This is a genomic window from Bacillus sp. UNCCL81 (assembly GCF_900112535.1).
GTDB classification, from domain to species: domain Bacteria; phylum Bacillota; class Bacilli; order Bacillales; family Bacillaceae_G; genus Gottfriedia; species Gottfriedia luciferensis_B.
The window spans coordinates 173015-230685 of sequence record NZ_FOMF01000008.1; the positions used below are offsets into that span (position 1 = coordinate 173015).

Annotated in this window: 53 protein-coding genes (1 of these 53 cut by a window edge); 18 read left to right on the forward strand and 35 right to left on the reverse strand. The window is 31.5% G+C overall.

Annotated features, from left to right (window positions below):
* The 8 genes from BM319_RS17740 to BM319_RS17775 all read right to left on the reverse strand — a co-directional run.
* Positions 1-1833, reverse strand: partial view of a glycoside hydrolase family 65 protein gene (locus BM319_RS17740; protein WP_091023920.1) — the 5' portion only. The gene continues 390 nt to the left of window position 1, outside the view; the window shows 1833 of its 2223 coding nt (coding positions 1-1833); it begins with the start codon at positions 1831-1833; the stop codon falls past the left edge of the window.
* Positions 1830-2864, reverse strand: a complete 1035-nt coding sequence (locus BM319_RS17745) for a Gfo/Idh/MocA family protein (protein ID WP_069033246.1) — start codon at positions 2862-2864, stop codon at positions 1830-1832. Before BM319_RS17745 ends, BM319_RS17740 begins: the two co-directional genes overlap by 4 nt.
* 16 nt (positions 2865-2880) lie before the next feature.
* On the reverse strand, positions 2881-3675 hold the full coding sequence (locus BM319_RS17750; protein ID WP_091023922.1) for a sugar phosphate isomerase/epimerase family protein: 795 nt from the start codon (positions 3673-3675) through the stop codon (positions 2881-2883).
* Positions 3676-3728: 53 nt separating this feature from the next.
* On the reverse strand, positions 3729-4787 hold the full coding sequence (locus tag BM319_RS17755; RefSeq protein ID WP_091023924.1) for a zinc-dependent alcohol dehydrogenase: 1059 nt from the start codon (positions 4785-4787) through the stop codon (positions 3729-3731).
* A gap of 35 nt (positions 4788-4822) precedes the next feature.
* Positions 4823-5677, reverse strand: a complete 855-nt coding sequence (locus BM319_RS17760) for a carbohydrate ABC transporter permease (protein ID WP_091023926.1) — start codon at positions 5675-5677, stop codon at positions 4823-4825.
* Positions 5661-6545, reverse strand: coding sequence for a carbohydrate ABC transporter permease (locus BM319_RS17765; protein WP_069033185.1), 885 nt, complete (start codon positions 6543-6545; stop codon positions 5661-5663). The genes BM319_RS17760 and BM319_RS17765 overlap by 17 nt, the downstream gene beginning before the upstream one ends.
* A gap of 158 nt (positions 6546-6703) precedes the next feature.
* Positions 6704-7990 (reverse strand): ABC transporter substrate-binding protein, encoded by a 1287-nt coding sequence (locus BM319_RS17770; protein ID WP_069033184.1) that lies wholly within the window; start codon positions 7988-7990, stop codon positions 6704-6706.
* A gap of 11 nt (positions 7991-8001) precedes the next feature.
* Positions 8002-9684, reverse strand: coding sequence for an alpha-amylase family glycosyl hydrolase (locus tag BM319_RS17775; protein WP_069033183.1), 1683 nt, complete (start codon positions 9682-9684; stop codon positions 8002-8004).
* Positions 9685-10183: 499 nt separating this feature from the next.
* On the opposite strand from BM319_RS17775, the gene BM319_RS17780 reads away from it, so the two are divergent.
* Entirely contained in the window at positions 10184-11203 is a 1020-nt protein-coding gene (locus tag BM319_RS17780) for a LacI family DNA-binding transcriptional regulator (RefSeq protein ID WP_091023929.1), read from the forward strand.
* Between the two features lie 22 nt (positions 11204-11225).
* Complete coding sequence (gene pgmB / locus BM319_RS17785) at positions 11226-11897, forward strand: beta-phosphoglucomutase (protein WP_069033181.1); 672 nt, start codon at positions 11226-11228, stop codon at positions 11895-11897.
* A 74-nt stretch (positions 11898-11971) separates the two neighbouring features.
* On the opposite strand, the gene bioB is transcribed toward pgmB, so the two are convergent.
* From bioB to BM319_RS17800, 3 genes are read right to left on the reverse strand one after another with little or no spacing between them, the layout of a single operon-like run.
* Positions 11972-12967, reverse strand: coding sequence for a biotin synthase BioB (bioB, locus tag BM319_RS17790; RefSeq protein ID WP_091023932.1), 996 nt, complete (start codon positions 12965-12967; stop codon positions 11972-11974).
* A 16-nt stretch (positions 12968-12983) separates the two neighbouring features.
* Positions 12984-13670 (reverse strand): dethiobiotin synthase, encoded by a 687-nt coding sequence (bioD, locus tag BM319_RS17795; protein ID WP_175495637.1) that lies wholly within the window; start codon positions 13668-13670, stop codon positions 12984-12986.
* 1 nt (position 13671) lies between these two features.
* On the reverse strand, positions 13672-14244 hold the full coding sequence (locus BM319_RS17800) for a biotin transporter BioY (protein ID WP_091023936.1): 573 nt from the start codon (positions 14242-14244) through the stop codon (positions 13672-13674).
* 139 nt (positions 14245-14383) lie between these two features.
* Here BM319_RS17800 and bioA point away from each other — a divergent pair, with 139 nt between their 5' ends.
* Positions 14384-15742, forward strand: a complete 1359-nt coding sequence (bioA, locus tag BM319_RS17805; RefSeq protein ID WP_069033177.1) for an adenosylmethionine--8-amino-7-oxononanoate transaminase — start codon at positions 14384-14386, stop codon at positions 15740-15742.
* 91 nt (positions 15743-15833) lie between these two features.
* Here the strand turns inward: bioA and BM319_RS17810 are convergent, their stop codons facing one another.
* Complete coding sequence (locus BM319_RS17810; protein ID WP_091023937.1) at positions 15834-17069, reverse strand: helix-turn-helix domain-containing protein; 1236 nt, start codon at positions 17067-17069, stop codon at positions 15834-15836.
* 273 nt (positions 17070-17342) lie between these two features.
* Here BM319_RS17810 and BM319_RS17815 point away from each other — a divergent pair, with 273 nt between their 5' ends.
* Positions 17343-18254, forward strand: coding sequence for a LysR family transcriptional regulator (locus BM319_RS17815; RefSeq protein WP_069033175.1), 912 nt, complete (start codon positions 17343-17345; stop codon positions 18252-18254).
* Positions 18255-18360: 106 nt separating this feature from the next.
* On the opposite strand, the gene BM319_RS17820 is transcribed toward BM319_RS17815, so the two are convergent.
* The 3 genes from BM319_RS17820 to BM319_RS17830 are packed head-to-tail and all read right to left on the reverse strand — an operon-like array spanning position 18361 to position 21764.
* A complete protein-coding gene (locus tag BM319_RS17820; RefSeq protein ID WP_091023940.1) occupies positions 18361-19665 on the reverse strand; it encodes a VTT domain-containing protein in 1305 nt (434 codons plus the stop codon).
* 40 nt (positions 19666-19705) lie between these two features.
* Positions 19706-21064 (reverse strand): sensor histidine kinase, encoded by a 1359-nt coding sequence (locus BM319_RS17825; protein ID WP_091023942.1) that lies wholly within the window; start codon positions 21062-21064, stop codon positions 19706-19708.
* 1 nt (position 21065) lies between these two features.
* Positions 21066-21764 carry a response regulator transcription factor gene (locus BM319_RS17830; protein WP_091023944.1) on the reverse strand — a complete coding sequence of 233 codons (699 nt, stop codon included), beginning with the start codon at positions 21762-21764 and terminating at the stop codon, positions 21066-21068.
* Between the two features lie 245 nt (positions 21765-22009).
* On the opposite strand from BM319_RS17830, the gene BM319_RS17835 reads away from it, so the two are divergent.
* Positions 22010-25126 carry an efflux RND transporter permease subunit gene (locus BM319_RS17835; protein ID WP_091023946.1) on the forward strand — a complete coding sequence of 1039 codons (3117 nt, stop codon included), beginning with the start codon at positions 22010-22012 and terminating at the stop codon, positions 25124-25126.
* A gap of 331 nt (positions 25127-25457) precedes the next feature.
* Here the strand turns inward: BM319_RS17835 and BM319_RS17840 are convergent, their stop codons facing one another.
* On the reverse strand, positions 25458-25787 hold the full coding sequence (locus BM319_RS17840) for a hypothetical protein (RefSeq protein ID WP_069033170.1): 330 nt from the start codon (positions 25785-25787) through the stop codon (positions 25458-25460).
* Positions 25788-26019: 232 nt separating this feature from the next.
* Here BM319_RS17840 and BM319_RS17845 point away from each other — a divergent pair, with 232 nt between their 5' ends.
* Entirely contained in the window at positions 26020-26787 is a 768-nt protein-coding gene (locus tag BM319_RS17845) for a TSUP family transporter (RefSeq protein ID WP_069033169.1), read from the forward strand.
* A gap of 293 nt (positions 26788-27080) precedes the next feature.
* Complete coding sequence (locus BM319_RS17850; RefSeq protein ID WP_091023948.1) at positions 27081-28130, forward strand: YeiH family protein; 1050 nt, start codon at positions 27081-27083, stop codon at positions 28128-28130.
* 120 nt (positions 28131-28250) lie between these two features.
* On the opposite strand, the gene BM319_RS17855 is transcribed toward BM319_RS17850, so the two are convergent.
* Positions 28251-28790: a DUF2179 domain-containing protein gene (locus BM319_RS17855; RefSeq protein ID WP_069033167.1), complete on the reverse strand. Its 540-nt coding sequence runs from the start codon at positions 28788-28790 to the stop codon at positions 28251-28253.
* A gap of 382 nt (positions 28791-29172) precedes the next feature.
* Positions 29173-29796: a TetR/AcrR family transcriptional regulator gene (locus tag BM319_RS17860; RefSeq protein ID WP_091023950.1), complete on the reverse strand. Its 624-nt coding sequence runs from the start codon at positions 29794-29796 to the stop codon at positions 29173-29175.
* 118 nt (positions 29797-29914) lie between these two features.
* Between BM319_RS17860 and BM319_RS17865 the strand changes: the two genes are divergently transcribed.
* Positions 29915-32155, forward strand: coding sequence for an MMPL family transporter (locus BM319_RS17865; RefSeq protein ID WP_091023952.1), 2241 nt, complete (start codon positions 29915-29917; stop codon positions 32153-32155).
* A 70-nt stretch (positions 32156-32225) separates the two neighbouring features.
* Here BM319_RS17865 and BM319_RS17870 read toward each other — a convergent pair whose 3' ends face one another.
* The 3 genes from BM319_RS17870 to BM319_RS17880 all read right to left on the reverse strand — a co-directional run bounded on the left by BM319_RS17870 (position 32226) and on the right by BM319_RS17880 (position 33759).
* A complete protein-coding gene (locus BM319_RS17870) occupies positions 32226-32528 on the reverse strand; it encodes a hypothetical protein (protein ID WP_091023955.1) in 303 nt (100 codons plus the stop codon).
* A 233-nt stretch (positions 32529-32761) separates the two neighbouring features.
* Positions 32762-33280 (reverse strand): spermidine/spermine N(1)-acetyltransferase, encoded by a 519-nt coding sequence (gene paiA, locus BM319_RS17875; protein ID WP_091023957.1) that lies wholly within the window; start codon positions 33278-33280, stop codon positions 32762-32764.
* Between the two features lie 26 nt (positions 33281-33306).
* On the reverse strand, positions 33307-33759 hold the full coding sequence (locus BM319_RS17880) for a MarR family winged helix-turn-helix transcriptional regulator (RefSeq protein ID WP_091023959.1): 453 nt from the start codon (positions 33757-33759) through the stop codon (positions 33307-33309).
* A 122-nt stretch (positions 33760-33881) separates the two neighbouring features.
* On the opposite strand from BM319_RS17880, the gene BM319_RS17885 reads away from it, so the two are divergent.
* The 3 genes from BM319_RS17885 (at position 33882) to BM319_RS17895 (ending at position 35183) form a co-directional block, all read left to right on the forward strand.
* Positions 33882-34319: a GNAT family N-acetyltransferase gene (locus BM319_RS17885; protein WP_091023961.1), complete on the forward strand. Its 438-nt coding sequence runs from the start codon at positions 33882-33884 to the stop codon at positions 34317-34319.
* Positions 34316-34981, forward strand: a complete 666-nt coding sequence (locus tag BM319_RS17890; protein WP_091023962.1) for a YczE/YyaS/YitT family protein — start codon at positions 34316-34318, stop codon at positions 34979-34981. Before BM319_RS17885 ends, BM319_RS17890 begins: the two co-directional genes overlap by 4 nt.
* Before the next feature lie 67 nt (positions 34982-35048).
* Positions 35049-35183, forward strand: coding sequence for a hypothetical protein (locus tag BM319_RS17895; RefSeq protein ID WP_056467807.1), 135 nt, complete (start codon positions 35049-35051; stop codon positions 35181-35183).
* A 68-nt stretch (positions 35184-35251) separates the two neighbouring features.
* Here BM319_RS17895 and BM319_RS17900 read toward each other — a convergent pair whose 3' ends face one another.
* The gene (locus tag BM319_RS17900; protein WP_217648353.1) at positions 35252-36055 is read right to left on the reverse strand and encodes a putative protein N(5)-glutamine methyltransferase; all 804 of its coding nucleotides are present in this window, start codon (positions 36053-36055) and stop codon (positions 35252-35254) included.
* Positions 36056-36400: 345 nt separating this feature from the next.
* On the opposite strand from BM319_RS17900, the gene BM319_RS17905 reads away from it, so the two are divergent.
* A complete protein-coding gene (locus BM319_RS17905; RefSeq protein WP_091023964.1) occupies positions 36401-37114 on the forward strand; it encodes a DUF421 domain-containing protein in 714 nt (237 codons plus the stop codon).
* 142 nt (positions 37115-37256) lie between these two features.
* Here the strand turns inward: BM319_RS17905 and BM319_RS17910 are convergent, their stop codons facing one another.
* From BM319_RS17910 to BM319_RS17925, 4 genes are all read right to left on the reverse strand, one after another.
* On the reverse strand, positions 37257-38504 hold the full coding sequence (locus BM319_RS17910; protein ID WP_091023966.1) for a helix-turn-helix domain-containing protein: 1248 nt from the start codon (positions 38502-38504) through the stop codon (positions 37257-37259).
* A 254-nt stretch (positions 38505-38758) separates the two neighbouring features.
* Positions 38759-39370 (reverse strand): TasA family protein, encoded by a 612-nt coding sequence (locus tag BM319_RS17915; protein WP_091023968.1) that lies wholly within the window; start codon positions 39368-39370, stop codon positions 38759-38761.
* Between the two features lie 85 nt (positions 39371-39455).
* Entirely contained in the window at positions 39456-39998 is a 543-nt protein-coding gene (sipW, locus tag BM319_RS17920) for a signal peptidase I SipW (RefSeq protein ID WP_069033156.1), read from the reverse strand.
* Between the two features lie 48 nt (positions 39999-40046).
* Positions 40047-40634 carry a DUF4047 domain-containing protein gene (locus BM319_RS17925; protein ID WP_091023970.1) on the reverse strand — a complete coding sequence of 196 codons (588 nt, stop codon included), beginning with the start codon at positions 40632-40634 and terminating at the stop codon, positions 40047-40049.
* Between the two features lie 246 nt (positions 40635-40880).
* Between BM319_RS17925 and BM319_RS17930 the strand changes: the two genes are divergently transcribed.
* The 4 genes from BM319_RS17930 (at position 40881) to BM319_RS17945 (ending at position 46379) form a co-directional block, all read left to right on the forward strand.
* Positions 40881-42581 carry a M4 family metallopeptidase gene (locus BM319_RS17930; protein ID WP_069033154.1) on the forward strand — a complete coding sequence of 567 codons (1701 nt, stop codon included), beginning with the start codon at positions 40881-40883 and terminating at the stop codon, positions 42579-42581.
* A gap of 143 nt (positions 42582-42724) precedes the next feature.
* Positions 42725-44185 carry a spore germination protein gene (locus tag BM319_RS17935; RefSeq protein WP_175495638.1) on the forward strand — a complete coding sequence of 487 codons (1461 nt, stop codon included), beginning with the start codon at positions 42725-42727 and terminating at the stop codon, positions 44183-44185.
* Complete coding sequence (locus BM319_RS17940) at positions 44182-45288, forward strand: GerAB/ArcD/ProY family transporter (protein ID WP_091023973.1); 1107 nt, start codon at positions 44182-44184, stop codon at positions 45286-45288. Before BM319_RS17935 ends, BM319_RS17940 begins: the two co-directional genes overlap by 4 nt.
* Positions 45285-46379, forward strand: a complete 1095-nt coding sequence (locus tag BM319_RS17945; RefSeq protein ID WP_091023974.1) for a Ger(x)C family spore germination protein — start codon at positions 45285-45287, stop codon at positions 46377-46379. The genes BM319_RS17940 and BM319_RS17945 overlap by 4 nt, the downstream gene beginning before the upstream one ends.
* 173 nt (positions 46380-46552) lie before the next feature.
* On the opposite strand, the gene pdxR is transcribed toward BM319_RS17945, so the two are convergent.
* Positions 46553-47950, reverse strand: coding sequence for a MocR-like pyridoxine biosynthesis transcription factor PdxR (gene pdxR / locus BM319_RS17950; protein ID WP_091023976.1), 1398 nt, complete (start codon positions 47948-47950; stop codon positions 46553-46555).
* A gap of 119 nt (positions 47951-48069) precedes the next feature.
* Between pdxR and BM319_RS17955 the strand changes: the two genes are divergently transcribed.
* Complete coding sequence (locus tag BM319_RS17955) at positions 48070-48996, forward strand: DMT family transporter (RefSeq protein ID WP_091023979.1); 927 nt, start codon at positions 48070-48072, stop codon at positions 48994-48996.
* Between the two features lie 142 nt (positions 48997-49138).
* Here BM319_RS17955 and BM319_RS24790 read toward each other — a convergent pair whose 3' ends face one another.
* The gene (locus BM319_RS24790; protein WP_158095150.1) at positions 49139-49312 is read right to left on the reverse strand and encodes a hypothetical protein; all 174 of its coding nucleotides are present in this window, start codon (positions 49310-49312) and stop codon (positions 49139-49141) included.
* A 650-nt stretch (positions 49313-49962) separates the two neighbouring features.
* Here BM319_RS24790 and BM319_RS17965 point away from each other — a divergent pair.
* Positions 49963-50283, forward strand: coding sequence for a hypothetical protein (locus BM319_RS17965; protein ID WP_069033147.1), 321 nt, complete (start codon positions 49963-49965; stop codon positions 50281-50283).
* Between the two features lie 385 nt (positions 50284-50668).
* Here BM319_RS17965 and BM319_RS17970 read toward each other — a convergent pair whose 3' ends face one another.
* The 7 genes from BM319_RS17970 to BM319_RS18000 form a co-directional block, all read right to left on the reverse strand.
* On the reverse strand, positions 50669-51361 hold the full coding sequence (locus BM319_RS17970; RefSeq protein ID WP_175495639.1) for an ABC transporter permease: 693 nt from the start codon (positions 51359-51361) through the stop codon (positions 50669-50671).
* Positions 51354-52277 carry an ABC transporter ATP-binding protein gene (locus BM319_RS17975; RefSeq protein WP_091023986.1) on the reverse strand — a complete coding sequence of 308 codons (924 nt, stop codon included), beginning with the start codon at positions 52275-52277 and terminating at the stop codon, positions 51354-51356. Before BM319_RS17975 ends, BM319_RS17970 begins: the two co-directional genes overlap by 8 nt.
* A gap of 98 nt (positions 52278-52375) precedes the next feature.
* Positions 52376-53311, reverse strand: coding sequence for a sensor histidine kinase (locus tag BM319_RS17980; RefSeq protein ID WP_069033144.1), 936 nt, complete (start codon positions 53309-53311; stop codon positions 52376-52378).
* A 1-nt stretch (position 53312) separates the two neighbouring features.
* Positions 53313-54026: a response regulator transcription factor gene (locus BM319_RS17985; protein WP_069033143.1), complete on the reverse strand. Its 714-nt coding sequence runs from the start codon at positions 54024-54026 to the stop codon at positions 53313-53315.
* Positions 54027-54632: 606 nt separating this feature from the next.
* Positions 54633-54920 (reverse strand): hypothetical protein, encoded by a 288-nt coding sequence (locus BM319_RS17990; RefSeq protein ID WP_069033142.1) that lies wholly within the window; start codon positions 54918-54920, stop codon positions 54633-54635.
* A 234-nt stretch (positions 54921-55154) separates the two neighbouring features.
* The gene (yhbH, locus tag BM319_RS17995) at positions 55155-56348 is read right to left on the reverse strand and encodes a sporulation protein YhbH (protein ID WP_025671718.1); all 1194 of its coding nucleotides are present in this window, start codon (positions 56346-56348) and stop codon (positions 55155-55157) included.
* A 326-nt stretch (positions 56349-56674) separates the two neighbouring features.
* Positions 56675-57577 carry an aldo/keto reductase gene (locus BM319_RS18000; protein WP_091023988.1) on the reverse strand — a complete coding sequence of 301 codons (903 nt, stop codon included), beginning with the start codon at positions 57575-57577 and terminating at the stop codon, positions 56675-56677.
* Positions 57578-57671: the final 94 nt, after the last annotated feature.

The window sequence follows — 57671 nt, forward strand, 5'->3', positions numbered from 1 at the left end:
AAGTGATGAATCATGAATTGTATGCTCCTCATAATAATGCAAATTCTTTTTGACTACATCTTCATCAAATAAATTTGGGAATAGATAAAGTAGCATAACTACATCAGCCTGTTTTAAAATCTGCATCTCATTTACTTCTTGTCGTGAATAATCAAAGAGTATTGCCTGGCTACCTTGTGTCTGTTTATAAATCGATAAATCAATCTCAGGTTTTAATAAAAATGTATCATCCTGTGGAATAATCTTGTCTTCGTTTGGTTGTGGTAAGTAAAGTCGATTTAAAAAGTCATTTCCGCTCTTTATTAGGTCTTCTTCAATTTTATTATATTTTTCCATATAACATAATGCTTGTTGAACATTATAATAAGCCATATAGTTCGTGTAAGCATTGTTGTTTATATGTTCTGTATATTCATCAGGTCCAATTACATCATTAATGGAAAGTACTTCATTTTCATCAATCGTACGACTAATCCAAAAACGTGCAGTTTCTTTTAACAATTCTAAACCTTCATTTGCCATAAATACATCATCAAATGTATTTTCATAGTATTGACATACTGCAAAAGCAATGTCAGCAACAATATGATGCTCGGCTATAGCTGAAGCAACCTTTTGACGAGTACCAGTTAATATATTAATAGCTGCATATTCAGGAGTTTCCTCCATTCCAGTGTATGCACTTTCCCAAGGGAAAAGAGCTCCGGCATAACCATTTTTAGTAGCTTTATCTTTTGCTTCTTTTATATGAAGATATCGATAGGTTAATAATTTTCTTGCTACTTCTGGTTCAGTAAATAAATGAAAAGGTGCAATAAAAATTTCTGTATCCCAAAATACATGTCCTTTATAGCCTTCACCAGTTAAACCCTTTGCTCCAACACTGAAACGATCATCATGTGATGGTGTCATTATTTCAATATGGTAAAGTGAAAAGTCGATTGCGATTTGATCAATCTCTTCCTTTGAAGAAATGCAAACACGCTTTTGTTCCCAAAAATGATTCCACTTAATAGCTGAACTTTCTAGTAGACGATCGTAACCAGTTGATTTATTATCTTGAACAGCCTGAATACTAGCTTGTGCAGGCTCCTCTTCTACCTTATCAATTGAAGTATAGATTGCGCTGATTTTTTCTAATTCGAACGGCTGATCAACAGTTAAATCTTGTTTAATGATTGCCATAAGTTGACGGTTCTTGGCCACAAAAGAAACATCACTTGTACTAGGTACATTACATGATGTTGCTAAAGCGATTGTATGATTACTTTCAGTCGTTCTATAGACAGCATGCATGACTTTTTTATCGATGACACGAATGTTTTCCTCTAATAGATGCTGCTTTCCAAAATTAGATGTTTGTGCATCAATACCAGTTGTTATTTTAACTGATGCATCGCAATCCAAACTAATCACAGTAATTTTTGATGCAAGTAAATGTAAATTATCTTTTGAAGCAAATCGTTGAAATTTTAGACAAAAACGGTTACCATCTTTGTTTTTCCATACGACTTCTCTTGTTAGTTCACCTTTTTGCATATTTAAAATACGCTCATATGAAAGGATTTCACCTGTAAGGACAGAAAAAATCTCACCATTTATTTCAATTTTCATACCAATTAGATCTGGTAAATTTACGATTTCTGTAACATCATTTGATGTGAATTTATTATAAACTCCTGCTACGTACATTCCCCGAGTTTGTTCTGAATAGTATTCTTCATGACTTGCTCGTAAACCTAAATAGCCATTTCCTAAAGCCATAATCGTTGCGTATTTATTGATAGATTGTAAATCAAATTTATTTTCGTTAATGACATTTACTTCATTCATAAAGATATACTCTCACCTTTTTCAGCTGATTGATAGATCGCTTCAACAAGTTGTTGGATAGCATAACCTTGTTTTCCATCTGCTAACATGACATTCTTCCCTAGGCAACGATCAACAAAAGCAGCTATGCTTTTCGAATGACGGTCAGGATCAGCCTCTTCTCTCTTTAAAAGAGTTACAAGCTCTCCTTTTTCATCTGTATAGATTTCCGCTGGAAACATCGAAGCACCAGCTTGATCTCCACAAAGTTCTACATTCATTTCTGATTTTTCTTTTATATTCAATGCAAAGGATGTTTCTAATTGGATTAAGCATCCATTCTCTAATTCAATATAAGAAAATAAAGAATCTTCTACTTCAAATTTTGAAGGATCCCATTTACCAAATGCACCTTCATCTTTCTTATGACCAATTTTCTTAAACATTTTTGCTGTTACTTTTTTAACTTTTGGATAGTCCAAAACGTAAAGTGCAGTATCAAGCATATGGATTCCTAAGTCGATTAGTGGTCCTCCACCTTGGATTACTTTATTAGTGAAGTTACCCCAACCAGGAATGCCATTTCGTCTTAAAGCCTTTACTTTAACAAAATAAATATCACCTAATAATCCTTGCTCTATATTTTCTTTTACAATCGATACATCGTCAGCAAAACGATGATGAAAATCATAGGCAAGTATACGTCCCTTGGCTAAAGCTGTTTCATACATCTTTCTAGCATCTTCAGCTAAGATAGCAGGTGGTTTTTCACAAAAAACATCACAATTATTTTCTAATGCCTGCATAACACTCTCAAAATGATATTTATTTGGAGTACAGACACTAACAATTTCAGGACTTTCTTTTGCATACATTTCAGTAGCATCAGTGTAATAGTTAGGAATATTATTACGCTCTGCAAAGCTCCTTAGCGATTCCTCATTTACACCAACTACTGCAACAACTTCTAAATCTTCTCTAGTTTTATAGTAAGCAACGTGAACTTTTTCAGCTATTTGTCCCCCGCCAATAATAGCTACTCTCTTCTTAATCACAATGCTACTCCTCTCAATTTAAAGCTTCTTTTATATGATGAAATGCCTTAATATATTCATCTTCTAAGTTTGTTCCACGAACACGACATTCAAATGTTAAATAACCATCATAGCCATCATTTTTTAATTGCTCAAAGTGCTTTTTAAAATCTAATGATCCACTACCTGGTTGGAAACGGTGATTATCTGCAATGTGGATATGTTCAACTAAATCACGATTATTGTGAAGTGCTTCTGATATACCATCTTCTTCAATATTCATGTGATAGAAGTCAGCAATTATTTTCACATTTTTAAACTGATTATCTTCAATATATTTACGTGCATCATTTAAAGTATTAATCATATGATCTTGATATCTGTTTAATGGTTCCAAGTAAATTGTAGTTCCTGTTTCACCTGCTACTCTATCTAAAAATTTTAGTGATTCAGTAACAGCTTTTCGGTCTCCCTCTATACTTCTTGGTGATGTCATAGGTGGTAATCGGAATGTAAACATCCCCCATGCTGCTGGAACGACAATCCCTTTTCCTCCAACCTCTTTTAATGCCCTTAAGATTTCTTCAATATCAGCCAACCCTTTTAATCGACGCTCTTCAATAAAGTCACCAATCCATCCATAATAACCACCGCAAGCTGTAGTTACAGGTAAACCAGTCTCTGCGATCGCTTCTTTAACCTCATCTAAATGATCAACTAAAAATTTACCATCGATTTCAAAACCTTCAAAACCAATTTCTTTTAAATAGTTAAATTTATCCTTAATGTTTTCTGGGAAAAATGCTTGATTTTGAGTTCCAATTTTCATCTTTATTCACTCCTAAATAGAGGGGAGTGCTAAACACTCCCAATATTCTTCTTTTACTTATTAAATTGAACACCCATCTTAATACTTAGTTCAGGTTTTTGATCAACAAATTCCATATATGATTCAGCTACTTCATTAAATGAAACAACTGGTTCAATTAAATCTTCACAATTTAAATACCCGTTCATTAATAATTCCCAACAAGTATTTTCGATACGTTTACGTGACCAACGAGGATAATCTGGGTTCGGTTCACTACTGCCTCGTGAAAATACAATCTTTGCATTGTTAAAGTGAGCTTCACGTCCAAGGTTAAATCCTTCTGGGAAAGGTTTAGCAAATGCAATATAAGAAATTGTTCCACCGTATGCAATTCCTCTTAACGCTGCTTGAAGTGCACTTGAAACACCACTAGTTTCAATAATTGAATCTGCACCTAATTTATTTGTTATTTTTTTAATTTCGTATCCTAAATCACAAGCTGTTGGATCGAAGCAATAGTCAGCTCCATTTTTTAAAGCGATATCACATCTGTGGCTAATTGGATCTACACCAATTACAATACTAGCGCCAGCTTTCTTTGCTAATTGAATTGCAATTTGTCCAATCGCACCTAAACCGACAACTACTACATAATCACCCGCTCTAACATTTGCGTCTCTGACACCGCTCATCGCAAATTGTGCTGGGTCATAATAAACGGCATTCTTCCATGAAGAACCTTCTGGCATTTTACGTAATTTATAGTTATCTACAGCATTAACGATTACAGTTTCCATTATTGGACCATAAGTACAAACTTGATCACCAAATTTATACTCAGTCACCTCATCGCCAATTTCACAAATGCTACCTACAACCATATTTCCTAATTGAAATTCACCAAATACGATTCCACGAGCAGAACCTTCTTCACGTGGCATAAACATTTTCCACTCTTCATTGAACTCCTCATCAATAAATGGGCTAAGTCCTCTAAAATCAACTACTTCCGTACCATGCTTCGGTGATGCGAATTCTACTTTAATTTTTACTTCATTTGGTTGTACTGGACGATCTTCGTACTCGACTAATGCTGCAACTCTCGGTTCAACTGCTACTAATTTTTTCATTTTATTTCTTCCTTTCAGTAAAAAATTGTTTCGAATTAACCTTTTACTCCACCTTCAGTTAAGTTCCCTTTAATAAAGTGCTCGGATAATGCATACATAATAACGACTGGCAATGCAGTAACTAAAGATGCTGCCATCATACGACCCCACACATAATCTGGTGTACTAAATAAAGTATTTAAACCGATTGGTAACGTAAAGTTTTCTGAACTTGATAAGAAAATCGATGCAAATAAGTAATCATTCCATGCAATCATAAATGCATATACGAAAACAGAAACGATTCCTGATATTGATAAAGGAATAATAATATAGAAGATTATTTTTAATCGACTAAGACCATCAATCATTGCCGCTTCTTCTAAATCTTCAGGAATTGTATCGAAATAACTCCTTAACATAAAAATCGCAGTTGGAAGAGTTTGCACAATCATCGTAATGATTAATGCCATTTTTGTATCATATAAGCCAAAGCCAGAAATTATTTTGAATAAAGGAACTACAAGTAAAATCCCTGAAAACATATATACTGTGTAAAAACTAGCATTAATTGTGACTCTTCCTTTAAATTTCAGTTTCGATAATGCGTACGCTCCTAATATTCCAAGTGCAACTGATAATGAAGCTGCTATTATTGAAACAATTAAACTATTTTTGAAGTAGTTTAAATATGGGAAAATTGTTGGATTAAAAATGTCAATATAATGCTGGAAAGTCCATTCATGTGGCAATATTGTCGGATTTGTTGCAATTGCATCTTTTGAACTTTTTAATGACGTCATTAGCATAATAAAGAATGGAAATAACATGATTCCTAGTATTAGAATCAGCACAACGTAGAAACCAGTTTTCTTAATCATTTTGTTTCTTTTGCTACTTACTGCTGCCATTTAAGTTCACCCTCTTTCTTGATACGATAATAACAATGAATAATATGATGAATAAGATTACTGAAATTGACGATGCTTTTCCTAAATTATTGAAAGCAAACGCTGTTTCGTATAAATAAATACCTAAAATATTTACTTTGTTTGTTAATAAATAAACATCTGTAAACATGTAAAACATCCAGATAAATCGTAATGTTACAACAGTTAGTAATACCGGCATAATCGCAGGTAAAGTTACAACTTTAAACTTTTGCCAAAGCGAAGCACCATCAATATCAGCAGCTTCGTATAACGATTTATCAATCGTTTGCAAGATTGCTAAAAACGAAATAAAGGCATAAGGGAAATACTTCCAAATTGCAAAAACTACTACAACTATAAAACTACTAACTGGATTATCAAACCATAATGGTGCAGTTTTAAATAGATGGAAAACGTCCGTACCTAAATAATTAATAATCCCATATGAGTTATTAAACATATATTTCCAAGCAAAAACTAATGATATAGATGGCGTTACATAAGATAAGATAATTAAAGATCGAGCAGTTTTACGAAACTTAAATGGTCGATTAAAGAATAACGCAACTCCTAGACCAACTACAGTACTACCAACTACAGTTAATATTGTATATAGAATGGTAATACCTAAAGATTTATAAAACTCTATATCTTTAATAACATCTGTGTAATGAGATAAACCAACAAACTTAGCTGGTAATCTAGGGTTAATTGGCTGATCAAAAAAACTTATTTTAATATTAGATAACATCGGATAAGCAACTAGTAATAATAGAAGGAAAATACTTGGTAAAAGTAGTACCATGGCTAGCTTTATATCAGATTTTTTTCGGACAATCGGTTTCATACTACCTCCTAAAAAACAATCTATTCTTTCATTTGATAGATTGGTGATAAAGAAAAGTTGTTTAAAAAGCAACTTAGCTTGCTTTTCAAGCGTTCGTTCTTCTTAAACAACTTTCAGTAATTAGAAATCTAATAATTAATACAAGGTAAATTAAGAGTTTATTTAATTACACCTTTTAATTTTTCTCCTGCTTCTTTAATAGCAGAATCTACGCTTTTTCCACCAACAGTCACTTCATTAATTAACTTAGCAACTGCTCCTGAACTTGTCACATCACCCATTTTTAAGAAGTTCTTGTTATCTACAAGACCAAAAACTTGAATGTTATCAAACGCGCTTGCGATTTCAGTTGAAAGTTCACCAAATGAATTTACAACTTTATTTTCTTTATATTCTTTGCTTTTTGTTACATCTTTATTTACTGGTTGAGATCCACCTGGAGACATTAATACTAACTTAGTATTATTTTCAGGTTTCGCCATAAACTCTACTAATTTTTCTGCTGCAGCTTTTTGGTCATCATCTAAACCAGAAGAAATCGTATACGCAGATACTGTTCCATAAACTGCTTTTGTTTTTTCAGTTGGAATGACAAATCCAATATTGTTTGTTTTACCTTCTTCATATACAGAAGGTAGGATATAAGTTGAGTAAACCGCCATTGGAGCAGAGCCATTCATAAAAGCATCTTTTACTTCAGTAACATCATTAGAACCTGGCATTGTGTATTTTGATAATTCTTTGTAGTAACTTACAGCTTCTTTCATTTCAGGTGTATCTAATGTTAAATTCCCTTTGCTATCGAACATATTTGCATTATTTGATAAAGCAAATTGTGAGAAGGCTTGTTCAGAAAAACCACCTTCAACAGTTGGAATTGCGATTCCGTATTTTTTGCTTCCGCTATTCGTAAACGCCTTTGCAATCTTTAAAACATCATCCCAGTTTTTAGGTTCTGCGAATCCTTTGTCCGCAAGCATTTGCTTGTTATACCAAATTCCTTGTACCCAACCACTAATTGGAACACCTGTATAATTTTTGCCATCCTCAGTTTTTAAAAGCTTTAAAGCACCTTCATAATACTTATCTTCCCCAACTTTAGAGATGACAGATTTCACTGCATCTTTATCAATTAATTCATCTTTGTCCATAACTTTTGCATAGTCTTGTCCAACTTCAATTACTGCTGGAAGTTTACCAGAGCTTGCTAATGTAACAACTTTTGTATTATAAGCATCTTCCTCAACTGGAACTTGCTTTACTTTAATATTTGGATTTGCTTTTTCAAATTTTGAAATTAAGTCTGTAATAACTGCTAATCTTTCTTGTTCAACAGAAGAATGCATAAATTCGATCGTTACTTTACCATTCTCTTTTTTACCACCACAAGCTGTTAATCCAACAGCTAACATTAAAACCAAGAACATACTTAAAAATTTCTTCATTGTTCTTCCTCCTAATTTACTGGTTTTAACCAAAGGAATTCATATGGATCTAAAGAAATGTATTCATTAAATTCTTCAACTTCTCCAGTTAAAATATTCATATACTTTCCTTTTACATCACAATTAACTTCTTCATTTGATAGATTGTGAAGAATGATAATGCTCTCATCTTCATTCATTCGTTTAATAGCAAATACTTTCTTATTAACTTCAAGTACATCCATTTTTACATCTGGATTAAATAATTTTTCACCCTTACGCACTTGAATTATTTTTGTTAGTTCAGTAAAAACTTTATTTCTTAATGATCCTTCTTCTTTTAATTCTTTTTCAATTTCAACAAGTGAATATTTTTGGCGATTAATCGAACGATTCATTCCTGTTCTTTCTACACCTGCATAATCATTTCTTGAACCAAGCATACTTTGAATATAAATTGCTGGTACTCCTTGGAACGTTAATAAAATCGAATGTGCCAATAGGAATTTCTTTACTCTTATTTCATCACTTGAAGATTGTTTATTTAAAGCATCTAAATAAGTTACATTAATTTCGTATGGACTTTCAGTACCATCTGAATTTTTCTTATAATTTACTAATGCACCTTCTACTTTTAAATCTTCTACTAATGAAAGAATTTCTTCTTCAGAGATAATTCCACGAATAGGATTTAAACCAATTCCATCATGAGAGGCCAAGAAATTAAAGAAAGTTGTATCTTCTTTAGAGCCTTCAAGATTTTTTGCCCAGTTTGTTAATACACTTCCATTTCCATTATGAAGTGAATATAAAACTAATGGAGGTAGTGGAAATTGATAAACCATATGTGCTTCATCATGACCGTTACCAAAATAAGAAATATTATCTAAATGAGGCACATTTGTTTCAGTAATCATTACTGTACCTTTTGCAGCTTCATCTAATAAATCTCGGAATAATTTTACGATTTCATGTGTTTTTTCTAGATGGATACAAGAAGTTCCAACTTCTTTCCACATATATCCTACAGCATCAAGTCTTACATATTCTGCTCCTTGTTCCAGGTAAAACAGTAAAACATCAACCATATCTAATAAAACTTGTGGATTACTAAAATTTAAATCAATTTGATCGTCACTAAACGTTGTCCAAATGTATTTTTCCTCACCATTCGCTAATTTAAACTTTGATAGCAATGGAAGTGCTCTAGGTCTAGTTACTGAACTTAAATCAATTGATGGATCCATTTCGACGAAGTAATCTTTATATTTTGAATCACCATTCAAATAGCCTTGGAACCATTCACTCTTACTAGAAATGTGATTACATACATAATCAAACATGATTCTCGCTGATTTAGATAAACTCTCAATATGTGACCAATCTCCTAAATCTGGATTTACTTTTTTATAGTCAACTACTGAAAAACCATCATCAGATGTATAAGGATAAAAAGGTAAAATATGAACAAGTTCAAATTTATTTGCTAAATGTTCATCAAACATTTTTTTAAATGATTCTAATGTTGGTTTTCCCTCTTCTTGAAACTGGTCCCCATAAGTAATTAAAACAACATCTGACTCATCCCAATTTTGTTTTCTTTTTTTAGTAATTTTCAATTTAGCTTCTTCTATTCGTTTCTCTATTAAGCTATTAATCTGATCTATATCTTCATTTTCATAAATAAAAGCTAATCTTTCTTTTATTTTACTCATATGATTCCTCCTTGTGGTATCGCTCCCACAGAGATGTAAAAAAAATGGTACACGTCTTGGTACCGCTCCCAAATTCAATATATTATAGAAAGCGCTTACTGTCAATTTAAAATATTTATAAAAATTCTTTTTTTTTTTTGCAATCTTTTTACTTTAATAGAATAATTTATAGCGTTTTATTTTTAAGACTAAATATTTAGTATTGCTACTTTTTACTATTCTCCCTATAATTGCCCTTGTAATAAATACACCATGAAATAAGTTTAATTTTACGATTCGCTGTTCACAGTCTTGACAAATTTTAAAATAAATCGTTACTATCAATGTATATTATGTACAATATTTTTTTGGAAGCCGCTCCTAGCTATAAGTAACAAAAAAGTATTTCGATATAACTTTTTGATTGTTACGGAATCATAATTTTTTTAAAAAATAAATAATAACGAAAAAATGTAAACGTTTTTACTAAAATTACTTTAAACAAGAATGGAGTATACAAATGGGCCCTACAATTTATGATATTGCTCGTGTAGCTAACGTTTCAAAGTCCACTGTATCTCGAGTATTAAATAATAAAGATAATATTTCAGAAGAAAGTCGTAATCGAGTAATGAAGGCAATTGAAGAATTAAATTATCAGCCAAATAAATTAGCTCGAGCACTTACATCATCAGGCTTTGATGCAATCTTGGTGATGTCTCGTTCTACGAAAACAACTGCCGGAAATACGTTTTTCTCTGAAATTATTCACTCTATTTCAACGAGATCAGAAGTAGAAAATTTCGATGTCATTATCCAAACATCTAAAAATAGCAAAGATGAGTTAAATAAATGTATCGAGAAAATTCGAGGGAAAATGATTAAGGGAATTCTAATGCTGAGTTCACCTGCAAATGAAGACTTTTTTAAAGAATTAGATAAATATGAAATTCCAGTAGTTGTTATTGGAAGAGTTGAAGGAAATTATCAACATATTTATTCAGTGGATACTGATAATTTTAACGATAGTTATCAATTAGTCCAACACTTAATCGATCAAGGACATACTGACATTGCATGTTTTCATTCTTCTCTCGATTACCATGTATCGATTGACAGATTGGAAGGATATAAAAAATGTCTAGTTGATAACGGAATTCCACTTCGCCCTGATCGAATTATTGATAGTGGTTATACAATGGAAAGAGCATATGAAGTTTCAGAATCACTTTTGAAATCAAAAGATTTGCCTACTGCAATTTTTGCAATAGATGATCTTAAGGTTATTGGACTTTATAATACAACTGCAAAGTTAGGAATATCTATTCCAAAAGATATATCAATTATTGGATATAATAATGGCATTTTTTCACCTTTATTCTCACCACCTTTAACTGGGATTGAAATTCCGATTATGAAGCTTGGTGAAATAGCTACGGACTTACTGTTTAAGCGAATAAAAAATGAACCTGAAAAATCAGAGCATATTATTGTTCCAACCAAACTAGTCGAACGAAAATCAGTTGCTAAAATAAATTGATTGAAGTAATGGGGGTACCATTTTGAATAAACAAATTGAAGCGATTATTTTTGACTTAGATGGCGTAATTACTGATACGGCTGAATTTCATTATTTAGCATGGAAAAAACTAGGTGAAGATTTAGGAATTCCTTTTGACCGAGAGTTTAATGAAACGCTAAAAGGAGTAAGCCGAACAGATTCATTAGAAAGAATCCTAGAATTAGGAGACAGACAAAATGATTTCTCCGAAGCTGAAAAAGATGAGCTAGCAACAAAAAAGAATGCTCATTATGTTGAACTAATCCGTAATATTTCTGAAAAGGATCTATTACCAGGAATTGAATCTTTCTTAATTCAAATCAAGAGAGCAGACATTAAAATTGCGATGGCTTCGGCTTCAAAGAATGCATTAATGGTTGCTAATGCTTTAGGAATTACCTCATATTTTGATCATATCGTTGACGCTGCAACGGTCGTTAATTCAAAACCAGATCCAGAGGTATTTCTAAAAGCAGCTAATGCAGTTTCGGCTAACCCTGAAAACTGTATAGGTGTGGAGGATGCGGCTGCAGGAGTTGATGCAATTAATGCTGCAAATATGTTCTCTGTTGCAATTGGAGATTCTACTATTTTAAGCCATGCAAATGTTGTTTTATCATCAACAGAAGAATTAGAGCTTAATAGAATTATTGATAAGTATTTCGCATCATAAATTATATAAGAATAACTTTTCGTCTATCTAACAAAAAAACGAAAATCTCATTTTTAAGATTTTCGTTTTTTTTATTATGAAAATATCTCTTCTTGTTTTCCAACCAACTCAATCTCAAATCCTAAATCTTCTAGCATTGCATGGTCACTATTTGTCTCTTGACCTTCCGTAGTCAAATAATCACCTATAAAAATACTATTTGCAGCATACAGTCCTAGTGGTTGTAAACTACGCAGATTTACTTCGCGTCCTCCAGAAATTCGAATTTCTTTCGTTGGATTTATAAAGCGGAATAGCGCTAATACTTTTAAACAGTAACGTGGATTTAATTCGTTTACTCCTTCTAGTTTCGTTCCATTAATAGCATGTAAAAAGTTTATCGGAATGGAATCTGCATCCAATTTATGTAATGACCTCGCAATCGAAATAACATCATGTTTTGTTTCCTTCATCCCAATAATGGCTCCCGAACACGGAGATATACCTGACTGTTTAACTTTCTCAACCGTATCGATTCGATCCTGATATGTGTGGGTTGTCGTAATATAACTATGGTGCTCAGCTGATGTATTTAAATTATGATTATATCGATCAACACCTGCTTCTTTAAGCTCATTTGCTTGGTTATCTTTAATAAGCCCCAAGCAAGCACATACTTTTAAACCATATAATTCTTTAATTTCCTTAACTGCATCAGTTACTACATTTACATCTCGATTCGTTGGTCCGCGCCCACTTGCAACAATGCAATATGTACCTGCTTTTAATTCAAAGGCACGCTTTGCCCCATCAAGAATTTCTTCTTTAGATAGAAAAGGATATTTCTCAATCGGTGCACTAGAAATTGAAGACTGGGAACAATATCCACAATCCTCAGGACAATAACCACTTTTAGCGTTAATAATCATATTAAGTTTAACTTTTTTTCCATAATAATATTTCCTTATGATAAATGCACCGTTTAAAAGTGAAAGTAAATCGTCATCTTCACATGACAATATGCTCAAAGCTTCCTCATCTGAAATTTCTTTACCTAAAATAACCTCTTGCGCTAATTTAGTCCAATTCATATGATCACTCACCATTTCATTGATTTTTCGTTAATAATTGCTGGAATTCTATAATAGATGTTTCTGTAAATGAATCCATCTGCTCTGGTATAACTCCAAGAATGTTATGACCTGTTAATTTTTCTAACATAACTAAATTATCTTTTTCCATTTCACCCATAACGGATGGTACTTTATTAATTAATAATCCCATTAGATTAATTTGGTGTGATTTTAAATATTCAGTTGTTAATACAGTATGATTAATTGTTCCTAGCTTTAGTGATGTAACAAGGATTACTGGTAAGTTTAATCGTTTTATTAAATCTATCGTTCCAAAATTTTCTTTTAACGGAACCGCAACCCCACCCGCTCCTTCAACAAAAACAACATCATGCTTATTTTCTAGTTGCTTATATTTTTCTAAAATAACATGTTCATCAATATAAACATCTTCTAGTTTACTAGCTAAATGTGGTGAGACCGGTGTTTTCAATGTATAAGTACCGTAGTAATCATGCTCTTCTGTTAGTTCTAAATTCTCTTTATAATAGGCTGTATCTTCCCCTATTAGTCTATTGTTAATATTAACAACTCCACTTTGTATTGGTTTATAAGGTATTGCATCGATTCCTTTGTTCTGCAAGCAATTCACCATTTGGGCAGTAACATAGGTTTTTCCAATATTCGTATCGATACCAGTTACAAAATATCCTTTTCCCATCTTAAGCAGCCACCTTTTTTTCATTTTCTCTAGCTTGTACAAAATGGGAATGTAGGCGCACCGCCAATATTCCCCCAAAAACAGCTAGTAACAAATCTTGCCCAATACTATATACGAGTCCCATCATTAGCACCTTTTCTAAGGATACGGGACTATCTAACCAAGTATTTAAAGAAATATATACATATGTAATGCCTAAAATATAAACAATCATTAACCCTATTACATTAGCAAAAATAAAATGCTTAAGTTTTGGTTTCTTTGTTTTTTCAACGATTGATCCAATTACGAACGCAGCAATAATGAAACCGATTAAATAGCCAAATGTTGGCTTTAAAACATATTCAGGTCCACCACCAGAAGCAAATACTGGTATTCCGATTAATCCAATTCCAACATAAAGTAGTTGACTCATCATCCCTTTTTTACTTCCTAATAGATTGCCGGCTAAAAATACAAAAAGTATTTGAAGCGTAAAAGGAATCACTGGTAAAGGAATCTTTATAAAGGCTCCAATCGATGTTAGTGAGGCAAATAATGAAATTACTGTTAATGATAAAGTTCTATTTTGCATTGTATCCCCCCTATTAGTTTATGAGTTTGGCAAATTAGCAAAATTTGACAAACTAACAAAATTAAATTAACATGCAATTGAAATATATGTCAACCTAACTATAAAATTTGGTTAACATATAAAACAGGGGGTAACTTATATGAACCATGAATTCTATCAAGATTTATCTAAAAAAAATAAACAGTATCTTTGGCACCCTTTTACTCAAATGAAGGATTATCTAAACGAAGATCCGCTAATTATTTCACATGGTAAAGATCGAAAACTATATGATGTACTAGGCAATGAATATTACGATGGTGTATCCTCTATTTGGTTAAATGTTCACGGTCATAATATTCAAGAATTAAATGAAGCCATTCATGAACAATTAGAGAAGGTTGCTCATTCAACACTTCTAGGAATGGCTAATATACCCGCAATTCTTTTAGCAGAGAAGCTAGTTGAAATCACTCCTAACGGCTTAGAAAAAGTCTTTTATTCAGACTCAGGTGCTACATCTGTCGAAATCGCGATTAAAATGGCCTATCAATATTGGAGAAACATAGGTAAATCTAATAAAAATACTTTTGTTACGATGAAGGAAGCTTATCATGGAGATACAATCGGAGCAGTATCTGTCGGAGCAATCGATTTATATCATCAAGCATATAATGAATTACTGTTTCAAAGCATAAAGGTTTCTTATCCACATCTTTATCGTTCAAAATATGTGGGAACTGAAGAAGAAATAATCAATTCCTATTTAAAAGAGGTTGAAAATTTATTCATCGAAAAAGCTAATTCAATTGCGGCATTGATTATTGAACCAATTGTTCAAGGAGCTAGTGGTATTATTGTCATGCCAAAAGGGTATTTAAAAGCAATACAAGAATTATGCATAAAGTATGATGTATTGTTAATTGCAGATGAAGTAGCAACAGGATTTGGTCGAACCGGAAAAATGTTTGCTTGCGAACTAGAAGGAGTTACGCCAGATATTTTAACTTGCGGAAAAGGGTTAACAGGTGGCTATTTACCAGTAGCAGCAACTTTAACGACAAACAGAATTTATGAAGCATTTTTAGGTACATATGAAGAACAAAAAACTTTCTTTCATGGACATAGCTACACAGGTAATCCCCTTGGATGCGCTGTTGCATTAGCGAATCTAGATTTATTTAATAAAAGGAAATTATTACAACATGTCGAAATAATCTCATCTTATGTCCAAGAGAAACTAATGCAATTTAATGAGTTAAAACATGTTGGAGATATACGTCAGAGTGGCTTGATGATTGGAATTGAACTAGTAAAATCAAAAGATACTAAAGAAGCTTTCCATTGGAACGAACGAATAGGTGTGAAGGTAACCAAAAGAGCAAAAGAGCTTGGACTACTCACCCGTCCCCTTGGAAATGTTATTGTATTTATGCCTCCATTAGCTTCAAAGGAATCGGAGCTTGATGAAATGATCGATATTCTTTATCGCGCTATTTCTGAAGTTACTGATATGTAAACTAGACACTTGAACTTATCTGAAATTCTGATTTTTGGGGCTTTGCTACAAAATTAAACCATGAATAGATTTACTAGTTCATGGTTTAATTTTATGACTTGAATTGAAATTCTAATTCAATTGCTTTTTTATACTGATTGCTCTTAATATAATAAGAATATAATTTTTTTCCGTACTGCTCGTAATAAGTAATATTATTTGTTTGTTTAAACTGAGGAATTGCCACTTCGCTCAAGAATGTAATATATCTCTTTTGATTATTTTCACAGTTCAGCTTTAAGAGCATGAATAAAGTACAATGTATTAAACTTTGACGTTTTTCAGCTAGTTTAGTTCCGAAATGAATTAACTCTAAAAGTTCAGTCTTTGGGAGTAAGTTACCTTCTAAACATGCCTCTAAATAATTATAATAACGCCTCAAATAATAGATTGTATAATTTTCTGTTGAAAGCAAGGATTGTTCAAAGTAATTTGAAGCGATTTCAAAATTACCTTTTTTAAAATACTTAACACCTAAATTATTTAATAGAATTCCCTTTTGTAGATCTGCACCTACTCTTTCACAAGTGCGAATTAAATTATGATATTTTTCAATTAGCTCTTCAAATCCAATATCTTGATCGTATTGAAATAATAAGAATGATTGAGCGTTAATTGCCTGAACATAGTTATAGTTTTTATTAAAATAATTTAGAGCTTTCCTTGCATATACGTATGCTAATAGCTTAGATCCCGCAAAATAATAAGCAAGTGCTAGATGGTATAAATATTCTTTATTTTTATACGTATCTGTATTTATTTGCTTTAATACATTTACGGCAGCTCTCATATCTTCACTTACAGTAGTTCTATAAATGCTAATGTAATAAATTCCCTTAACATGCAGAAGGAAATTTTTTTCATATTCACTAATATGAACATATACTTTTTCAATTTTTTCAATTGTTTTTTTAGCTTTTTTTAATATTTTTTTATAAAGATAAAATCTAACCAACAATAATAAATACTGCACAGCATATTTTGTTGACATAATAAAAGCTATATTCTTAAGTTTGTTCATGTAGTCATCAATACATTTGTTTTTTTGTTTTATAATTGCTAGGTTTAAGCCATGCAAATATTTTTCAATTTGATAATATGATTCTAACTTTTCATTTAAATCAATACCTAATCGATCAGAAAACAATGCGATCATTTCAGGAGAAAATGTAGCTTTCCCACATTCAAATCTACTCAAATATGATTTAGAGCAAATTCCTTCACATAGCATTTCTTGACTAAATCCTCTTTTCTCACGGTAAAACTTAATTATTTTTCCGACTAACATTATTTCCTCCTAATTTTACTTACGAAACCGGGATCAATTTAGTATGGTTTAAACTTCTTTATTTCTATTTGTTTAGATCGATATCATAATCAATATTCCTTTGTAAATAATTATTAGTCCTTATCTCAAAATAATACTGAATCACAAGATAAGCCTCCTTTTATACTTTTTACAGATTATTGAGTTAATTATAATTGTAGATTATTATAAAATATATTTAGTGTTTTTTATGATCCGTTATTAAAAATTCTTAACTTAGAAAGATGTGGCACAATGCATATTGAAAGGCTTAAATACATTTATGAAGTTTCCGTTACAAATTCTATATCCATAGCTTCTCAAAATTTACATGTCACACAATCGGCAGTTAGTCAGGCAATCTCAAGTGTTGAAGAAGAATTAGGCATAAAAATTTTCAATCGAGACCGACAAGGAACAAATCTAACTTTTGAAGGAAAACAATTAATCGAAACAATAAAAGAACTGCTACAAAATTATCAAAAATTAATAGAACAATCTGTAAGTCTTCAAAATGAACCTAGTGGGATATTAAAAATAGCTACAATCCCTGGACATATGGCTACTATCCTAAAAACATTTTCTAATTTTAAAAAGGAACATCCAAATATGTCTTTAAGTGTAGTAGAGAAAGGGTCTAAAGATATCGTAGAAGGTGTAATAAAACAAAAATACGATTTTGGTTTCATTCAATTTCGAAATTATTTAATGGATGATATAAAAAAAATCCCGTCAGGAGTTATTATGACTAGCCCTATACATATTTGTGCTAGTAAGTCCTCACGATTAGCTTTAAAAAATTCGGTAACAATTAATGAATTAAAAGATGAAAACTTTGTACTTTATAATGATGACTATTTTAAGTCTTTATCAGAGTATTTAAAGGATCTTACAATGAATGTATTATTTGTAACTGATAATTTAGAGGTTATTAGAGGTGCAGTTATTGAAGACTTGGCAATCACATTTGATACAAGGATATCCCTGAAAAATGAGGCTTCCATTTTGAATGGACAAACTGTTTCAATCCCTTTAGTAAATGTAGAACCTTCTACAATTCCTATTGGATGGGTTCGTTCAAAAACTTTAGCCTCACCAGTTTTATATGATAAATTTTTAAATCTTTTAAAGCTTGAGTTAGAAAGGCTTGAGAATAATATGCTATAAATATTTCTGAATAACATAATTAATATAGTTTAAAAATAAAAAATCCCCGTATATTAGCCACGGGGATTCTCTTCTATTAGAATTAAATTATGCTCGATTATTTGGTTTACGTTTTTAACAATTTTTCCTCACGTATATTCTCTTTTAACAGCGATACAAATCGAAACAACTCCAATGAAAATATGATTCCACTTAACCAAACCGAACTGAATACAAACCCAGCAGCAATGTCACTAGGCAATAAGTGGTGCAAATAGACACTGCTAATCGAAAATAATACTACTACAAAAATAAAACAAAAGAACATTATCAAATTAAGCATATAAGCTTTGTTGTGCCGAATTAACATAATAATGAAATAACCTAATACTGTTAAAATCAACATAGACTTTTCATTTGGAAAGTTTTTACTTACATTACCACCCAACATAAAGTTGAATATCCATGGAATCCCTATGGATAGGATAAGAATCCCAGCTAAACTAGCGATAAAAAAGAGCATTTCTAGCCACTTATTTTTGTTATTGATCAGTATCACTAAGATTGTAGCAAGTGAAATCGTCACTAAAACCTTCCAAGTCGATAATGAATAAATAAAATTCATACTTCCATGCCAATTTTGATTAAATAAATTAAAAACAATAGTCTTGAATATAGAATTGAATTTATCAAATTCATTGCTAATTGTATCTTGAATAAGCCCGACCATTAAGATAAAAAACGAAACGAAAAAAATTAAACAGATTAAGATGATCAATTTTATTTTCATGAAGCTTTTAAATCTCTTGAAACTTGATTCAAAAATTAATAGTAATGACTCTTTAATTATTTCCTTATTTGTTTTAACAACAAAAAAAGCGAGAACGATAAAACCTAATAATATACTACCTAGTACTAACCACTTTTTAATTTCTACTTGATAGATATCCCATTTAGGTCCCATTGCCTGTCCTAGCCAAATAAAGGTTCCTATCCAAAGAAATACACCTATATAGGAAAAAATAGCAAAGGCTCGATATGGTAATTTAATGATTCCAGAAATAATGCTTGCGAAATGTCTAATCCCCGGAATAAAGAAAGATACTAGCAATAATACCTTCCCATATTTTTCATACCATTTTGACATCTTTTCGATCTTTTCTGGGCCCATATGGATATAGTGTCCAAACTTACGAAAAAATGGTGTACCAAGCTTATATCCTAACCAATAAGAAATTGTTACCCCAACTACCCCTCCAAGACCGGCAGAAATAATAGATAATACAATATTCATTTTCCCATGAAAACATAAAACACCTACATAACTCATCAATGCTTCATTCGGAATAGGAACTATAATCAATTCCAACATTAATGATAAAAATAGGATTATATAACCATATTCATTTAATAAATGGATGATTTCGTTCATATTACAACCTCAATTTTCAATACTCATGTACTGATTATTTTCACTTAATCTCATCTAGTGGAAATACTACCTCTACTTCCGTTCCTACATTTTCAACACTTTTAATATTAATTTTACCATTATGCAAGTTAATTATGTTCTTAGCGATTGAAAGACCGAGTCCAGTGCCACCACTAACTCCACGGCTACGTGCTTTATCAACTCGATAAAATCGTTCGAAAATATTTTCTAATTCTTCCTCTCGAATACCTATCCCATAATCTTTTATTTGAAGAATAGCAGCTTCACTAGTACAACTAATATTTACTTCTATTTTTTCAGTACTGTATTTTATAGCATTATCTAAAAAGATAATAATAACTTGTTTAATTTTAAGCTCATTTCCTTTAATAAATATTTTCTGTTTTTCTGCATGTAAAGTAATTTCTCGTTTATACACATTTTGCAGTTGTACTAGCGTGGAATTACACAAAGTAACTAAATCGACTGAATTCATTTCGATATTCTTTAAATGTTCCGATTCGGCCAAAGTTAATAAGGTTTTAGTTAAATCTTGCATACGATTTGCTTCAGAATAAATTGTCTCAATGGCTTCCGTCGCCATTTCCTCATTTTTCAAACCACGTCTTCTTAATAAGTTAGCAAAACTACTAATGACAGTAATAGGAGTTTTTAACTCATGAGATGCATCTGAAACAAACTGTTTCTGTTTTTCGATGTTTTCTTGTAGTCTGCTAATCATTCGATTAAACGTGCTTGCCATTTTGTGTAATTCATCTTTCGTTTCATTTTTTATTAAAATCTTTTTTGGAACTCCACTTTTCTCAATATCTTCCATCGTAGTGATCATAGAAGTAATTGGATTCATTATGATACGAGTTAACCATCTACCAGCCATCATTGATAAAATTGCAGAAACTGCAGTAACGATTGCCATTATTGTTAATAGCATATCCTTTCGCCCTTCAAGTCCAACAAGCAACTCTCCAATTTCTAACGTTCCAATTACTTTTTGGTTTTGTAGAATCGGTACTCGTACGACTATATTTTGATGCTCACTGAAAGGAATTAGTCTCGTTACTTCTTTTCTAGTGAACTTAGGTTTAATGCGATTCAGTAGTTTATCATTACTAATTTCTATCACAATTTTTGAGTTTGGATCGATGATTCGAATATAAGAATGATTAGACATAAATGGATATAATGCCTCTTCATTCATCTTCAATGTGATAGGAATTTCTTGTTTTTTTAAGATTTCATGAGCCTTTTGACTCACAACATGTTCTTCCATATTTACAGTCGTTTTCATAAACAAATAAAAAACTAATCCGTTAATTAAAATAAGAATGATTAAGATCCATGAAGTAATTAGCAAATTTATTTTAGTCGTTATTTTCATCTTAAGCCTTCCTCATTGTGTACCCCACACCTCTTATAGTTCGAATTAAAGGAACGTCAAAGTCCTCTTCAATTTTTTTTCTTAAATGTCTAATGTAAACATCAACAACATTTGTTTCACCTTCATACTCATAACCCCAAACGGTTGTTATGATGCCTTCTCTTGTCACGATTTTATTTTGATTTTCCAATAGGTAAACTAGTAGATCATACTCTTTTGGTGTTAATGGAATAACTTTATCATTTCTCTTCACTTCACGAGCTTCCAAATTAACAACTAAATCCTCAATTGCTAAAATCGGATTTGAGTCTTCATTTTTCTTAAATTCTTGAACTAAATTGCTCGATCGAAGACTTGAACGAATTCTTGCTAATACTTCTTCGATTTCAAAAGGTTTCGTAATATAATCATTAGCACCATAATCAAGACCAATAATCTTATCATGTGTAGCATCTCTAGCAGTTAGTAAAATTACTGGCACAAATTGGTTTGTCTTTCTTATTCTTCTTAATACTTCTATACCACTCAATTCAGGTAACATAACATCCAATAAAATTAGATCAACATTATTGCTAAGAGCCGATTCCAAACCAGCTTTTCCATTATGTTCAACCAATACTTCAAAACCTTCATATTCTATTTCTAATTTTAAAACTCGAGCAATATTCACTTCATCCTCGATAATTAAGATTTTCTTCATTTAATTCACCTATTTCTATTAATAGTTTTAGTGTTTCGAAAACTCTATTCTATTTTTAAGTCTAATTCTAGTCTTAGAAGTTCCTTGTATACATGCCATTATAGAACTTTTAATAAGTATTTTTTTCATTTTAATCTAATTTTAATTGATTATTCATTAAAGTTTCAGTTAGGAATTTTACAATGACATGGAGTTGATATATGAAATAATTTTCAATTTTAAATAAAAATCTTAGGAGGTATAAAATGAAAAAATTTATAGAAGGGACCATGCAAAGAGCAATTTTAATGATTGTTTGTGTCGTTATGATTGTATCTTGGGGTGCTATCTCAGCTTACCAAATGCAACGCGATTACTTACCAGGTATAAACAATTCAACTCTTACTGTAAGCATGCGTCTTCCTATGTATCAGGCCGATCAAGTAAAACAAAATATTACTAATAGTCTTGAAAGTGCTGTAAGAACAACAGAGGGTTTACAAGATATTGAAACTAGCTCCTATGATGGTGGAGTTTTTATGAGTCTGTATTTTCCAATGAATACAGATATGAAGCAAGCCGAAATTGATGTAAATAAAGCTTTAGAAAATGCGGACATCCCTCCGACAATTACATCTAAACCTTTAGTTACAAGACTTACAACTAGTTCATTCCCAATCCTAACTTACAGTTTGACTAGTGATAAATTAGATGATAATACTTTAAAATCAGTAACTCAAATGGATATTGTGCAACACCTTAAAACAGTACCAGGCGTATCCGATGTTTCAGTGTTCGGTGGTGCAAAAGACGGATACGTATTAACTGTAAGAACGAAAGACCTAGCAAAAAATAAACTTACTTTAGATGACTTAAATAAAGCATTAGCTGTATCAGTTCCATCTTTACCCGAAGGAACAATCTTACAAAATCAATTGTCTATTCCAGTTAAATTTGATGGATGGAATTTAAATGAGAAGCAATTAAATGATGTAAAAATCAAAAATTCAGATGGTGATCAAATTCCACTTTCAGCATTTGCAACTGTTACTCACGCCCTAAATGATGTAAAAACGATTGCAAGAACAGATGGAAAAACAAGTGTTCAATTAAATGTTATTAAAACTCAAAGTGCAAACATTACCGACGTAGCAAAAAATGTGAAGGAAAGAATTCAAAGCTTACAACAAGTAAAAGACGGCTCTGTTAAATTAACACCTCAATTAGATCGTGAAAAAGAATTAAATGATTCATTAAACGGTTTAATTCGTGAAGGTTTACTTGGATGTCTTTTCTCAATGATTTGCGTATTTTTCTTCTTCCGCAATGTAAAATCAACATTAGTTATTGCAATTTCATTACCAATTTCTTTATTAGCAACAACAGCAATACTAAAATCAATGGGTATTACACTGAATATTTTAACCGTTTCAGGTTTAATTGTTGCAATGGGTCGTATTGTTGATGATTCAATCGTTATCCTTGATAATATGTACCGTAAAAGAGAACAAAATCCTGATAAATCATTACTATACTCATTAAGTTCAGCAGTTTATGAAATGACACCTGCAATTTTAGCATCAACACTTACAACAATCGCTGTTTATATTCCAATTGCCTTTGTAGGTGGAGCTATTAGTGCTTCATATAGCGGATTTGCATGGTCTGTTGTTATCTCTTTAATTATATCGTTCTTTGTAGCAATTCTTGTTATTCCAGCACTTGCGCTAATGGGCTGGAAAAATAATACAAAGAAAACAAATGCTGTTTCTTTAGAACCAATGATGAAACCGATCTTAGTATCATCATTAAAAAAGAAAAAACTTACAATTTTCATTTCAGCTTTATTATTTATTTTTGCAGTAGCATTTGGTTCGTTTTTACCAGTCTCATTCTTACCAAGTGCTAAAACTGGTCAAGTGGCAATTAAACTTGAACTACCTCAAGGAAGTACATTAATGCAGGTTGATTCTGAGGTTCAAAAGGTAGAAAATCAATTAAAAGAAAATCCAAAAATAAAATCTTATCTATCTAATTTTGGATCAACTAATACGCCACAAAGTGATGATGTATTTGACCAAGGCGGAGGTTTCCTACAAAAACCTAACGTAGCTAACATTTCTGTTGCTTTAAAGAACGAAAAAGACTCAGACCAAGTCATTAAAGAGCTTGGAAAACAACTGCCACAATTATCTAAAAATGTAGCTTATACTGTTTCAAGTCAAAGTATTGCCGGTGATGACTCTTTATTGAAAGTCATATTTACTGGCTCTGATCAAACTACTCTAGACAAGATTGCAGATCAAATGAGATCAAAACTTGTTAAAATTGATGGACTAAGCGTTGATGGAAAAGTAGATTTAACATCTGGTCTTCCAAAATATAAAATTACATTTAACCAACAAGCAATTGAACAAAATGGAATTCAATTAGCAGATATAACGAAAGTAATTAACCGTTATATGTCACAATCTAAAGATGCTACATTTGTAGTTGACCATATTAGTCTGCCAGTTGATATGTATCTTGATCAAATTAGTAGTGGAAAAAGTCAAGTTCAATTAAATGCATCGCCAGAAGATGTTATCAATTCGCTTAAAAATGAAACTTTCTTAACAAGTAGTAATAAAACCGTCAAACTTGAACAAATTGCATCTATTACGAAAGACAATGCTCCTTCAACGATCAATGAACGCAATGGAGAGCCTTACTCAATCGTTACAGGTCAAATTACTTCAAATGACATTAGTAAAGTTTCAAAACAAGTTGATGACGTAATTAGTAAACAAGCTCTTCCTAAAGGAGTAAGTTACTCAATGGGAGGTATTACTCAACAAGTTAAAGAAATGATTTTTGATATGTCAATTGCCGTGGCCTTCTCTATTCTTTTAGTTATGGTCATTACTTCATCATTATTTAAGGGATGGAGAGCTCCAGTTTCAGTATTATTAAGTATCCCACTAGCATTAAGTGGTGTTGTTATCTCTTTAGTAATAGTAGGTGGAGAGTGGAACTTAGCAGCATTAATTGGGGTCTTAATGTTAACTGGGATTGTAGTAACAAATGGTATTGTACTAGTTGATAAGATTGAGCGTAATCGTAAAAACGGTATGAATACTGAAGAAGCCGTTATTTCTGGTAGTCTTTCAAGGATTAGACCAATCTTAATTACAGCAGCTACTACAATTTTAACACTATTACCACTAGCGTTTTCACATCAAGGTGATACTGTCATTTCACAGACATTAGGAATTGTAGTTATAGGTGGAATGATCACCTCTACTTTAAATAGCTTTTTAGTAATACCAATTATTTATCAATGGTTGCATAAAAAACAATCAAATAAGAATGTAATTTCAACAGAGGAAGTTAATTCACTATAATTTATTAAAGGTAACTCTTGTATTTGAGAGTTACCTTTTCTATTTTAGATTTTAAATTTTTTGGACTAAAATCTAGTACATATTTTCATCTAAATAAAAAAGGTAAATATAGTCAAATACACTGACGAGCTGCCCAAATAAAACATATTGATAGTTAGAAGACCTAAATAATAACTTTTAGTTGTACAAAATGGTCAATCATCATCTCATTGCGATAAAAAAATTACTATTAATATCAACATTAACAATAAATAAGCAATTTCTTAGATGAATCTAACACAAACAAAGGCAAAAAATAGAGTGAAGAAACCTAGTGTTTCTCACTCTATTTTTATTTATTAAAATCGTTTTCCTTTTTTATTGAATTACCTTTTATTTCTTCTAATGAATTAAGATAAATCTCCATTTCACTCATTTTTAGTTGTATTTCTTTTATTGAATCCTCTAATATTTTCGTCAAATCATTTTGTACTTGTTTAATAACATCATCATTTTCAAGACCACCTAGTCGAACAATACGGTTTACCTTTAGTTCTTCGAGCGCCATCTTCATTTCGATTTTTGTCACGACCTCTTTTATCAAACCGCTGATGTTTTTTTCAAAGTATTTTACTTTAGCTTGTCCTATTTCTGTAATAGAATTTGATTGTTTGAAATTCAATCCGTACACACCTCTTCATTAAATTATCACATATCAATATATGCGAAATTTTAGAAAGTGGTACTTGTTGAATTTAATTTCAATAATTACTTTAGTTAATTTATACGGAAACAATGTTATTGCTTTTTATTGTGTGAAAATAAAAATAATTCTTATATTACTAAATTAATGATTTACTTTGTTTCCTATTTTAACTACTATCAAATTAGTAAATAAAAGAAAGGTAGATTTGATGATATTCCATATTGATCCGTCGTTATTATTAACTTTAATTGTATTTGGATTTTTAGCTGCATTTATTGATTCTGTAGTTGGAGGCGGTGGGCTAATTACTTTGCCAGTATTATTATTTACTGGTCTATCTCCAGCTGCTGCCGTGGCAACGAACAAATTAGCTGGGTCAATTGGCTCTTTAACGAGCACAATCATGTTCTATCGTTCTGGAAAGCTTGATTTAAAATCCGTCTATAAGTTATTCCCACTCACATTTATTGGTTCCATTTTGGGAGCTTGGACAGTTCATTTAATTGACCCTACAGTCCTTAAACCGCTTATGCTCGTTATGCTTGCAGCAGTTGCAATATATACTATTTTTAAAAAAGATTGGGGTGATACTACTACCAATAAAAAACTGTCAGTTACTCGTATTACTCTGTTTATGCTTTTAATTTTTGGTATTGGTTTCTATGATGGATTCATTGGACCTGGAACTGGTTCATTCCTAATATTTGCTTTTTTAATGATTGGGTTTGATTTCTTAAAAGCTGCAGGCAATGCAAAGTTTTTAAATTTTGGTAGTAATATAGCTGCATTATTAATGTTTATGTATTTAGGACAAATTCATTATGCCTATGGGCTAGCTATGGGAATTGCACAAATAGCAGGAGCAATTTGTGGTTCTAAATTCGCTATTAAAAAAGGAAGTGGCTACGTTCGAATCCTTTTTATTACAGTAACCTTTATCTTGTTAGCAAAAAATACTTTTGATTATCTTCATTAAGCTATTCAAAAACGTATCTAACTTATAAACTAAAATGGTAAGCAATTCTTCGTTGAATTTGCTTACTATTTTTATTTTAAACTATATTAAACAGCTTCTACGGACTGAAAATCTCTGTTCGCTACTTAACACATCCATTCAATAAAAAAACAAAGCCCTTACTAATTAAGCTCTGTTCAATTTATATCCTTTTCTTCTAACTATCGTATTTGCTTATCATAACTATAATAATAATTTATTTTCCTTATAGTAAAGAATTCGATACGATAAATAATATAGTACGCCCCGAGGAGATGAACACATTGGAACAAAAGGCAATAGTTAATATAAATCCAGAGCAACAAAAAAAGCCTACTAAACAGTTAAAAGTTTCATTAATCTATGGAGTGGCTTTTACATTCATCATAGCTGTTTTAGGTTTTCTGATGGCAAAGTTACCATGGTTCGATCATGTTGGACCACTTGCATGTGCCATTTTACTTGCTTTAGTGTATAGACAATTTTTTGGTTATCCCGAAAAATTGCGCGCAGGAATTCAATTTTCTTCAAAAATACTTTTAAGGTTTGCCATCATACTGTACGGATTAAAACTAAACATGGTTGTCATTTTTAGCGATGGTTTGCCTTTATTACTGAGAGGTATGGGAACTATCATATTTTCGATAGTCGTTCTTATGGTTATTGCAAAATGGCTTAAAGCAGATCTTAATCTGTCTCTATTATTAAGTATCGGCACTGGCATTTGTGGTGCTGCTGCAATTGCAGCCATATCACCCATTATTAAAGCAAAAGATGATGACACAGCTATGGCTGTTGGGATCATCGCACTAGTTGGCACAATATTTTCCATCATTTATACTTTAATCTATCCTTTATTACCAATCAGCCCAACTGAATATGGAGCATGGGTCGGAATAAGCCTTCATGAGATTGCACATGTAGCTTTAGCAGCTGCACCTGCAGGTCAGGATGCACTTGCTCACGCATTGTTAGCCAAACTTGCCCGTGTATTTCTATTGATTCCCGTATGTTTTATCTTTTTATTTTGGATGAAACGTAAAGGTAAATTAAACGGAGAAGCAAAACTAGAGTTCCCATGGTTCTTAATTGGCTTTGTTATTATGAGTTTTGTTGGTAGCTACATCCTTGGTCAAAAAATTCCGGTATCAAATAAAACGATGTCAGACGTTTCTGTTTTTACATCATTTATTTTAACAATGTCTATGACTGGCTTAGGATTAAATATTAACTTAAAAGAATTACGTACTAAATCCATTCGTCCGCTTATTGCAATCGTCATCACATCAATACTCTTATCTTTCGTAACATTTTTTAGTCTATAACTCGAAACTTTTTAATGTGTTTGGAGTTAGGTCAATGCCAAGGAAGGTAAAGTAAAATTAATAAAAAATCAGAGAAACTTTATTTCAGTTTCTCTGATTTTTTATTTACTATATAAGGGTCTATAATATATTCGATTTTTTATGTTTTGCTTTCTTCATTGAATTTAATAAAAATCCACCCTTAAACCTTCTCGCTTCATATGAAATAATAAAGGCACTTGGTTCATAATGCTCTATAAGATCCATAAGTTCAGGTTCTCTATTACGTTTTGTCAATATATCCAAATGATAACGCTCGCTGTCCCTTCCCTCTCCTTGGAACACTGTCACTCCGAATCCTTCCTCACGAAGTCGGTTAATTAGCAATTTATTTTTATTCGTTAAATTAACTACTAAAGTCGTATATCCGATCGCTAAGCGATTTTCTACATAACTTCCAATTAGAATGCCAATCCCAAAGCCGACTGCATAAACAATCATTGATAATGTACTTTGGTCTCCAGAAAAAACAAGAGACAATCCAAATACATAAATAATTGCTTCCAAAAAACCAAAAAGCGCAGCAGATACACTCAACCCTTTTACTAGGAAAATAGTTCTCAATGTTAAGACAGGTACATAAATCAATTGCAATAATAAAATTAGTAAAATATCTTTCAATCTAGACACCTCAAAGTTTAAATTTTTGGACAGAAGATTTAGGTATTTAATTTGTTTCATCCTAAGCCTTGCTTTTAAACTTTTTTTAAGGAATCAAAGTGAAAGCCTAGTAGAAAATTATTTTTAATAATAAAGTTGAATGGATAAATACTGTGATTTTTTTGTATTATTTACCAGTTGTAGTACTTAATTCAACTTGTTCAGTTAAATTCCTGCTTCTCTTTGAGGACATTAAAAGATTATCGCTAAAATAAACAGAACCTACTAATCTAAAACAATTACTCATGGGCCTTTTTATGAGTAAAGTATTTTCATCATCTAAATAATGAATATGTTATTTAACACGCAAAAAAGAAGATCTACTCAAAAAGTAAATCTTCTTTTATTTATTGCCCATTATTCCATTCCAAAAGAAGTCTATAATATGTTCAGCCATTTCATCTATTGTAGAGAAAATTGAATTTTGATCTGTATCCCTATAATTTCCAACCGATAAAATTGCTAAGAACAATTGGGTATAGAATTTTGGATTCCCGTTAGGTATTTCTCCAATCTCTATTGCCGTTGTCATAGCTTTCTCGATCACATTATACATCATTTCTTCTGCGCTATTCATCTGTTGTAATTGCTCATCTGATAAGGAGACTTTCGCTTCTTTCGTAAAAGCTTTTAAATCAATTTCAAAAGTTGCTCTTAAATGGACTTTAACCATATCGTTGAGATTTTCTTTTAACGATTTATCTGTAGATAAAATATCAGCAATTCGATCACTTATTCGAAGCATCATTTGAACCATTGCATCCGTAAAGAGATCTGCTTTTGTTGGATAATAATAATAAACCGTTGCTTTGGTCACACCACACTTCTTAGCTACGTCATCCATTGAAACTAATTGATATCCGTTTTGAAGGAACAATTGGATTGCATTTTCAATGATTGTTGTTTTTGTAGGCTTTTTTTTCGAATCCTGCGGTGGTCTTCCAAGAGGCCGTTTAATTTGTTCCAATTTGCTTCTCTCCTAACCTTTTAATTCCTTTTCATTATAGCATAATAAAAGTTCTTGAATAATTAACTAACTAGTATATATAATTAAGTTAATAAATTTTACGTGAGGTGAATTCCATATGAAACAGCACCCCTTTCATTCTTGGGGCAAATTTGTAAGTAGTAAACGTACAAGATGGATAACATTATTGGTGTGGGTATTATTAACGGTTGTATTATCATTTACTTTTCCATCTGTAAACGAAGTAGAAAACAATACTGCAGATAACTTACCTAAGCAAACCATGTCCCAAAAAGCGGATCAGCTAATAAAAAAAGAATTTCCAACTGATTCTGGAAATCCTTTATTAATCGTTTGGAACCGTAAAGATGGACTAAAAGAGGAAGATTACAAAGTCATTCAAACTGTATATAAAGAACTTCGAAATAACCCATTAAAAAATCAATTAACATCACCGTCATATGATTTAATGCCGATCCAGGCAATTAAACGAAGTTCTTCAGAGGATGGTACAACAATCATTACAGCCGTTCTTTTTGACAAAAAAGCAGATGATGAAGTACTACAAAAAAATATCAACTTATTAGAAAAACAAATTAAAAATAATACTGGTGAAGACCCAATAAAACGAAAATTAACAGAATCTGGTCTAAAAGTACGCTTTTCTGGCCCAGTTGGTATTCAAACAGACGCTGTCAGTTTATTTTCACAAGCCGATGTTAAACTTTTATTATCAACTGTATCACTTGTATTAGTTTTCTTAATCCTTCTATATCGTTCACCAATTATGGCAATTGTTCCGTTAATAGTCGTTGGTTTCGCATATGGAATCGTAAATCCATTATTAGGTGTTTTAGGTGATAAAGGCATTATAACGGTGGATTCTCAAGCCGTTTCAATTATGACAGTATTATTATTTGGTGCAGGTACTGATTATTGTTTATTTTTAATTTCTAGATATCGTGAATATTTACTTTTGGAAGAAAACAAATATAAAGCAATTCAGCTCGCAATCAGAGAATCTAGTGGAGCCATCTCAATGAGTGCTTTAACGGTCGTTATTGGATTAGGTACACTCTTATTTGCTCAGTATGGTGCTTTCCATCGTTTCGCTATACCATTTAGTTTAGCAGTTCTTATTATGGGGATTGCTGCAATCACAATTCTACCTGCCCTACTTTCTATTTTTGGTAGAGTTTCATTTTTTCCTTTCATCCCAAGAACAGAGGAAATGGAAGCATTAAGAGCTGAGAAAAAAGGAAAATCAATTAAAAAATCAAAAATCAAAGTAACATTTAATCAAAAAATAGGAAAATTAGTTACTCATAAACCTTGGACAATTATTCTAGTCTCTATCATTCTTTTAGGAGGGCTAGCTCTATTTGTACCTAGAGTACAATACACTTACGATTTACTTCAATCATTTCCTAAAGATATGCCTTCCAGAGAAGGGTTCGATTTAATATCTGACCATTATTCATCAGGTTTATTAGCACCTGTTAAAGTAATAATCGACACGGAAAATAAAAATATCCCTGTGAAAAAAGAATTAGAATCACTTTCATTCGTAAAAGATGTGTCTGAACCTATTACAGGTAAAGATAATAAAAAATTACAATTATATGAAATTTCTTTAGTCGATAATCCATATTCTATTAAAGGATTAGAGCGAATACCTCAACTAGAAAAGAAAATTAAGAAACTATTGAAAGAATATGATTTACAAAAAGTAGATCAGCATTACTGGATTGGTGGAGAAACAGTAACAAATTTAGATACAAAAAATATAACTGAGCGTGATGAATCCGTGATTATTCCTGTAATGATTGGATTAATTGCATTATTACTGTTAACTTATTTACGTTCCTTTACAGCGATGATTTACTTAATTCTAACCGTCATATTATCTTATCTTTCAGCATTAGGTGCTGGTTGGCTTATTCTTCACTACGGTTTTGGGGCTAGCGCGATTCAAGGTTCGATTCCTTTATATTCCTTTGTATTTTTAGTAGCATTAGGTGAAGATTACAATATATTCATGGTTTCTGAAATTTGGAAAAATAAAAAGAAACAAACCCATCGCGAAGCAGTATCAAATGGAGTCGCAAAAACTGGGGCTGTTATTTCATCTGCTGGATTAATCTTGGCCGGTACATTCCTAGTGTTAGCAACTCTACCTATTCAAGTATTAGTTCAATTTGGTATTGTTACTTGTATTGGAGTCTTAATTGATACATTCATCGTTCGACCACTTTTAGTTCCAGCAATTACTACGGTATTAGGTAGATTTGCATATTGGCCTGGTGAACTTTCGAAAAAAGAGTATGATTCAAAACTAGAAATGCAAATAGAAAAATAACGATAAAAAAACATCACAATGCATGAAATGATGCGTTGTGATGTTTTTTTATTAGAACAATCTTTGTACATTACTTATTAGTTTGATTAAGCTGTTTCATCATCAGATTAATCAATTGATATAGGCCGTATATTCCTAAGTAAGCGCCAGAAATTAAAAAATAAATATTAAGAAATACAGCATGAATATTGGTCATGAAAACAACATTATGTTTTATAATTTCATAAATTGCTATTGCTGATATTCCTCCAAAAACTACATAAGAAATGATTGCGATCAAATTAAAAATAGTGCTAAATATTAGATTAAATCTAGCCAATCCATTCATCATAATAGGAAAAAAAATAATTGAACAAAATATTAAAGTTTTCAAGTGGTTTACTTACTCCATTTTATTATTGAATTATGATAATTTTATTCTTTACAAATTTATATTAACTATCCCATTTGACCGCTCTTTTCATTCTCCCTATAAAAATCACCAAATAAATACCAAAAAAGCTTGGTGACTAATCAAGCTTTTTTGGATAACCGTATCTCCTTCTTGTCTTTACCATTAATCTAGTTGAGAGATTATTTTAATGTGGACAATATCAAATAAACATATTACCCAAGTGTTTTAGTCATGATAAAGTCTATTTGTTCTTCGTCACCCATATAAAATGAGTGTGACCCATTGTGAACAAATCCCATTTTTTTATAAAATGCGATCGCATTTTCGTTTCTTTCCCATACGCCTAGCCAGATTTTCTTTTTATTAAGTTCCCCCGCAATTTCTATGGCTTTCTTAAACAGAATTTTACCAAGTCCGTGTTTTTGAAATTCCTTCTTAATATAAATCCTCTCGATTTCAAGTGATTCATCACCCATTTCTTCTGATTGGGCATCATCTATATTGACCTTTAAATAGCCAGCGACGGTTTGATTAAAATGAATGAAAAAGAATTGCGAAGATTGATTTAACAATTCTTCTTCTATTTGATTTAAATTAAACGCTCTTTCTAAATATGCATTCATATTTTCAAGTGAATTTTGATGCTTAAATGTCTCATTAAACGTTTCATAACCAATTTGTTGAAGAATATGTGAATCCTTTAAACTACACCTTGTTATATTGATCGTCATATTAATACGCCTCTCCTCTTATCTAATCAATAATTTCTCTTGTTTCCTTTTTTTACAAATTCCCAGTCTTTTTCTACATTTTTTCTTACCTTTTGAAGAAGATTAAAAATGGTTTCAACTTCTATTTCAGACAATCCTTCTAGTGCAACGATATTAGAATAATCGTTTTCTCGTTTTATAAATGGATAAACACTTTCCCCTTTTTTTGTTGCAAAAAGTTTTTTTATTTTTTTGTTCTCTTTATCCTCTTTCTTTTCAATAAATCCATTCATTTCAAGTTTTTTTATAGCACGCGCTGCTGTAGTTCGATCTACTTTTATCATCTCTGCCAATTTTTCTTGTATGATTCCTGGATTTTCAGCTATTCGTACTAGATATAAATACTGCCCTTTTGTAAGATCATGCTCTTTAAATTCAATATTACTAATCGAATCTAGAGCCCTTGCGATCATTCCAATTTCACGAAGAATTTCCTTCATAATTAACTCCTTAGTATTAATTTTGTTGTAAATGCAATAAAAATGATATATATTGAATTTAACTTATTTTTGTTGCATTTGCAATAAAACAAAAAATTAAATAAAGGGGACTGATAAACAGGATGAATACAAAAAAAATAAAGAATGAAGAAGAGCTAAAAGTAGCATTTGCAATTAGGAAAGATATATTTGTGAAGGAACAAGGTGTACCTCTAGAAGATGAATTTGACCAATACGACAAAATAAATGGAGATTGCCAACACATATTAGTTCATTACAACGAACAACCAGTCGGGACAGGAAGAATTAGGTTTGTTGATGGAGTAGGGAAATTAGAAAGAATCTGTATCCTGGAGTCTTTCCGAAAATATGGACTTGGCAAAAACATAATTAAAGCTTTAGAAGAAATTGCGGAAGAACAAGGGGCTTCGCAAGTAAAATTACATGGCCAAACACATGCAGAAGGTTTTTACAAAAAACTTGGTTATCGAACTTCCTCTGAAGTCTTTATAGAAGACGGTATCCCTCATATACTAATGCTAAAAGAAATAACTAAATGATAAAGCGATTAATTAAAGGGAAATATGTCTTTTACGTATTAGGAATTTTAATATTAACCTTGGGAATATCAATCAATATACAATCTAACCTTGGAACTTCACCTTTTGATGCGCTTCTAGTGGGGTTATCCCAAAATATGGGACTAACTGTCGGAAGTTGGGAAATAATCATTGCTTTATTATTACTATGTTTAAATTCTTTATTAAAAAGACAAAGACCAGAATTTTTAGGATTAGTAACTGCCTTTATAACTGGTATTGGTATTGATCTGTGGCTTTTTTTATTACACAATTTCATAACACCTGAATTTTGGTACAGTAAAATAGCTTGTTATAGTCTCGGATTAGTTATTTCAGGACTCGGAACAGCAACATATTTACACACAAACTTTGCACCAATTCCAGTGGATCGATTAACATTAATCCTACAGGAATTAACTAGAACAAATATCTTTTTTTCGAAAACAGTCATTTATCTTATTTTCTTAATAGCAGCATTAATTTCAAATGGACCAATCGGCATTGGAACAATACTAACTGTTTGTTTTGGTGGGTTAATACTTAATTATTTTATGCCAATTACAGAAAAATTTTTAAACCACGTCTTATCTGACTCTAGTACATCTTCCAGCTTTGAAAAAGAGAAAAATCTTTCTATATAAAATGTACTGATTACTTTTACTCATAAATCTACTTTCTTCGGAAACACTATCCTTGGAGGTGAAGCACATGAGTAAAAAATCATCTGGAAGAGGACAAAAAGCTCCAAGTGTTAATCCACAAGGATACGGAAAAGACGTTGAATTTTCAACTGAGCCTCAAAGTGAACTACAGAATTTAGCAAAAAAGTCTAATAAAAAATAAGTTTTGCTACTAAAAACAACCAGAGTAACCCATAAAGGACTACACTGGTTGTTTTTTTATTAATTCTATCATAGCGGTTTTGTACCAATTACGACTGTGGCGTCCAATTCATTATTGTAGATTAACCTGGCTATTAATCCATATTGATTAAAAATTTCAACTGTTTTAGGAGCCTGAATTTTACTCGTCTCTATTAATAAATGCCCGCCTGAAGCTAACCAGAAAGACGCATTTTCTGCCACTTTTCGATGAATATCATTTCCATCCTTACCACCATCAAGTGCCACTTTTGGCTCATAAAGCCGTGCCTCCTGAGGGAGAGACTTTATTGCCTCAGTTGGAACATATGGTGCATTCGCCACAATAATATCAACATTGCCGATTAATTGAGGTGGCAATGGATTATAAAGATCGCCTTCATATACAAGACCACCAAGTTTAGAAACATTGCATTTGGCACACTGGACTGCAATAGGATCAATATCGACCGCATATAACGAAATCAAATCCACTGCCTTGGAAATCGCTACACTTACTGCACCAGAACCACAACAAAGATCAACCACTTTGATACCGGGCACAGATAAGTCAATCGCCTTTTGAGCAAGAAATTCTGTCCGACGGCGAGGAACGAACACACCTGGGACTACTGCAATCCTATTGCCATAAAACTCCGCCCATCCAAGGATGTATTCTAACGGTGAGCCAGTTACTCGATGATTTACCATTGTTAAAAGCTCTTCCAAAGTACCAGCTCCAGAAATGAGAAGCTGAGCCTCTTCTTCAGCAAAAACGCAACCAGCTTTCCGGAGTTGCTTGATTATACTATTCTTAATTTGATCACTACAATAAGTATCATTTTGCTTTAATATATATATCACCCAATCTTTATACTGTTTATAATTGGGAGTTCGTTAAAAGTAAAAAAATACCTTCTTCAATTTAACTGCTAATACGGAGAACTAAACAAAAATCAGACTAACTAGACTGCACTCCTTAAAGGAGATGTTGAAAAACCCCCAGTTGGGCATTATATAGATTATGTTGATTATGTTGAAGAAATAGAATATCTATTTAATTAAAAAGCTCAAAATCTCATGAATTCAGGACCTACAAAATCATTAATAAAACTTGTTTAATATTTTATTGAAAAATCTTTTACGTATTATCTATAGCTTTTATGTAAAAATATAGTTAAAAACTTAAAGGTGAAAGTAATGATTGGAACCGTTGAAGTCATAATTCGAACTCTTACAGCATTTGTTTTACTTATTTGTATTACCCATTTACTTGGAAAACAAACTATATCAAAAATGACATATCATGATTATATTACTTCAATTACATTAGGTTCTATTGCAGGCAACTTGACGTTTAATACTGCTATAAACTTCAGAAACTATATTACTGCCCTGATAATCTTCAGTACATTTTTATTCCTTGCTACTTTAGTTTCATTAAAAAATAAAAAAGCTAGAGCAATATTTAACGGAGAACCTACTGTTGTCATACAAGATGGAAAAATACTGGAAAAAAACATCGAAAAATTAAAAGTTACAATGGATTCATTCAATCAAGCACTAAGAAGGAGAGATATATTTGATATAGATGAGGTGGAATTCGCTGTTTTTGAACCTGACGGGCATTTATCTATATTAAAGAAGCCCATACATCGTTTTGTAACTAGAAAAGATATGGGAATTTCTAATCCGTCCCAATCAGACTTCCCTATTGAAATCATTATGGATGGTCAATTTATTAATAAAAACATCACTCAAAATCACCTAACAAAAGAATGGATCATTACTGAAATTGATCAGCGAGGTTTGAATTTATCTGATGTTTCATATTGTGTTCGTGGAACAAATGGTCAACTGTATTTTGATTTGTATAAGGATCAGATTAATTCCCCTGTTGATATTGAGTCATAAATATCATTTTATCAATCTGGAAAATTTTAATCATTGATTAACAAAAAGCATAAACCCGTAATTTTACGAAATTTATGCTATTCCTTATTTATGACATATTAATCAATATTACTCAGTATTTAAATTAACTACAACGATCTATCTAATTAACTTCTACTAAAATATTTGACATTTTAGCCACTTTCTCATATTGTTCAGTATCTATGTAATGACTATATAATTCTTTAGCATACTTGTTAATCCACATTGAATACTTCATCGACTGAAAGTATGGTAGAGCATCCAGTTCTATGTATTTGTAGTATTGTTCAATATTTTCTTCAATTCGATAGATAAGCATTTTAAATGCTTTTTGAAGTAGAAGATTGTCCAACTTTTTTGCTGTTAATAACCCATGTTGGGCTATTTTTAACATTTCTGTTTTCTTCATTAGATTACCTTCCAAACAGATTACTAAATAATTACGAAGTTGCCTAACGTATCGTATAGACTTCTTATCAACGATTTCCAATGCATCTTGTACTATTTCCTGAGCGCGAATATAATCTTTTCTACTATAGAACAAATTTGATAAGTTGCCTAGAAGACTAACCTTTTTATCAGGTTCATGTAGTAAATCGCATAAGTGAATCAGACTTTTATAAGATTCTACAATCTTTTCAAAATCGGCATGTTGATCATTCTGAATTTGTGCAAGCATTAGAGCCTCTGCTTCAAGCATCATGACAAGATTATTCATTTCTTTGAAATGTACTAAAGCTTTTTCAGCATATACATATGCCATCATTTTATTTTGAACTAAATGATATGCTTCAGCCAAATTATAATAATATTCTGGAGTTTTATACTCATCCATATTAATTTTCTTCAAAATATTTAAAGCTAAATTTTTATTATTTGAATTTGACGTATCATAAATCGAGGTATAGTATATCCCCCATACGTGCAATTGTAAATTCTTTTCATATTGAGGAAGAACTGGAAATTCCTTTTCAACACTTCTCAAAATTGTATAAGACTTTTCATATTCTTTCTTTAAAATGTAATACTTTGCCCTTAATAACTGATAAAATGGTGCAAACTCAGTGGAGTGTAAATACGGTTTTTTTTCCAATTCCTCTTTTAACTCTTCAACCTCTTTCATATTTTGCATAAAAATGGCCTTTTGCCATCGATTTAGTGAATCTTTTGTATTCTTAAAGAGATTCACTTCATTATTAATATCAATATTTAAACGATTTGACAGTAATTCAACGATTTCCGAGGAATAGATTGTTTGACCGAGTTCAATTTTACTGAGATATGCGAGAGTACATATTCCCTTGCCTAGTTGTTCAAGTGTTAACCCAAGTTTTTGTCGATAATATCTTATGATTTGACCCTCTATCATTTTATTTCTCCCTTTAATTTTCCTATTCATTTTTTAATTTAATTGAATTTTCAATAATTAATAACAATTATTTTAAATTAACTTTTTTAATTTGCAAATAGAAAAATTGGATATCAAAAGAAAATATTTAACTAATCTATTAGACTTTTTCAGATAAAATAAAAAAACACATCTAATAATTCACTACACTTTTTCAGCAATTATTTAGAGGTGTTTTAATATCTATTTAATTGTCACTTATAATCAGATATAGATTAATTATTATTTTCATCTGTATCATCATAATACGTTGAATTACCTTGTTGTGCATTAAAAGTCCAATTTACTTTTAGGCTATCCCCTTGAAAATGATTTTGGTCTTGTCCATTATCTACAAATTCAAATAATACAAAGATTTTTTCTTTGTCCCCCGCAATAATACCATCTGGTTTAGGACCTGATAGTGTATCAATTTGAGTAACATCAGGTTGTTGAGTTTGTAAATCATATAAGGTTGTTTCAACAATTGGATTAGTTGCACTACTTGTATTGTACATTATTGTGACTTTAATGTGTTTTGCTAGATCATCACCATGATTATTTGAATTAACATCTTCCACTGTATATTTTGTTTCTAGTAGTACCTTACTAATGTCTAATGTACCATTGTTCTCGAGTGTAAATTCGCGATAAACCTCATCACCTGGTTTAATGTTACTAATATTAACAACCGTACTAGGATTCATCCCTAAATCTAATGTACCTGCAGCAAATGTATTCTGTGTTTCTACCGAATCACTAAAATAAGCAAATGTTCCTCCTCCAACTAATGATAAACCTAACGCAGCACTCATTACTCCTTGACTTACCTTCTTCGTAAAACTCATTCTTAATTCCCCCTTGGATAAAAATAAAATATATTAAACTCCTATGTATGTCCTATTTAATACATAGGAGATCTAACCAATACGATTAACCTTGTAAAATTTCTAACTCTTTTTTTGCACCAATAATGGAGTATAAAGCCGAAATAATAAGTAATATACCTGGAATTATTAATAACAGCGCTGATCCGATTTTTGAATTGGCATAGTTCATAACATAGCCTAAGTATGGAATCGTAATACCAGTGTATTTTCCAATGACATCTCGTTGTGAAATTATCCATAAATCCGGGCCGTTATTATTATCACCCTTCGTTTTATATGTAATTTCCCCATTCTTGTTTTTAACTTCAAGAATTCTATGGGTTACTAATCTATCTTTTGTATGAAACGTAATAATATCACCCTTTTGATAGGCATAATTGTTAGGCTCTAGTTTTATTTGTATGATCGAACCTGTTTGAAAAATAGGTTCCATTGAACCCGATAATACTGTTTTTAATTGATATCCCTTAATTGTAGGCTCTTGTCCGGTTATTTTAGATGAAAGAACGATAAACGCCATAATACATAAAATAACTAAACCAATTAGTTTAATTAAATTAATCGAAATAATTACTAATTTTTTCATATTTTTTTCCCCTTCACTAAAATTTCATTATTCATAGATGCTAAATATCTAGTCATTATTATCATCAGAGTTTGTCTTAGAATGATTTTCTACATAATTTAGCTTAGCTTTTTCTTCTATGTTGTTTATCTGATTAGAAATTGAAGATCGAACAGCTTCAATTTGTTGAAAATCAATCATAGAATGCACTTCTTTCAGAATACTAGATACCTTTTGATCCCCTTCCCCCACAAAAGCAAAAGTCTGTTTGTCTACTCCTTTTTGATTTTTTATTTTTAATTTAGTAGTAGATAGTTCCTTTTTTATACTTTCTAAATCACCTAATTGAACATTTATCTCCCGTTCAATTTCATTAATTTTGCCAAGTCTTTCACGTAACTCCAGTAATGTAACATTTGAAGGCGAAAGGAAAATTGTTTTATATTCTTTATTTATCGTATCTGCAATATTCTGTGCCTCATCTTCTAATTTCTTTACATTTGAGGGAAAAACAATTGCTGTTGATAGATTGACTGGAGCTGATGAAGCTTGGCTAGAAAATGCTGCATCAGTTTCACCTACAAATTGAATTCCCGTATAAAAAGAAATACAAATTAGACTCGAAAATAAAATGCTTTTTTGACTTGTACTCCTCATGCACTTTCCCCTTTGTGAATTTCAGTAATTGATTTTCATTATACATAATTATCAGAAAATTAAAATTAGGATAATTTCGACGAAAAACCGCCAAGAATTTTGTTAGAATTTGTCGATTTCGGAAGAAACATTAATAAACCACATAAAAATTATCCAGAAATGAAATTGTGAAAAATGCATTGATTTCGCCTCGATTTTTCACAATAATTGTAATTGTTACAAAATTCTATCAAAGAGGTGGGTTAATTGAAAAAGAAAGATTTGAAGTTTAGGAATAAAAAGATTGCTATTCCTGCGGTGTTATCATTGTCAGTTGTGTTAGGAGGAGTATTACCAACTGTAACAACATTTGGGGGTAGCGCCGCTAGCGCAGCAACTGTTTCTGAAGTAGTGAATAAGGATGAAATTGTAAAAAACTACCTTAATTCAAAAGTAGAAAATCAGCTCACAAAGTTAGCTAATATTGGAGAGCAATTTAAAATTGTAAGTGAACAAACTGATCCTTCAACTGGCACTTATCATGTACGTACGGTCGAGCAATACAAAGGAATTCCAATTTATGGTTCTGGTCAAACAGTTGCTTTAGATGCAGATAATAATGTGTACGCCTCGATCGGTAAAGTAACTCAGAATCTATCTCGAACTCTTATTCCTACTGAGGCATCTATTTCTGAAGAGGATGCAATTTCAACCGCTAAAGAAGACATTCAATCACAAATTGGTGAAGTTAAAAATTATGATGGAATTGACTCTCAATTAATGATTTACCCTTATAAAGGGAAATATTATTTAACTTATTTAGTAAAAGCATCTACTTCAGTACCTGCACCAGGTTACTTCCACTACTTTATAGATGCGATTAGTGGAGAAGTAATTGATCAGTACGATGCACTAGATGAAATTGATGCAACAACTCTTACTCCAGTAACTGGCAGAGGGTTAGACCTACATGGAAACATGCAATCTTTTACTGCCGTTAAAGATCCTTCAACCGGAACAAGCTATTTATATGGTGCTTCAGTTTACAATTCTAAAATTGTACCAATTACTACTTTCGACGCTCGTCGTATGGATGAAGTCGTTTTCCAACTTGGTGGCATTTTTGGATTTACAGGTTATGAAATATCGACGAATAGTCCAACTAATACATTCACTAATCCTGCTGCAGTATCTGCTGTATACAATTCAGATAAAGTGAACAAATACTATCAATATATTCATAAACGTAATAGTTTAGATAATAACGGAATGACATTAATTAACACAGTCCATGTTGGAGTAAAATGGAATAACGCTGCATGGAATGGGAGACAAATGGTATATGGTGATGGAGATGGTATAAAATTTAGTTCACTGGCTGGTGGATTAGATGTAGCTGGCCATGAAATGACTCACGGCGTAATTGAACACTCAGCCGACTTAATTTATAAGAACGAATCTGGAGCTATTAATGAATCCCTAGCAGATGTCATGGGTAACTTTGCTCAAATGTATACTACAGGAGTTACTGAATGGGAACTTGGAGAAGATATCACAACACCGAACATTCCTGGTGACGGTGGGCTTCGTTCAATGAGCGATCCAGCTTCAAAAGCTACAAGATATATGGCTTCAGGTCACTATCCTGATACATACCAGGATCGCTATTTAGGTACTGAGGATAATGGAGGAGTACACATAAACAGTGGTATCAATAATAAAGCAGCTTACTTATTAACTCAAGGTGGCACAAATAATGGTATTACAATTAAAGGGATGGGTAGAACGAAAGCAGAAAAAATTTACTACCGTGCAATAACTCTTTACCTAACTCCTTCTTCTGGATTTAAAGAAATGAGAGAAGCTGCAATTCAGTCTGCTCGCGACTTATATCCAGATAAAAATGGTTTGCCTTCAGCAGAAACCCAAGCGGTTATGGATGCATATACTTCTGTAGGTGTAAACTAATAGTCGGAAAAACCATGAACTGTTGTTCATGGTTTTCTTTTTGTTATTATCGTTCATTTATTAATTGTTCATAGTTACATAAATTGATCAGTGAATATGTTTATCAATTTTACAAATAATATCCAACAGGAGGTGGAATATTATTGAAAACCCAACCAATAATTACAATTTCTAAGGACATTACTAGTAATTTAGAAAAATTAAAAGATGAGTTTTCAAATGTTTTTGATTTCAAAACTAGAAAAATCACATTCAATAATAAACCACTATGTATTGCTTTTATTGATACAATCTCGAACAAAGATATTATTAACGAAAAAATTATTAAAGTACTTTTAAATATTAAGCAAGGCAATATCATGACCGATCTACCTGTTTCAACTATTTCGACAACTAATTGTTTGAACGAAATACAAGAGGCTCTTACGAATGGAAATACAGTATTGTTAGTGGATAGTTCAAATGAAGCTTTTATCATAGATACTGTTTTATTCGAAGTAAGATCGACAAGTGAGCCTACAAATGAAAAAGTTGTTTCAGGTTCTCATGACGGTTTTGTTGAGAGCCTTAACAAAAATATAAATTTTCTAAGAAGTAGAATTAGAAGCTCAGATTTTAAAATAGAAGTTTTACCAATTGGTAGTCCTAGTACAAATGTTGGAATTTTATATTTAGATAATATCGTAAATAAAGATATTCTAGAAATTGTTAAATTCCGTATTAACTCGATTCAACTTGAAAATAACTTAACAACTGGTAAGTTAGAAGAATTTATTGAGGATAGTTCACTTTCACCATTTCCACAAATTCTAGAAACGGAGCGTCCTGACCGAGTTATTTCTAATTTATTTGACGGGAAAATTTGCGTAATAGTTGAAGGAAGTCCAACGGTTTCAATTATGCCAGCTTCTTTTTTTACTTTTTTCCAAACTCCTGATGACTATAATGGAAGAGTTTTAATAGGGACTTTTTTAAGGATTATTAGGCTATTTAGTTTTTTTCTATGTATAACTTTACCTGCAGTATACATATCTATTGTTTCATTTAGCTATGAAATTCTCCCATATGAATTAGTTACTACTATTCAAAACAGTATCGAATTTGTACCATTTTCTCCGTTTGTCGAAGCCATCATTATGCAATTAATATTGGAATTATTAAGAGAAGCATCTATTCGACTTCCAAGTCCAATTGCTCAAACAATCGGAATTGTCGGAGGACTTGTGATTGGAACAGCTATCGTAGAGGCAAATTTAGTATCGAATACAATGATAGTCGTCCTCGCCATTACAGCAGTTGCGTCATTTATTGTTCCTGTTCATGAAATGAGTTTTTCACTTCGGTTATTAAGTTTTCCAATGATTATTTTGGCATCAATTTATGGATTTGTAGGTATTATATTCGGTTTAACTCTTATTTTTATACATATAATTAAACTCGAGTCCTTTGGCACTCCCTATTTTTCACCTCTTGCACCGATTCGTTTAAAAGATTTAAAGGATGCTTTAATAAGGGTACCTAATTGGAAAATGAAAACTCGACCGACAAACGCACAGCCTATTGATACTATTCAATCAAAAGATACGAAAGGGTGGAAAAAATGATAATTAAGCAAAATGAGACTATTTCATCCTTTCAATTATTTTTTTATTTGGTAATCTCCCAATTAAACGTTGCAATTCTAACGTTACCAATGCATTTATATCGAGAAAGTGCTTATGATGGATGGATTTCCTTATTGCTTTCTTGCCTATATTCGATTTGTACTGTATTTCTATATTCATTTTTACTTAAGCGGTTTCCGAATTTAACAATATTTGAAATTTGTTCGTATTTTTTTGGAAAATGGCTTGGTGGAATATTGAAAATTAGTTATATTTTATATTTTATTTTTATAGCTTATTTAATTAACCAATTTTATCTATTTATATTTAGTAAATGGGTTTTTCCAAACTCACCATCTTGGAGTATTTTACTTCTTTTATTTATAATTGGAATCTATCTAGGGAAAGAAAATATTCGAACTACGACTCGATTTTTCCAGTTATCTTTTTGGACAATTTTAATCATTTTTATTTTTAGTGTTGAAGCATTTCAACAAGTAGAATGGAAATTTTTACTCCCGGTTACTCAAGCTAATTTTTCTCAAATAGTAAAAGGAAGCTATAAGTCTTATGTTTTCTTACATGGTTTTGAGGGCCTTTTAGTTCTCTACCCATTTGTAAATAGCGCTCATAGGAAAACAATAAAAAGTACTGTTTTTTCCACATTATTTATTACAATGATCAATCTATTTACTGTAGTTTTATGCTTCATATTCTTTAGTAAAAAGGAAATGCGTTTAATTCCAGAACCGACAATTTATTTATTTAAAACCTTAACATTTTTTAAAGAACTAGAGCGACTAGATTTACTATTTCTTTCAGTTTGGTTTGTCATAATTGCCTCTTCCTATGTATCTTATTTAAGTTTGGCTAATATCGGAATCTCGAATTTAATTAGAAAAAATAGAATCTATTCTACTCTTACAATTTGCTTTCTTATCTTTTTAGTAGGTAATTTCGTACCAACTTCAAAAGGATTTATAGATATATTATTAAAAATTTTATCTATTTCTAGCTTTATTTTTATCGTTTTGATTCCATTGTTGATTTTATGTATTTCCCTTCTCTTTAAGCTTAAAAGTAAGGAAGTTAACGTGTCATGAAAAAAAATCATTACATTACTTTTTTATTAATCTTCTTTTTAACGGGTTGTTGGGATCAGCACTCCTTGAAAGACTCTGCACTTGTACTAAGTATTGCATTTGACCAACTTACTAACGACAGCATTAAGGCAACTGCAAGCGTAAGAACAAATATTTCAAAGGGTGACCAAACCGAAGCCACTAATTATATTATTAATGATCAAGGTGCTTCTGTAAGAGATGTACGAAACAATATTGATTACCAAATTCCTGGTAGTTTTTCTGCCAACAAATTACTAGTGATGCTTTTAGGGGAAAATATTGCAAAAAATAATTTGTATCCTTATTTTGATAACTTTTTCCGATTTATTAGAAGTCCTCTAACTTCACGAGTAGCAATCGTAAAAGGACAAGCTTCTAGTATTATTGAAATGAAAACTTACAAAGATATTTTTATTAGTGAGTCCCTTTCAGAAATGCTAGAAGCTGGTGAAAATATATCTGTTATTCCAAAAGAGACACAAGAGACCATTTATAAAAAAATGGATGATCCAGGCACTGATATAGTCCTCCCTTTTTTAGAAAAAACTGATGATGAAACAATAAAAATTAAAGGTGTAGCACTTTTAGAAAACAATCAATTTACTGGAAAAATATTAAATAATAAACAATCAAAATTATTGTTACTAATGCAAGACAAAAAAAATCATACAATGAGTTTGTCTGAACAATTGGGTAGTAACAATGAAGTTATCTCTTTTAAAGTAAAAAGTATAAAAAGAAACCTACAAATCAAAAATGAAAAGCAACCTAAAGTAAAGATCGACTTAAAAATAAAGATTGATTTAACCGAATTTACTGGCGAAGATTTAGCTAGTAATATTAAAAAAAAGGAAATAGAAAACAAAATTGCTGAAAAAATCGAAAAGGAGTTAAAAGAAGTAGTTAGCATTCTTCAAGACGCTAATTGTGATGCATTAGGGATTGGCAGATATTTAATGGCCTACCATACAAATACATGGAATAAATTAAATTGGGAAAAAGATTATTCAAAAGTTCCCTTTGAGATCAGTACAAAGGTAATTATGTATACAAGTGGGATTATTTTATGATCGGTTAAAACAAGTAAAGTTTAGCAATCATTTTATTTACATGGCATAATCAGGAAAGCCCATTAACGGGCTTTTTTTGTTTTGCTTGTTCTATTGGTACTTCATTTTATTCTCATGTTCAGCGATTATTTCACTGACTCTCATGCTCTTGAGAACTATTTTTTTCGATCATGTTATATTTTGAACCATGAATTATATAGCAATCGAATAGCCTTTTCAATCTCTGCCTCTGATAAAATAGCAAATCCAAGTAAAACTGTATTTTTTGGATGATTCCCTTCGCTATAATACATTGAAACTGGATATACTTTAATACTATTTTCAGCCGCCCTTGTAATTAACTCTTCTTCTAACATTCCATTATGAACCTTTAATAAAATATGTAAGCCAGAATCTTCTCCTATCACTTCCACTTTATTAGAAAAGTACCTTTCTATCGCCGAAACAAGAACATCTCTCTTTTTTCTGTATACAACTCGCATTTTATGAATATGTTTTTCCCAATGTCCTTCGTTTAAAAATCTTCTAATGATTTCTTGATCAATTCTCGAAACACTTTGTGTATAAAATAAATATTGTGATTGATACAATTTAATTAGCTGTTTTGGCAACACCATATAACTCATTCGTAATGATGGGAGTAAAGCTTTTGAAAATGTTCCCATGTAAATTACGTTTCCCTCTATGTCAAGCCCCTGTAATGCTGGAATCGGCTTTCCAGAATAACGAAATTCACTGTCATAATCATCTTCAATAATATAACGTCCATACTCCTCTTGTGCCCATTGTAATAGTTGTCCTCTTCTTTTAATTGGCATAATCATTCCACAAGGAAATTGGTGAGACGGTGTAACGAAAATAACTTCCGCATTGCTAGCTTCTAAAGCTGCAATAGAGATCCCATCCTCATCAAGTGGAATCATTTGAACATTTTCTTCTCCCTTCTCAAAAACAACCAATTTTCGATGATACCCTGGATTTTCAACTGCAAAATGCTTTCCCTTTAGTAATTGAAACAATATTCTTATTAAAAATTGGGTTCCAGCTCCTATTACAATTTGACTCGATGAACATCTAACACCTCTTGATTCATATAAATATTTCGCAATCTCTTCACGCAAGTTGGATTCACCTTGAGGATGACCAAGAAATAGAAGATCCTTATTTTCTTGCTGCCATACCTCATTTGAAATTTTCCGATAAGTAGCGAATGGAAATGACTTAGGATCTACACCCGTTTGTATAAAATCGTATTTATAAATCTGTTCTCCGTATGATACTTCTTTAACAAATTCTCTATTTTTATCAGTAAGCATTATTTGCTCAATTTCACATACAAAATAGCCCTTACGTGAAACGGATTCAATATATCCTTCTGCCAGAAGTTGTTCATATGCCGATTCAACTGTATTTTTACTTACTTCTAAATACATTGCTAACTTTCTTTTTGCTGGTAGCTTCGTCATAGGAGGTATTTTTCCACTTCGTATTTCTTCTTTTATATACCCATATAACTGTACATACAACGGCATTTTTGACTCAATATTCAAATTTGGTGTTAACTCTAACATGTAAACTGACCCCTTCACAAAACATATTATTGATACTTTGTATAGTACCAGAGGTTATATATAATACTTTTTATCATGTAAATTGAATAAAAGCAATTTTTGAAAGGAGCATCATGATCATGCAAAACAGCAGACGTCTTGGACTATTTATGATTCTTACAGGAGCTACTCTATGGGGATTATCAGGTCCATTAATTCAGTGGTTTTTTCAACGTACGACAATATCATCTATCGACTATTTAGTCATTCGCCTCTTACTTGCTGGGGTCTTTATTTTATGTTTCTTACTTACAAAAAAACAAAATATATTTCGTATTTGGCAACAGCCAGTTCATCTATTACACCTTATCATTTTCTCTATTCTCGGGATGCTTGGCGCACAATATGCTTTTATCGAAACTGTGCATATTAGTAATGCTGTGACCGCTACTCTATTCCAATTTTTAGGGCCAGTTCTGATTACTATTTATGTTGCAATACAGAATAAAAAACTGCCTTCTACCTTGCAGGTATTAGCAATTTTCTCCGCACTGATCGGCACATACTTTATTATTACAAATGGATCAGCCCATAATATAGTCATGTCAAAGGAAACTATTTTATTCGGACTGTTAACAGCTATTGGTTTTACCTTCTATACACTACACCCTACTTCCCTTATTCAACAATGGGGGACGACTCTTATTATTGGCTGGGGTATGCTAATTGGAGGTATTGCATTATTTATTTACAATCATTCTTTTGAATGGAAGCAATTTTCACAAACCTTTACATTTTCAACATTCTCTTTGCTAATTTTAATTATTATAATAGGTACTCTTTCTTTTCTTCTCTACATCGGTAGCCTAAAATATTTATCAGCAACAGAGACTAGTATTTTATCTAGTATCGAACCGCTTGTAGCAACTATTGTTTCTATTACTTGGCTAAAGGAATCTTTCGGAGTATACCAATTACTAGGTGGTATATGTATCGTCATTGCAGTTATTTTCTTAACTATGCCAGAAAAAGTAACAAAATCAACATTCACAACTGAACAAATATAATGCCAAATGTAACTTCATTGAATGGAAAACATTTGTTTTTTGTAAATTGTAAAAAGATGAAGGCCAAGAAAAATAAGCAAAAAAAAAAGCATACTTCCCGAATTTTCGTTGGTATGCTTACTTCATTATAAAATTATATTTATTAGTGCTTTAACATATATCCCCAAAGTAATAATGGTGTAATTAGAAAAGTGTAAAGTACTATTTGTAAAATAATTATTGGTTTTATTTCTTTAAAATCACTTACCCAAAACTTAGAAACTATTGCATATAATGCTAATTCTATTACAGGTCCAAATACAATTAACCATTTCATTTTAAAAATTTTGCTCCTTTTAGAAATTCTAAGATGCATATATTACAATCTCACTTTAAAATTATATCACAAAAAATAAATTATTTTACTAAAACAAAAAATCTGAAGTATTAAAAAAATTTAAAACACCCTCACAATATTAAAAGTGCTCTACTAGTTAATATTACATGATCAGCAGTGGTTTTTATAATTTTGAAGAAACCTTTTATTTACAACAAAAAACAGAAAAACCCTTAAGGGGCTTTTCTGTTTTTCACTTCCTATCTATTCGTACTCCATTTTATTCAATTCTCCAACTATCGTAACTCTTCCATTATGATTGGTATCCACTTTACTAACTTCTTTATTACAATTTTCTGTTTTGTTTACAGGACCTGTTACCTTTGAAGTGCTAGATGCAGGAACACTTTTGTTTGGTTCATTGCTCGTCGGTTTTTCTGTGTCACCATAAGATGAACTCTTCTTGGTTTGAACAATCTTAGAAGCCGTGCTGGTAGGGGTCTGCACTTTTTTTGACGAAGTCTGTTCAGTGATTTTTCCGCAATCCACAGATTGGGGAAAACACAAAAATTTTAGCCTTATAAATTTTGTAATAGTTTAACTATTAGTTATTTATACATGATATTATGAAAATGAAAGGTGGTGATATTGTGGTATGGTTTATTGTAATTGTAATAGTAATAATTGGTATAATACTTAAAATGAATAGCACTTCTAGCAATAACGAAGACAAACATTCTCCTGAAGAAATCGTAGAAATTGCAGAATTCGAACTTAAATTCAGGTCAGAATTTGCAAAAAATAAAATGTTACTAAAGATTGGTAAGATAACAGATAGACAATCAATGGAATGGTCAAAAAATTTATTGGAAGAACACAATGAAATTCAAAGAAAATACGATATAACAGAAGCAGAAATGTCTGCATACTATGAACTTGTATATTCTAAATCAAGCGTTTATCATAATTAAAATTATTTTAATCCTTAGTAAAACTAGGGATTTTTTCATAGTCCCTAATTTCCGGATAAACAAATACATATAGTAAAATCGCAGTAAATAAAACCAAAAATATTCTTTTGTTCACACTTCTGCACATCTTCCTCATGTTTCTACTCTAGACAAACCATATTTAAACGATAACGCATTTTGATCTTTTGTCGGAAGACTTTAGCGAGGTTGAGAAGAAATTCTTATTCAACTAACGCATTGCGTTAGTTGAATAACAAAATCCCATATGTTAGTAACATGGTCTGAAAAATAATATATATTATCACAACAATTACTATTGTAATAAAGAATTGTTTCCAACTAGTTGTAACTCCCATGCTATTATTTGAAATGTTTCATCAATGAATTAGACTAAATCTTTCTTTTCTATGTTTCGAATTGAATAGTACCCGATATACAAACCGAACAATCCTAGTGATAAAGGAACTCCTATAATTGAAAATAAGGTAAAATCCTCACTTGTTGAATTCAAAATTGTAGCGATAAGAATTGAAGATACAATGGTTGCAGGCGACGATTTACGATGCATGCCAAAGAACAGAGGAATAAGACTGATACCTGCTGTCGCAATAGCATTCATAAAAGCAGTCAATAAATGTCTTGATATATCTTCTAATTCGATCGATCCTGGAAGAATATTAAAATTCACTTCCGCTAAATTAACGAGGCCTTCTAGAAATAATGTCGAAAACAAAACGTTGACAAAAGTAAAAATAAAAACGATTGTTAACTTTGCGGAAATAATTTTTTTACGTTTAATGGGATAAGTGAATAATACATCTATTGATTTATTTCTAAATTCGTCTATTATTAATTTCACAATAATTACTGATGCAAAAATTGTAAACGTTGTCCGTACCATTGCACCTATTATGCTGGCCGCCATATCAAAACTTTCAATAGGTATTTTCTCACCATCTATCTCTGTAAAAAACATCATACTAAGAAGTGCAATAAATGCGATATTGCATATAAAAACAGCTTTCCAGTAGTGCCATAATTTAAATTTTTTTATTTCAAGATTAATAAGTTTAAGCATGGACCACGCCCCCATTGATCTTCTTTAAGAAATAATCTTCTAATGTATTATCTTTTTTATTGATTGACTCCACTAATACACCATTTAACACAAGGGTTTTAGATATCTTCCCTTGAGCCGTGTTCATGTCATAGATACGAATGGTAACATCATCGAGTATTTTAAAATTCGTTATGTACAATGATTCTTTTATGATGTATGACGCTTTTTTCACATCATCCGTTTTTAACTCTATATACTCTGTATTTTGAAGACGAATTGTCTCCATTAATACTTCCTCTACTAACTTTCCGTCCTTGATTACTCCGATGGTATCGGCAATTTGTTCGATTTCTCCAAGAATATGACTAGAGATTAATAGTGTCATTCCATAATCCTTACTTAACATTTGAAATAGATTTCGAAATTCCTTAATTCCTACAGGGTCTAAACCATTTGTTGGCTCATCTAAAATAAGGATTTCAGGCTTTGTAATAATTGCTCTAGCTAAGCCAAGCCTCTGCTTCATCCCTAAAGAGAAATCTTTGACAGCCTTTCCTTCAAAATTTTTTAGTTGTACCATGTCAAGAGCAGAGTCGATCGCACTTTTGTTGTAGTAACCCATATAATCGGAGTGTAGCTCTAAATTTTCCCGTGCTGTTAACTTGTCATAAAAAACGGGATATTCAATTATGCTCCCCATGCGCTTCAATATTTCATAAGATTTTGGGGTTACTGTTTCGCCAGAAATAATAATTTCTCCACTCGTTGGTTTGATTAAGTTCATAATCATTTTCATAACGGTTGTTTTTCCTGCACCGTTCGGCCCTAAGAAGCCATATATTTCGCCTTTTTTGACATGCATATTCACATTGGAAACGACCGTGGTACCTTTATAATTTTTAGTAAGATGATTTGTTTGAATTATATAGGTCATGTTTTTCCCTCCTTCATCTATTAATCTCATTCTATCGATGAATGTTTTCTTTTCTCTTAACCATTTCTTACAAAATTCTTAAGTTATTACAATTTCGATTAATACGTCATACGCTTCAATTCAATAGTGAAAGTGGTCTTGTGATTTGGGATGCTTTCTAATGAAATCTTTCCGCCCAGTTGTTCGACTAATCTTTTCGTTATAGTTAAACCTAATCCGCTACCTTGATAAAGTTTATTTCTTGAATCTTCCATTGTGTATAATCGTTCAAAGACTCGATCTTTACCATCTTCCAGAATGCCCTTTCCCCGATCGAAGACGTCTATATAAACCTTATCCTCTGTACTTCTTAGGTGTAACCCAATTACCTTTCCATCTGAACCATATTGAAGAGCATTAGAAATTAAATTATTTAAAATCCGCTCAACCGCTCCTTTATTTCCCCAAATAAATTTCTGTTCATTCGGAATATTAATAGATACGTCAAATTCTTTTTTTGTTAGTATCTCATAATAATCCAGAATTGTTTTTTTGCAAATCTCTCCTAATTCGATTTTGGACATTTCAAGATGAACATCATTGGATTCAAGTTTAACAAGATCAAAAAAGCGATTGATTAAATCTAAAACTTCTTCTGCTTTTAAATGAACAGTTTGTAATAAGGATTTTTCTTTTTCTTGATTAATAATTTCATCGTGTAAAATGATTTCAATATAACCTAGAATGACAGTAAGTGGCGTTTTTAAATCATGCGAGATATTCGAGAGCATTTTTCTCATTGAGCGTTCAACAGAATGAAAATTGGCCACTGTTTTCTGGTTGTGTTCTAAGAGGCGATTGATTTGAATTAATAATGATTTCATTTGAGAGTTGCTAGTGTAAAGTAGAACATTTTCATCAGTTTTTTGTTCAATGATGGATTGAAGCTTCTTTTTGACATAGGAAATTTCTTGATTCGAAACTCTTTGATGTTGAACTAAATAAATATTAAAAATTAAGGAAGCTGCTAGAAATAATACAAGAAGATAAATCATGTTAAAATTCCCCCAATTTATAGCCAATCCCCCATAAAGTCTTTAAATATTTAGGGTTTGAAGGATTATCTTCTATTTTTTCTCTGAGACGTCGAATATGCACATTAATAACATTTTCATCACCATAGTATTCTTCTTGCCAAACAAGGCTGTAAACTTGTGCTTTTGTAAATACTTGATTTGGTCTTGTAATAAAGAGTTTTAAGATATTAAACTCTTTTAACGTGAGCTTTACGTCATGACCACATTTTTTTACAGAATAATTTTTCATATCAATGATCAAATCACCTAGTTGAATAGTTTCTTCTTGGTAAGTCGGCTTAACCACTTGATTGGTTAAGTCCATATAATGTTTTTCTCTTCTAAGAATGGCTTTTACTCTAGCGACAAGTTCAATCATTGAAAAAGGCTTTGCAATGTAATCATCTGCACCGAACCCTAGACCTAACGCTTTATCAACGTCTTCTCCTTTTGCAGACATAATTAAAATTGGGATCATACTTTTGGTTCTAATAATCTTTAAGCATTCCATCCCATCAATTTTGGGAATCATAATATCAAGTAAAATTAAGTCAAAATTTTGTACTTCTACTATCTGTAATGCCTCTTCACCATCAAAGACGGTGGAAACTGCATATCCATGTTTCACCAAAGTATCCTTTATCATCTCACTAATGTAGTGATCATCTTCCACAATTAAGATTCGATTGATCATAATCCCATCCTCAACTTTTATTCTGGTTTTTCATAAAAACTATATTAATACACTAAAATACTCCCAAGATAAAAGTATCTAAGGAGTACTAGAATACAATATTTTACATGTAAATTTCTCCACTTTTTGAAATCCAGTAATTTTTATTTTTTTTGATATTTTCTACATTACACATTTTGTATGTGACTATTAAAAATAGTGGCAACCCTCTTATTGAACAAATAGTATAAAAAGACTCGACTGTTGGCTTATTAATTTTCAGGTTCAATTTTATATAAAATTTCGTTGTTTACACAATTTCTATCAAATATTTTCGTTTATAATTTTTATCGTGAGTACAGTTGGAAAACTTACATCTAATCGATAATTCCAAAAAGATCTTTGAATTCATTTTCAATGTTTTCTACAGAATCTATAATTTCTGATACTTTTTTATTAATTTTCATTCCTCAGCTCCCATTACTCATTTTATCTAATGTTCCATTTTAAATATTTTACCATAAATAACCAATTGTTTCCGAACTATTCTGCATACTAAAAGGGCTACTTAATAGCCCCTCGTCATCTTCAACTACCGCATGCGTTAGCTGAATAGCGTTTTTATCTTTATTTCTTTTCAAAAAAGAAACCTGTCCCATTTTCTTGCGATACAAACCCTTGTTTGGATGAACTTTTTTCCACCATATTTTGTTCTTCTACTGTTATAGTTGTGGTAATATCTTTTCCTTCAGCTGCATTACCTTCTCTATAATCTTGTTCCTCTCTTGTCACATGTTTGTATTGGTCTCCATTAGTCTGTGCATATACCTTTGTATGTTGGAAGTCTTTTGTAAATCCGATTGATAATGCTAAAGCACCTGCTAAACCAATGGATAATACTAATTTTCTTTTCATAAATAAACCTCCTAATATATTTTACTGGAAAATAATTACAATTTGTTTTTATAAATAGAATAACACAATTAACATAAATAAAATGTCTAATATTGTTCAATTAAACTGCCATTATGTTGAATAAGAATCCAAATTCGCTTCACAACAAAAAAAACAGAAAAACCCTCTACCGGGGCTCTTCTGGTTTCACTTGCTAATGTAAACCAACTTCATCTTAGATCAATTATCCAGTGATTATTTCGCTGCCTTCTCATACTCCTGCTTGAAAAAGCTCTTCATAGAATGGAACACATCTGACTTTTGCTTTAAAATATAATAGCGAAATTTCTCGTCATTTATGTTTTTATACGCGGACATTAGCGTACTGTGTCGATTGTATTGGTTTACTTCTCCGTATCCGAACATATTGCTCACTTTCATTAATTCTTGAACTAATTTTACGCAGCGAGCATTATCAGATGTTAAATTATCTCCATCAGAGAAGTGGAATGGATAGATATTATATCTTTCAGGAGAATATTTGTATTCAATCACTTCTAAAGCTTTTCGATAAGCAGATGAACAGATTGTTCCTCCGCTTTCTCCTTTTGTGAAGAACTCTTCTTCTGTAACTACTTTTGCTTCTGTATGGTGTGCAATAAATTCGATATCAACTGATTCATATTTTGTTCGTAAAAATCTTGTCATCCAAAAGAAGAAGCTTCGTGCCATATACTTTTCCCATAAGCCCATACTTCCGCTCGTATCCATCATTGCGAGTACGACGGCTTTAGATTCTGGTTTTCTAATTTCATTCCATGTACGGAACTTTAAGTCTTCTGGAGATATAGGATAGAATGATGGCGTGCCACTCATTGCGTTACGTTTAAACGCAGACATCATTGTACGTTTTTTATCAATGTTACCCATTAATCCAGTTTTTCTAATGTCATTAAATTCAATATTTTCTACTGTATTTAAGTCTTGTTCTTTGCGTTTTAGATCCGGTAATTCTAACTGACTAAAAAGAGCTTCCTCTAATTCCATTAGTGAAACCTCTGCCTCATAATAATCTTCGCCTGATTCCTTACCTGCTCCTTGCCCTTTGCCAGCACCTTTTTGCGGCTGGCCACCTTGTGAACCATCTCTTGCCACTACATCGCCAACTTTACTGTCTCCAGTACCCTGACCAACGTGTTTATTTTTATCGTAGTTGTATCTAATCTTATACTCATCTAGTGACCGAATTGGAATTTTTACTACATCGCGCCCGTTTGACATGATGATGCTTTCTTCTGTGATCAAATCTGCTAAATTTTTTTTAATCGCCTCTTGTACCTTCTCTTGGTGGCGCTGTTGGTCGTCGTGTCCTTTACGATGGAGGGTCCAGTCTTCCTGTGAAATGGTAAAATTATGCTTTTGTTCATGTTCATTATTTTCATTACTCATTTTCTTTCCCTCCCTTACTTGTTATGATTTATTTTAAAAATAAAAAAATCGTCACACAGTAATGCTAAATTGCATAAACTAAATCGGTAGGTGATTTTCTACCCTTTTTTATGGATTACTCTATCATATGCAGAAGGACACAATAATTGACAATGTTTCTTCTAAATTTTACACCCATTTTTTCAGAAAATTGGACGAGTCCTTAAAAATAGATATATTTATATAAAAATTCCAATAAACTTTTGCCTTTAACTATATGTAAAATTACTTAAAAAAGAACAAAAAAATAAGTGGAAAACTAGTAAAAGTTCTCCACTTATTTTTATTTAAGGTAAATTATGACCCATTCCAGCTACGTAAATTCGTAACCATTGTTCCGCTGACATTCTTAACTTTGTAGACTCAACTGCTGTTTTAACACGTTCAATTTTACCAGACCCTACGATTGGCATCATTTTAGCAGGATGAGCTAATAACCATGCATACATTACTTCGTCGATTGAATTTGCGCCAATTTCACTAGAAATCTCTTCAAGCATTGCTCGAACTCGTACAGCTGATTCAGACTGACTAGTAAAAATTTGTCCACCTGCTAATGGGGACCAGATCATTGGAGCAATATCTTTTTCAAGTAATAAATCAATCGTTCCCTTTTCAAAATGCTCTAATTGCATTGGCGAAACTTCGATTTGATTTGTTACTAAAGGCATGTTTAGACATGCTTGTAATGCATTAAATTGAGATGGTAAAAAGTTTGATACTCCAAAGTAGCGTACTTTTCCTTCCGAATGAAGTTGATTAAACGCCTCTGCAATTTCCTTTGGATTCATAAACGGATTTGGTCTATGTATTAAAAGTAAATCGATATAATCTGTTTGTAGATTTTCCAGAGAATTATTAACACTCATAAGGATATGCTCTTTACTAGTATCATAATGATTCATTTTAAGTTCAGGGAACTTTGATGACTTTAACTTTATACCACATTTTGTAACGATTTGAATTTTTTCACGAAGCTCCGGTTTTAATGCTAGAGCCTTTCCAAAAATTTCTTCACAAGTATACCCACCGTAAATATCGGCATGATCAAATGTTGTAATTCCTAAATCAATACATTCTTCTATAAAAGTGACTAATTGTTCTGATGTCATTTTCCATTCAGATAAGCGCCATAAACCGTGAATAATTTGAGAAAACTCAAGATTTTCAGCTATTTGAATTCTTTTCATTTACACTATCTCACCTTTCTTTTTAATCATTATCCTCATTATAGGATAAACGTTATTAATTGCAAAAGAAAACGGCTATCTAATCGATAGCCGC

Bases quoted from the DNA above. Each gene is read 5' to 3' on its own strand.
- BM319_RS17760 (WP_091023926.1), bottom strand. From the start codon at position 5,677: ATGGCAGCAGTAAGTAGCAAAAGAAACAAAATGATTAAGAAAACTGGT.
- BM319_RS17890 (WP_091023962.1), top strand. From the start codon at position 34,316: ATGATAAAGCGATTAATTAAAGGGAAATATGTCTTTTACGTATTAGGA.
- BM319_RS17985 (WP_069033143.1), bottom strand. From the start codon at position 54,026: ATGATCAATCGAATCTTAATTGTGGAAGATGATCACTACATTAGTGAG.
- paiA (WP_091023957.1), bottom strand. From the start codon at position 33,280: ATGACGATCAATATAACAAGGTGTAGTTTAAAGGATTCACATATTCTT.
- BM319_RS18000 (WP_091023988.1), bottom strand. From the start codon at position 57,577: ATGAAAAGAATTCAAATAGCTGAAAATCTTGAGTTTTCTCAAATTATT.
- BM319_RS24790 (WP_158095150.1), bottom strand. From the start codon at position 49,312: ATGAAATGGTTAATTGTATTTGGACCTGTAATAGAATTAGCATTATAT.
- BM319_RS17800 (WP_091023936.1), bottom strand. From the start codon at position 14,244: ATGCAAAATAGAACTTTATCATTAACAGTAATTTCATTATTTGCCTCA.
- BM319_RS17755 (WP_091023924.1), bottom strand. From the start codon at position 4,787: ATGAAAAAATTAGTAGCAGTTGAACCGAGAGTTGCAGCATTAGTCGAG.
- BM319_RS17820 (WP_091023940.1), bottom strand. From the start codon at position 19,665: ATGAACGAAATCATCCATTTATTAAATGAATATGGTTATATAATCCTA.
- BM319_RS17990 (WP_069033142.1), bottom strand. From the start codon at position 54,920: ATGAAAAGAAAATTAGTATTATCCATTGGTTTAGCAGGTGCTTTAGCA.
- BM319_RS17910 (WP_091023966.1), bottom strand. From the start codon at position 38,504: ATGATAGAGGGTCAAATCATAAGATATTATCGACAAAAACTTGGGTTA.
- BM319_RS17815 (WP_069033175.1), top strand. From the start codon at position 17,343: ATGCATATTGAAAGGCTTAAATACATTTATGAAGTTTCCGTTACAAAT.
- BM319_RS17955 (WP_091023979.1), top strand. From the start codon at position 48,070: ATGCAAAACAGCAGACGTCTTGGACTATTTATGATTCTTACAGGAGCT.
- BM319_RS17885 (WP_091023961.1), top strand. From the start codon at position 33,882: ATGAATACAAAAAAAATAAAGAATGAAGAAGAGCTAAAAGTAGCATTT.
- BM319_RS17915 (WP_091023968.1), bottom strand. From the start codon at position 39,370: ATGAGTTTTACGAAGAAGGTAAGTCAAGGAGTAATGAGTGCTGCGTTA.
- BM319_RS17895 (WP_056467807.1), top strand. From the start codon at position 35,049: ATGAGTAAAAAATCATCTGGAAGAGGACAAAAAGCTCCAAGTGTTAAT.
- BM319_RS17865 (WP_091023952.1), top strand. From the start codon at position 29,915: ATGAAACAGCACCCCTTTCATTCTTGGGGCAAATTTGTAAGTAGTAAA.
- BM319_RS17970 (WP_175495639.1), bottom strand. From the start codon at position 51,361: ATGCTTAAACTTATTAATCTTGAAATAAAAAAATTTAAATTATGGCAC.
- BM319_RS17825 (WP_091023942.1), bottom strand. From the start codon at position 21,064: ATGAAAATAACGACTAAAATAAATTTGCTAATTACTTCATGGATCTTA.
- bioD (WP_175495637.1), bottom strand. From the start codon at position 13,670: ATGGGAAAAGGATATTTTGTAACTGGTATCGATACGAATATTGGAAAA.
- BM319_RS17880 (WP_091023959.1), bottom strand. From the start codon at position 33,759: ATGAAGGAAATTCTTCGTGAAATTGGAATGATCGCAAGGGCTCTAGAT.
- BM319_RS17845 (WP_069033169.1), top strand. From the start codon at position 26,020: ATGATATTCCATATTGATCCGTCGTTATTATTAACTTTAATTGTATTT.
- pdxR (WP_091023976.1), bottom strand. From the start codon at position 47,950: ATGTTAGAGTTAACACCAAATTTGAATATTGAGTCAAAAATGCCGTTG.
- BM319_RS17780 (WP_091023929.1), top strand. From the start codon at position 10,184: ATGGGCCCTACAATTTATGATATTGCTCGTGTAGCTAACGTTTCAAAG.
- BM319_RS17765 (WP_069033185.1), bottom strand. From the start codon at position 6,545: ATGAAACCGATTGTCCGAAAAAAATCTGATATAAAGCTAGCCATGGTA.
- BM319_RS17905 (WP_091023964.1), top strand. From the start codon at position 36,401: ATGATTGGAACCGTTGAAGTCATAATTCGAACTCTTACAGCATTTGTT.
- BM319_RS17770 (WP_069033184.1), bottom strand. From the start codon at position 7,990: ATGAAGAAATTTTTAAGTATGTTCTTGGTTTTAATGTTAGCTGTTGGA.
- BM319_RS17810 (WP_091023937.1), bottom strand. From the start codon at position 17,069: ATGTTAGTCGGAAAAATAATTAAGTTTTACCGTGAGAAAAGAGGATTT.
- sipW (WP_069033156.1), bottom strand. From the start codon at position 39,998: ATGAAAAAATTAGTAATTATTTCGATTAATTTAATTAAACTAATTGGT.
- bioB (WP_091023932.1), bottom strand. From the start codon at position 12,967: ATGAATTGGACTAAATTAGCGCAAGAGGTTATTTTAGGTAAAGAAATT.
- BM319_RS17830 (WP_091023944.1), bottom strand. From the start codon at position 21,764: ATGAAGAAAATCTTAATTATCGAGGATGAAGTGAATATTGCTCGAGTT.
- bioA (WP_069033177.1), top strand. From the start codon at position 14,384: ATGAACCATGAATTCTATCAAGATTTATCTAAAAAAAATAAACAGTAT.
- BM319_RS17925 (WP_091023970.1), bottom strand. From the start codon at position 40,634: ATGAGGAGTACAAGTCAAAAAAGCATTTTATTTTCGAGTCTAATTTGT.
- BM319_RS17750 (WP_091023922.1), bottom strand. From the start codon at position 3,675: ATGAAAATTGGAACTCAAAATCAAGCATTTTTCCCAGAAAACATTAAG.
- BM319_RS17945 (WP_091023974.1), top strand. From the start codon at position 45,285: ATGAAAAAAAATCATTACATTACTTTTTTATTAATCTTCTTTTTAACG.
- BM319_RS17835 (WP_091023946.1), top strand. From the start codon at position 22,010: ATGAAAAAATTTATAGAAGGGACCATGCAAAGAGCAATTTTAATGATT.
- BM319_RS17775 (WP_069033183.1), bottom strand. From the start codon at position 9,684: ATGAGTAAAATAAAAGAAAGATTAGCTTTTATTTATGAAAATGAAGAT.
- BM319_RS17940 (WP_091023973.1), top strand. From the start codon at position 44,182: ATGATAATTAAGCAAAATGAGACTATTTCATCCTTTCAATTATTTTTT.
- BM319_RS17850 (WP_091023948.1), top strand. From the start codon at position 27,081: ATGAACACATTGGAACAAAAGGCAATAGTTAATATAAATCCAGAGCAA.
- BM319_RS17975 (WP_091023986.1), bottom strand. From the start codon at position 52,277: ATGACCTATATAATTCAAACAAATCATCTTACTAAAAATTATAAAGGT.
- yhbH (WP_025671718.1), bottom strand. From the start codon at position 56,348: ATGAGTAATGAAAATAATGAACATGAACAAAAGCATAATTTTACCATT.
- BM319_RS17980 (WP_069033144.1), bottom strand. From the start codon at position 53,311: ATGATTTATCTTCTTGTATTATTTCTAGCAGCTTCCTTAATTTTTAAT.